Raw genomic sequence first — 57671 nt, 5'->3', positions numbered from 1 at the left:
CTGGAAGCTGGAGTTCGACCTGCCCTCCGGCGCCAGGCTCAGCTCGCTGTGGAACGCCGAGTCCAGCGTGAGCGGACAGCACGTCACCGTGACACCGCCCAAGTGGGACACCGACGGCCTCGCGCCCGGCAAGTCCGTCACCGTCGGCTTCGTCGTCAACGGAACGGCCGACCCGAAGAGCTGTCTCATCGACGGCGCCAACTGCTCCGCGGACGACGGCGCGACCCCCGAACCGAGCGGCCGCCCCACCCAGTCCGCGACCCCGACCGCGACACCCACCTCCGAGCCGACCCCGACCCCCACCAAGTCGGCCACTCCCACGCCCACACCCACCCCGTCCCAGAGCTCCGGCACCGGCACCACGGCGAGCGCCGGCTTCGCGCCCTACGTCGACACCTCCCTCTACCCGGCCTTCGACCTGCTCGCGAGCGCCGAGGCGACCGGGGTGAAGAACTACAACCTCGCCTTCGTCACCGACGGCGGCGGCTGCACGCCGAAGTGGGGCGGGGTCAGCGACCTCGGCAGCGACGGGGTGGCCTCACAGATCGGCGCGCTGCGCGCCAAGGGCGGCGACGTCCGGGTCTCCTTCGGTGGTGCGTCCGGTTCCGAGCTGGCGACGACGTGCTCCTCGGCGGACGCGCTGGCGGCGGCGTACGGCAAGGTCGTGGACGCGTACAAGCTGACCAAGGTCGACTTCGACGTGGAGGGCGGCGCGCTGCCGAACACCACGGCGAACACCAACCGCGCGAAGGCGATAGCCAAGCTCCAGGCCGCCCACCCCGACCTGGATGTCTCCTTCACCCTCCCCGTCATGCCCGAGGGCCTCACCCAGGACGGCGTGAACCTGCTCTCCAACGCCAGGTCCAACGGTGTGAGGACCAGCGCCGTCAACATCATGGCCATGGACTACGGCGCCTCGTACAGCGGCGACATGGGCACCTACGCCGAGCAGGCCGCCACCGCCACGCAGGCCCAGGTCAAGAGCGTGCTCGGGCTGTCCGACAGCGCGGCCTGGAAGGCGGTCGCCGTCACCCCGATGATCGGCGTCAACGACGTCTCGTCGGAGGTCTTCAAGGCCGACGACGCCGCGCAGCTGGTGACCTTCGCCAAGTCCAAGGGCCTCGGCTGGCTGTCGATGTGGTCGGCGACCCGCGACAAGCAGTGCGACGGCGGCGCCAAGCCCACCGCCGACGCCACCTGCAGCTCGATCGTCCAGGACAGGTTCGCCTTCTCGAAGGCGTTCGGCGCCTTCAACTGACCACGGCGCACACCTGACGGACGCCTGACCACGGACGCCTGACCATCGCGGAACGGGGGCAACTGCGCCCCGGCCGGACCACCCCCCACCCGGCCGGGGCGCGACGCCCCCGGGTCGCCGCGCCCCGCCCCCCGGCCAGTAGGCCCCTCCCCAGGGGCCCTGCTAGTCGCCCGCCACCGCGGGCAGCGTCCCCGTCCGGGCCGCCCGCCCGTACCAGCGGGCGCTCGACTTCGGCGTACGGGCAAGGGTCGCGTAGTCGACGTAGATCGCGCCGAAGCGCTTCTCATAGCCGTACGCCCACTCGAAGTTGTCCATCAGGGACCACAGGTAGTAGCCGCGGACGTCCGCGCCGTCGGTGATCGCACGGCGCACAGCCGAGAGGTGGCCCTGCAGATAGACGATGCGCTCGGGGTCGTGGACGCGGCCGTCGGAGTCGGGCTTGTCGTCGTAGGCCGCGCCGTTCTCCGTGATGTAGAGGGGCAGGCCCGGTGCCTCCCGCGCGTACCGCATGATCAGCTCGTGCAGGCCCGTCGGGTCGATCGACCAGCCCATCTCGGTGCGCTCGCCCGGCGCCTGGTGGAAGGCGACGTCGTCCGCGGCCGGCCAGGGGGAGTGGGCACTGGCGCCGTGGCCGTCGGCGCGCGGGCCGGTGAGCCCGGCGTCCGCCGCCGAAACCAGCGACGGGGTGTAGTAGTTGAGGCCGAGCGCGTCCAGCGGCTGGTTGATCGCGCGCAGGTCCCCGTCCAGGACGTACGACCAGTCGGTGATCGGCTCGGTCGCCGCGACCAGCGACTCCGGGTACTCCCCGTGCAGGATCGGGCCGTGGAAGACACCGTTGGCCAGGTCGTCGATCTTCCGCACCGCCGCCAGATCCGCCGGGGCACCCGGTGAGAGCGGCCTGACCACCGACGAGTTGAGGCTGATGGCGACCGAGTTGCGGGCCGGCATCACCGCCCGCAGGGCCGAAGTCCCCAGTCCGTGCGCCAGGTTGAGATGGTGCGCGGCCCTGAGCGTGGCCTCCGGCTCCGTGCGGCCCGGCGCGTGCACCCCTGAGCCGTAGCCGAGAAACGCGCTGCACCACGGCTCGTTGAGCGTGATCCACTGCTCCACGCGGTCGCCCAGCGCCTCCCCGACGATCTGCGCGTACTCGGCGAACCGCAGCGCCGTGTCCCGCTCGGGCCAGCCGCCCGCGTCCTCCAGCTCCTGCGGCAGATCCCAGTGGTAGAGCGTGACGGCGGGCTTGATGCCGTGGGCGAGCAGCTCGTCCACGAGCCGCCGGTAGAAGTCCAGGCCCACCTGCACGGCCGGACCCCGCCCCGTCGGCTGCACCCGCGACCAGGAGATCGAGAAGCGGTACGCGGACAGGCCCAACTCGGCCATGAGCGCCACGTCTTCGCGGTACCGGTGGTAGTGGTCGACAGCGATGTCACCGTGGTCACCGCCGGCCGTCCTGCCCGGCGTATGGCTGAAGGTGTCCCAGATCGAGGGCGTACGGCCGCCCTCCCGCACCGCCCCTTCGATCTGGTACGCGGAGGTCGCGGCCCCCCAGAGGAAGGCGGGGGGGAAGGTCACCGGAGTCGCCGGCTGTGCGGTTTCAAGCATGTAAGCGCTCCCATAAGTGGTCGTGCAGACCGAAGAGTCGGAGGGGGGAGAAGGGGGCCGAAGCGGCGGTGACCCGGCCCCGAACGTCGTACGAAGTAAGGAGAGAAGGGAGAGGGAGAAGGGGGAGAGGGAGAGAAGGAGGCGCGGTCAGCCCTTGATCGCGCCCTGCATGATGCCGCCCACGATCTGCTTGCCGAACAGGATGAACGCGATCAGCAGCGGCAGTGTGCCCAGCAGTGCGCCCGCCATGATCACGGCCTGGTCGGGGACATAGCCGGTGCCGAGCGAGTTCAGGGCGACCTGCACGGTCGGGTTCTGCTGGGTGAGGGCGATGATCGGCCACAGGAAGTCGTTCCAGGCGAAGACGAAGGTCAGCAGGCCCAGCACGGCCATCGCCGGCCGCGCCGCCGGGAACACGACGTGCCACACCACCCGCAGACTGCTCGCACCGTCCACCCGGGCCGCCTCGATCAGCTCGGTCGGCAGCGCCTGCACCAGGTACTGCCGCATGAAGAACGTCCCGAAGGCGGTCACCAGCGTCGGCAGGATGACCGTCTGCAGCTGGTTCGACCAGCCCAGGTCACTCATCCACAGATACAGCGGTACGACGGCCAGCTGCGGCGGGATCATCATCGTGCCGATCGTCAGCAGCAGCAGAACGCCGGAGAACCTGAACCGCAGCTTGGCGAAGGCGAATCCGGCGAGCGTGGAGAAGAGCACCGTACTGATGGTGATGGTGCCCGCGACGACCGTGCTGTTCAGCATCGCGGTGCCGAGCCCGGCCTGGTCCCAGGCGCTCTCCAGGTTCTTGAACAGGTTCCCGCCGAACCACAGGGGCGGCGGGGTCTCGGCCAGCCGCCGGTCGGTGCGCGAGGCCGCGATCGCCGTCCACACCAGGGGTGCCAGCGAGAGCAGCGCGAAGACCGTCAGGACGATGTACGTCACCGGGCCCGCGTGCAGTTGCTTGCCCGCGCCCATCACCCGGCGGCGTTCCGTCGGCCCGCGGCCCTTCTTCTTCCGTGCCTGAGGCAACGTCAGTTCGCTGGTGGTCATTGGGACTTCCTCAGGCGTCGGGTGAACAGCAGATTGATCACGGCGACGATCAGCAGGATCAGGAACATCGACCAGGCGATCGCGGACGCCTTGCCGAGGTTGCCGATGATCCAGCCCTGGTCGTACATGTACAGGCCGAGCGTCTGGTACTGGTGCTCGGAGCCGCCCTTGGAGCCGCTGACCCCGCCGAACAGCAGGGGTTCACCGAAGAGCTGGGTCGCGCCGATCGCGGAGACGACCACCGTGAACAGGATCGTGGGCCGCAGCTGCGGGACCGTCACGTGCAGGAACTGCTGCCAGCGGTTGGCGCCGTCGATCGACGCCGACTCGTACAGGTCGACCGGGATCGCCTGCATCGCCGCCAGGTAGATCAGCGCGTTGTAGCCGGTCCACCGCCAGATCACGATCGACGACACGGCGAACTGCGAACCCCAGTCGGACTCACGCCAGTTGACCGGACCGATCCCCACGAAGTGCAGGAACCAGTTGATCATGCCGCCGTCCCAGGAGTACAGCAGCGTGAAGACCAGCGTCGCCGCCGCCACCGAGGTGGCGTACGGGGTGAGCATCACGACCCGCCACACGGTCGAGCCGCGCAGCCGGTAGTTGAGCAGGTGCGCCAGGCCGATCGCCGCCATCAGCTGCGGGACGGTCGAGATCACACCGATGGTGAAGGTGTTCTTGAGGGCGTTCCAGAAGAAGTCCGAGGTGAGCAGGTTCTGGTAGTTGTCCAGGCCCGCCCAGGTCTGCTGGTCCAGCGAGGACAGCTGCACGTCGTGCAGCGAGTACCAGGCCGTGTACAGCAGCGGGACCAGCGAGAACGCCCCGAAGATGATGAAGAAGGGGGCGATGAACGCGTACGGGGACGCCTTCATGTCCCAGCGGTACAGCCGGCTGCGCCACGAATCGGGGCCCGGCGGTGTACCGCGACCGTGAGCGCCCCGGGCCGCGCCCGGCGGGGTGCCGGGCGCGGCCTCGGCGCTCGACGCGGGATGCGCGAGAGCCTGCTTGGAGCTGGTCACTGGCCGAGCACGTCCTTGACCTCGTTCTTCGCCGCGTCCCAGCCCTGCGTCGGGCTCTTGCCCTTCTGCTCGACCTGGAGGATGCCGACGTCGGTGATCGCCGTGTTGATCGGCTGGTCCTTGATGCCGAAGTACTGGACCGGGATGGTCTTCGCCGAGTCCGCGAAGATCTGTGTGATCGGCGCGTTCGAGAAGTAGGCCGTGGTGTCCGCGGCCGGCTTCAGGCCCGCGTACGCCGACGGGGTCGACGGGAAGCTGGCCTGCTTGGCGAAGACCTTCGCCTGCTGCTCGGGTGCGGTCAGCCACTTCGTCAGGGCGATGGCCTCCTTCTGGTGCTTGCCCGCCGTCGGCACGCCGAGGAAGGAGCCGCCCCAGTTGGCCGCGGTCGGGGCCGCCGCCACGTCCCAGTTGCCCTTGCCGGAGTCACCGGACTTCTGCTCGATGTAGCCGATCATCCACGCCGGGCAGGCCACGGTGGCGAAGGTGCCGTTGGCGAAGCCCTGGTCCCACGGCTTGTCGAACTGCTTCAGCTTCGCCGACATGTCGCTGGTCGCCACGGTCATCGCGTCGTCCCAGGCGCTCTTCACGCCGTCGGACTTGTCCCAGATGACGTTGCCGCCCTTGTCGTAGTAGCGCTCGCTCGCGCCACCGAGGGCCGCGTTGTAGACGGACGAGGCCGAGTCCACGAACTTGGTGCCCTTGGGCGCCTTCTTCATGTACTCCTTGCCCACGTCGACGTACTTCGACCAGTCGCCCTTCCACTGCGCGGCGAGCTTGGTGCGGTCCGTGTCCAGGCCGGCCTTCTGGAAGAGGTCCTTGCGGTAGCAGATCGCCATCGGGCCGACGTCGGTGCCGAGCCCGATCAGCTTGCCGTCCTTGGTGGTGGCCTGGGAGTTCTTCCAGCCCAGCCACTGGGACGTGTCGACGTCCTTGCCGAGGTCGACGAACTTGCTGCCCTGTGTCTGCACGGCCTCCGTGATGTTGCCGACCTCGATCGCCTGGACGTCGTCGGTGCCGGAGCCGGCCTGCAGCCGGGTGAGCACCTTCGGCCAGTACACGTCGGTACGGGTGGTGACGTTCTCCTTGATGCTGATGTCCGGGTGCAGCTTCATGTACTCGTCGTAGAGACCGGCCTGCTTGTAGCCGAACACACCGAAGGTGCCGATGGTCAACGTGGTCTTGCCCTTGGCGTTGCCGCCGCTGTCGTTCGACGAACCGTCGTCCGAGTCCTTGGAGCAGCCGGCCAGCAGTCCCGTCGCCAGCGCGGCGACGGCCGCTAGGGCCATCAGCCTGCGGGACCGTCGGGTACTCGTGCCCATTTGCGTCCTCCTGTTGCCTGACGTGCCGACCCCCCGGCCAACTGCACTGGTTGGGCCCGTTGTTACTCGCTGCGGCTCGGGCGGGGAACGTGCGGGATGTGTATGTGTCAGGTACTGTGGGAGCGCTCCCACAGGTGATGTGTTGAAGGGTCGTCGGTTCGGGCGGGGGTGTCAAGGGAGTGCGCGGGGCGAGATGCGTTCAGTTATCGGGCCGTTAAGTGGACTTGATGGTTCCGGTACCGGGTGCTGTCTTCCGGCCCGTCGGCGTGCGAGGGCGAAGCCGTTCGGCGTGTCAGGGCAAGGCTGTTCGGGCCGAGACACCCGTCCCGCCCAGGGCAGCCCCCAGGGGCGCTCACCGGTCCCATGGGACTGTTAGATTCCAGGCCAACACGGGGTCAACGGCGAAAGGGCGGAGCCAATGTCGCGGAGCCGAAGCGGAGGGCGGCCCACGCTCGAAGAGGTGGCCGCCCGCGCCGGCGTGGGCCGTGGCACGGTCTCCCGGGTGATCAACGGCTCGCCCAGGGTCAGCGACGCGACCCGCGCCGCGGTCGAGGCGGCGGTGGCCGAGCTCGGCTACGTCCCCAACACGGCCGCTCGCGCCCTCGCGGCCAACCGCACGGACGCGATCGCCCTGGTCGTCCCCGAGCCGGAGACGCGCTTCTTCTCGGAGCCGTACTTCTCCGACATGCTGAAGGGTGTCGGCGCGGAACTGTCGGACACGGAGATGCAGCTCCTGCTGATCTTCGCGGGCGGCGACAAGGAGCGCCGTCGGCTGGCCCAGTACCTGGCCGCCCACCGCGTGGACGGCGTCCTGCTGGTCTCGGTGCACGCGGACGACCCGCTCCCGGACCTGCTGGCCCAGCTGGAGATCCCGGCGGTGATCAGCGGTCCCCGGTCGGCCGGGGAGACGCTGACGTCGGTGGACTCGGACAACTACGGCGGTGGCCGCTCGGCGGTGGAGCACCTGGCCGGCCGGGGCCGCCGCAGCATCGCGCACATCACCGGCCGCCTCGACGTCTACGGCGCCCAGCGCCGCGTCGACGGCTACCGGGACGCCCTGCGCGACGCGGGCCACGAGGTCGACGAACAGCTCATCGAGCCGGGCGACTTCACCGAGGAGGGCGGCCGCCGGGCGATGACGAAGCTGCTCGCCCGTCGCCCCGATCTGGACGCGGTCTTCGCGGGCTCGGACGTGATGGCGGCCGGCGCCCGCCAGGTGTTGCGCGAGAGGGGCCGCCGCATCCCCGACGACGTGGCACTCGTCGGCTACGACGACTCGGCCATCGCCCGCCACATGGACCCGCCGCTCACCAGCGTCCGCCAGCCCATCGAGGAGATGGGCCGCCGCATGATCGACCTCCTGCTCGGCGAGATCGCCGACCGCCGCCCGGCCGTCTCCCGCGATCTGGAACGCCGGCAGGTGGTGCTGGCGACGGAGCTGGTGACGCGGACGTCGTCCTGATCACGGCCCGGTCACCCGACCCCGGTTCCTGATCACGGCGCCGTCGCCCCTCGCCCCACCGGCTCCTGATGACGAACGCCGAGACCTCTGACTCCTCATCCCCTGCGGGCCGTTGCCGAGGCCGCCGCCGTCGAGCCCCCGTCTGCGCGCGGTGGGCGGGGGCGGTCAGGGGCGTGGCGCAAGGCGCCACCTTCGCTCGCCGTCCTGCTCCTCGTCCGTGGGCTCCAGTCCGGCGGCCCGGGCCACGGCTTCCGAGGCCCGGTGCTCGGGATGGATGTGTGCGACCACCGTGAGCACGGAGGGGTTCTGTCCCAGCAGTGCGACGAGTCCGCGGGCGGCTTCGGAGGCCAGGCCCCGCCCCTGCCACGGGGTGCCGACCACCCAGGCGATCTCCGCGACGGCCTGTCCGAGCGTGGCCTGGAGGGTCCCCACCAGCCGGGAGTCCTCGCGCAGCCTGAGCACCCAGTTGCACCAGGTGACGGACGGGTCGGAGGACCCCGCGACCAGGCGCCCGTAGCGGGCCCGCAGGTTTTCGGGGGAGGCGGGGGCGCCGCCGATGAACGTGTGCAGGGCCGGGTCCGACAGGACGGCTGCCATCTCGGCGGCGTGCTCGACGCACAGGGGGACGACGTCCAGACGGGCGGTGCGGAACGGCTCGGTCATCCGCGGCAGCCTACGCCGGGCGCCAAGTCGCCGGATCAGCGAGGGACTTGAGGGCCGGGCGCAGCAGTGCCGTTGGCTGAACGCGAATCAGCCGGTGACCCCGCTTCCGCGGGATCACCGGCTGATCCTTCAGGGTGAGTGACGGGACTCGAACCCGCGACATCCTGGACCACAACCAGGTGCTCTACCATCTGAGCTACACCCACCACGACCGGCGGTCAACTTCGTGGTTTTCCGACCGGCCGAGAAAAAGTGTACAGGGTCCGAAGGGGTGCTCGCGCACGGCTTTTCCGGCGCCCCCTTTGGGCCTCTACTGCGCGGGCAGGACGTGCTTCGCGGCGATCGTCCTCGCCGTGTCGGAGTCGGGGCCGGGCTGGGGTACGAAGATCGCCTCGCGGTAGTAGCGCAGTTCCGCGATCGACTCGCGGATGTCGGCGAGGGCGCGGTGGTTGCCGTTCTTCTCCGGGCTGTTGAAGTAGGCCCGCGGGTACCAGCGCCGGGCGAGCTCCTTGACGCTCGACACGTCGACGATCCGGTAGTGGAGGTAGTCCTCCAGCGTCGGCATGTCCCGGAGCAGGAAGCCGCGGTCGGTGCCGACCGAGTTGCCGCACAGCGGGGCCTTGCCGGGTTCCTTGACGTGTTCGCGGACGTAGGAGAGGACCTGCTCCTCGGCGTCCGTCAGCGTCGTGCCGCCGGCGAGTTCCTCCAGCAGCCCGGACGCGGTGTGCATCTGACGCACCACCTCCGGCATCGTCTCCAGTGCCCGGTCCGGCGGACGGACGACGATGTCGACTCCCTCTCCGAGGATGTTCAGCTCGGAGTCGGTGACGAGGGCGGCCACCTCGATGAGCGCGTCGTCGGACAGCGAGAGGCCGGTCATCTCGCAGTCGATCCACACCATGCGATCGTTCATGCGACCACCCTAAGGCTGGCGCCCGGTTATTGGGGTGCCCGGTGTGGCAGCGGGCCTCGCTGCGGGCTCTGGCCCCCAGATCCCAGTTCGGCCTGAAGGCGCCTGATCCTCAGGCGCCGGACGGGCTGAAAGACAGCTGGCCCGACCGGCGTCGGAGGATGTGCTCACATACCGCTGCGTTGCCCCGGCACGCTCGCCCGGCTCGTGATGTATGCCTCACGGCCGTTCTCCAGAGGGGCGGACGCGGACAGCGCCGCCGCTCCCAACGCGCTCGCCGCCGCCCGCCGGCTCTGCAGCGGCACCGGTCCCTCCGGATGCAGCAGGGGCGGAGGCCCCGGCGGGCCGGCCGCGCCCTCCACGTCGACCGTCCTGTCGCCCTGCGGACGGCGAGCCCGGTACGCGGCGCGGTAGGCGGCCGGAGACGAACCCAGCTGACGGCGGAAGTGTCCGCGCAGGGCCACCGGCGAGCGGAAGCCGCAGCGGCCCGCGACCTCGTCCACCGAGTAGTCCGACGTCTCCAGGAGGCGCTGCGCCTGCAGTACGCGCTGAGTGATCAGCCACTGCAGGGGAGCGCTTCCCGTGAGCGAGCGGAAACGGCGGTCGAAGGTGCGCCTGCTCATGTACGCACGCGCGGCGAGCGTCTCCACGTCGAACTGCTCGTGCAGATGCTCCAGCGCCCAGGCGACGACCTCGGCGAGCGGGTCGGCGCCGATCTCCTCAGGTAAAGATCGATCGAGGTAGCGCTCCTGACCGCCCGACCGGCGCGGCGGGACGACCAGACGCCGGGCCAGCGCGCCCGCCGCCTCGTTGCCGTGGTCCGTCCGCACGATGTGGAGACAGAGATCGATTCCGGCCGCCGTCCCGGCGGACGTCAGCACGTCGCCGTCGTCGACGAAGAGTTCTCTCGGATCGACGTGCACCGACGGATAGCGCTTGGCCAGCGTCGGCGCGTACATCCAGTGTGTGGTCGCGGGACGGCCGTCCAGCAGGCCCGCCGCCGCCAGGACGAAGGCGCCGGTGCACAGGCCGACTATGCGGGCACCCTCTTCGTGTGCCCGACGCAGTGCGTCGAGCGCATCCTCCGGTGGCGGAGAGGTGATCGAGCGCCAGGCCGGTACGACGACCGTGCCTGCGCGGGAGATCGCCTCCAGGCCGTGCGGCGTCGTGAGCTCCAGGCCCCCTGTGGTCCGCAGTGGGCCTTCCTCCCCCCCGCACACCAGCAGTCGGTAGCGCGGTACGCCGGCGTCCTGGCGGTCGATACCGAACACCGACAGTGGTATGGAACTCTCGAAGATGGGGCCGCCGCTGAACAGCAGCACCGCGACGATCTCCTTGCGGCGTCGCCCGGAAAGCTTCCGGGCCGCGGCTTCCGGCGCGGCAGTGGAGTCGTGGCTCATACTGCTAAGCCCCCCTCGGTGGTCGCGGCTCCTCGGTTGTGTCGCTCCTGCACGTTTCCCCTCGGTCCTGCACGAGTCCCCCGCCGTAAGACGTCAAGATCGAATCTACTGTGTCGCGTGGTGCCGGGGTGACCCGGTTCGGCAACCGGCACATTGTCGACATGGCAACTTGGCGTGAAGCATTCGATCACGAAGCGTTGCACTCGCGGGCCGTGCAGGGAAGTGCGCCTTGTCGCAGTGGCCAATCCACGTAGGGTACGCGGTCCCCTCGCACCCCTGTCCTTGCAGGTGGAACGGGGGTTGGGGGGTGGTTGGGGCAAGGGATGCGCGGTGTCCGGAAGTTGGCTGAAAAGCGTCGGACGCGTGCGCGGAAACCGGTCAGCCGACCGGTGTACTTCCCCCAGTGTGACGCCCACCTCTGTGAGCACCCGTGCCACTTCTGTGATGGCGGCCGCGGCGGGACGTGGGTTCCCCGGTCGGCGGGCGGGCCGCGCAGCGTTCGGACTGGCGCAGCAGAAGGCGGCAGGCGGCGGTGACGGCGGCGAGACCGAGTGCCGTGCCCGCCGCGCCGGCGAGAGAGGTGCCGTACCAGAGGAGGACCACGGGGACGAGGACACAGCTGAAGGCCGCCCAGCGGACGACGTCGGTCGCGGTGTCCTGGGGCGGGGCGGTCGCGCGGGGAGTCTCGGGGGTGGGGTGCGGTCCGGGCATGCGTGCTCCCTGGGGCTGGGTCACGGTGTTCAACGCCTGTTCGACCGGTCGGTCACTGTACGCCTCCGCCCTGCCGGCCGCCGGGTAAGTGAGTCCTGTGCGAACCGCCTGTACAGCGCAGCAACCATTGCGTTACGGGCACCCCCTCGTGCATGCTCCCTGGAACCCCCACGCACCGTGGGCGGGATCTGGGCGAAGGAGGCGTGCCGCCGTACCCTTGGGGGTATGGGGTTGGGAAGATGATTCCCGGACACAGCTCCGCCGCACACTGTCGTCCCTCCCAAAAGGATCAAATCCCCGAGACAGCCATGGCCGGTCACGAATTCTTCGAACACGCGGACCGCAAGCGGCCCGTCGCCGATCCCACGGCGGCCGAGCCCCAGGCGGCGGAAGACTCACGCCATTCCTGCGATCCAGCCTTCAAGCACGGTGTCGTCGTCGGTTTCGACGGCTCCACCTCCAGTGAGCGTGCCCTCGCCTACGCGATCGGCATGGCCCACCGCTCCGGATCGGGCCTCATCATCGTCCACGTCGCCAACCGGCTGCCCACCACGGTGTGGGCCGGCTGCGAGCCACCGGTCTTCGTCGACGTACCGGACCACCGCACCGAGGTGCTCGGTCTCGAACTCGCCTGCGCGGACTATCTGGCCGAGGTGCCCTGGATCCTGGTCGAGCGCGGCGGCGACATCTGCCACGAACTCGAAGAGGTGGGCCAGGAGTACGAGGCGGACGCGATCGTCGTCGGCTCCACGCACGGAATCGTCGGACGTATCTTCGGCTCCGTGGCCGGGCGGCTGGCCAAGCGGGCAAAGCGACCCGTCGTTGTGATTCCGTAGCGTCTCGTTCTCCCAGGTGAGATGCGATCCGGGAACAGGCGGCCTTCTTTGTGCGGTGCGCAAACCTACTCACGCGTAGAGGTGTTTGTGCCTTTGTGAAGGGCATACATCGGTCACCGCACAACTGCACATGCACGAAGGGAGCCCCGCCGTGGACAACGACGTCTCCGCGGGAAGCGGAACCACTACCGTGGTCGGCCGACTCGCCCTGGGTATCACCCTGTTGGCGTTCGGACTCGGAAACACCGACGTGATCAATGGAGTGTCGGCCGCTGACGCCGTATCACTGGCCCACTACGTAGGCGGCGTTGCGCTGTTCGTCGCCGGACTGTTCGCCTTCCGCGACCGTGACGTGCCGACAGGTACGGCCTACGCGGCCCTCGGCGCCCTGTGGTTCACCTGGGCACTCGCGGCCGGCAGCGCCATGTCGGCCAACGCGGCGGGACTCTTCCTGCTGCTGTTCGCCCTCGTGACGCTCACCCTGACCCTCGCGGGCGGGGACCAACTCACCCAGGGCACCTACGGGTTGTTCTTCGTCTCCCTCGTGCTCCTCGCCATCGCGCAGTTCGCGACCAGCGACTCAGTGGCGAAGGCCGGCGGCTGGTTCTCGGTCGCGGCGGGGGCGGTGGCCTGGTACGCGGCGACCGCGGCCCTCGCACACTGGCCGACCGTGCTTCCTCGACGTGCTGCCGGCCGGAGGGTGACGGCCACCGGCTAGCTGCGCAGGCCGGGGGTTTGGGCGGCCCCCGGCGAATGGAGCGGACCCCCCGTGTTCGGTGGCGACACGTGGGGGTCCGTTCTGCCGGGTGGCCTCAGCGGGTGCGTCCTACTCGACCGTCACCGACTTCGCGAGGTTCCTCGGCTTGTCGATGTCCCGCCCGAGGGCCAAGGCCGTGTGGTAGGCGAGGAGTTGGAGCGGGATGCCCATCAGGATCGGGTCCAGCTCGTCCTCGTTCTTCGGGACCACGATCGTCGCGTCGGCCTTCTCCTGCTCCTGGTGCGCCACCGCGAGGATGCGGCCGCTGCGGGCCTTGATCTCCTCCATGGCCGCGCGGTTCTTCTCCAGGAGGTCGTCGTCGGGGACGATCGCGACCGTGGGGAGGGCGGGCTCGATCAGGGCCAGGGGACCGTGCTTGAGCTCGGAGGCGGGGTAGGCCTCGGCGTGGATGTACGAGACCTCCTTCAGCTTCAGGGAGGCCTCGCGGGCCACCGGGTAGCCGCGGACCCGGCCGATGAAGAGCATCGAGCGGGCGTCGGCGTACTGCGCGGCCAGCTTCTTGATCTCCTCCTCCTGCTGCAGGACCTCGGTGATCTGCGCCGGCAGCTTCCGCAGGCCCTCGATGATCCGCTTGCCGTCGCGGACCGAGAGGTCGCGGGTGCGGCCCAGGTGGAGGGCGAGGAGGGCGAAGGCCACCGTGGTGTTCGTGAAGCACTTGGTGGAGACCACGCAGACCTCGGGGCCCGCGTGCACGTAGATGCCGGCGTCCGCCTCCCGTGCGATCGCCGAGCCCACCACGTTGACGACGCCGAACACCCTCGCGCCCTTGCGCTTCAGCTCCTGGACGGCCGCGAGGACGTCGTAGGTCTCGCCGGACTGCGAGACGGCGACGTAGAGGGTGTCGGGGTCCACGACCGCGTTGCGGTACCGGAACTCGGAGGCCGGCTCGGCATCCGCGGGGATACGGGCCAGCTCCTCGATCATCTGCGCGCCGATCATGCCCGCGTGGTACGAGGTGCCGCAGCCGAGGATCTTCACCCGGCGGATCTGGCGCGCCTCACGGGCGTCCAGGTTCAGGCCGCCGAGGTGCACGGTGGAGAAGCGGTCGTCGATGCGGCCGCGCAGCACGCGGTCCACGGCGTCGACCTGCTCGTGGATCTCCTTGTGCATGTAGGTGTCGTGGCCGCCCATGTCGTAGGAGGCCGCCTCCCACTCCACGGTGGTCGGCTCGGACGTCGTACGGGTGCCCTCGGTGGTGTACGTCCGGAAGTCGTCGGCCTTGAGGGTGGCCATCTCGCCGTCGTCCAGAGTCACTATCTGCCGCGTGTGGGCGACCAGGGCGGCGATGTCCGAGGCGACGAACATCTCTTTCTCGCCGACGCCGAGGACCACCGGGGAGCCGTTTCGGGCCACCACGATGCGGTCGGGGAAGTCGGCGTGCATGACGGCGATGCCGTACGTGCCCTCGATGACCCGCAGGGTCTCGCGGACCTTCTCCTCCAGGGTCTCGGCCTGGGCGCGGGCGATGAGGTGGACGAGCACCTCGGTGTCCGTCTCGGAGAGGAACTCGACGCCGTCCGCCTCCAGTTTGCGGCGCAGGTCGGAGGCGTTGTCGATGATGCCGTTGTGGACGACGGCGACCTTGCCCTCGGCGTCCAGGTGCGGGTGGGCGTTCACGTCGGAGGGGGCGCCGTGGGTGGCCCAGCGGGTGTGGGCGATGCCGGTCGTGCCCTTGAAGCGGGCCGGGACCTTGGCCTCCAGCTCGCGCACACGCCCCTTGGCCTTGACCATCTTCAGGCCCGCCGCCTTGGGGGACGTGACGACGATGCCCGCCGAGTCGTAGCCGCGGTACTCCAGCCGCTGCAGCCCCTCCAGCAGCAGCGGGGCCACGTCACGCTTCCCGATGTATCCGACGATTCCGCACATGCAGATGAATCCCTCAGCCGTAGACGATGCGGCGCAGTTGCCTGAGCGTAAGCTCCGGCGGCGCGACCGCGCGGTATTTCAGGTCCGCCTCGATCTGTTCGAAGATCGTCGCGTTCACCAGGCCCTGGGCCTGCAGCTCGCGGTGGCGGCGACGGACGTAGTCCTCGGTCGTCTCGTCGAAGTAGGCGAGCACGTCCTGGATCACCCGCAGTGCCTCGCCCCGGCTCAGGGGCGTGGAACGGGTCAGGTGATCAACAAGTTCGTCGTGCACCCGGTAGATCCTGGGGTACCGAAAGACGTTTCGCAAGAATCCTGCCCGATATCGGGCAAGGGTCTGTGGGGAACCTCCTTGGTCTTCTCATGAACCTCTGTTTGCGGACTGTCCATCCTGAGTCTTGTGCGACGTCGTTCATGTGCACGAGTTTCAGACGTCATGGACATTCCTCGTATGGGAGTACCGGAGCAGCTCGCCGAGCGCATGAGCATGGCCGAGCAGCACGAGTACCTGCGCGCAAGATTCTCGCGGCGCAACCTGATGAGAGGCGGCGCCGTCACGATCGGCGCCGTCGCCGGTGGCGCGTTCGTGCCGGGTGCGGTGGCGCAGGCGGCCGTACCCACGCAGCGCACCGCCCCCGCGACCGAGCACGTCGACGGCTCGCTCGTCGCCCCCTTCGGCCGCCACCTCGCCTACGGCAATGACGCCAGGACCGAGATGACCGTCTCCTGGCAGGTCCCGGTCGCGGTGAAGAAGCCCTTCATCCGCATCGGCGCCCACCCCTGGGACCTCTCCCGCAAGATCGAGGCCGAGGTCCGCACGCTCTACACGCCGGCCGGCGTCGGCGCGAGCGGCGACCACACGCAGTACTACCTGCACGCCAGGCTCAGCCACCTGCGCCCCGGCAAGACGTACTACTACGGCGTCGGCCACCAGGGCTTCGACCCGGCCGAGCCGCACCTGCTGGGCACCCTGGGCACCTTCAGGACCGCGCCCTCGCACAAGGAGCCGTTCACCTTCACGGCCTTCGGCGACCAGGGCGTCAGCTACCACGCGCTGGCCAACGACAGCCTGATCCTCGGCCAGAACCCGAGCTTCCACCTGCACGCCGGCGACATCGCCTACGGCGACCCGGCCGGCCAGGGCAAGACCTCCGACACGGGCTTCGACTCGCGCACCTGGGACCAGTTCCTCGCCCAGACCGAGTCGGTCGCCAAGTCCGTGCCGTGGATGGTCAGTTACGGCAACCACGACATGGAGGCCTGGTACTCGCCCAACGGCTACGGCGGCGAGGAGGCGCGCTTCACGCTCCCCGACAACGGGCCGGACAAGGCGCACCTGCCGGGCGTGTACTCCTTCGTCCACGGCAACACGGCGATCATCTCGCTGGACCCGAACGACGTCTCCTTCGAGATCCCGGCCAACCTCGGCATCTCCGGCGGCACCCAGACCAAGTGGTTCGAGGCCCAGCTGAAGAAGTACCGGGCCGCGAAGGACATCGACTTCATCGTCGTGTTCTTCCACCACTGCGCCTACTGCACCTCCACGGCGCACGCCTCGGAGGGGGGCGTGCGACAGGAGTGGGTGCCGCTGTTCGAGAGGTACACGGTGGACCTGGTCATCAACGGCCACAACCACCAGTACGAGCGCACCGACGTCATCAAGGGCGACAAGGTCGTCAAGAAGCTGCCGATCGGCGAGACGGCGTACTCCGAGACCGAGGGCGTCGTCTACGTGACGGCGGGCGCCGCCGGCCGCAGCCTGTACGCGTTCTCCGCGCCGGACTCCTACGAGGGGCACCTGAACGAGGTCGACTCCGTCGCCTCCTTCATCAACACCAAGGACGGCAAGGTCAACGAGACCGTCGCCTGGTCCCGGGTGCGCTACCTCAACTACTCCTTCCTGCGCGTGGACGTCGAGCCCGCGCCGCGGGGCCACTACGCCAAGCTGAAGGTGTCGGGCGTCGCCGAGACCGGTGACCGCATCGACCACTTCACGGTGGCGCGCAGGGCCAAGTAACAGCCGTGTGCCCGGAAGGCAGGGCGCACATCCGCGTCACACAGGCGGTCCTCGTATGCGTTACATGCGCTTGAGGACCGCCTGTTTCGCCAGTGCGAACTCCTCGTCGGTCAGGACGCCCGTGCGGTGCAGTTCGCCGAGTTCGCGCAGTCGCCGCAGCAGCGCGTCGTGGTCGTCCTCGCGCCCGCCGGCGGACTCGAGCCGCTCGGGGGACTTTGGGGGCGGCACGTCCGCCGTGGCGGCCGCCGAGGGATGCCGCAGCCGTGCCTGCACGGCCGCCGCGACCAGCGCCATCAGTGGATCCTTCTTGAAGCCCCACAGTTCCACGGAGTTGGGGTCGTACTTGGGCGGCGCCTTGGTGGGCGCGTGGCGCACGGTGAAGCGCAGATGCCCGTTCTCCAGACCGGCCGCCGGCTGCCACTCCACGGCGACGACGTCCGTCACGGCCACGGTGCGGGCGCCGGCAGCCGCCTTGGCGTCCTCCGTCTTCCAGTTCCACTCCAGGCGGATCTGCTCGCCGTCGAAGCTCGCGGCGCCGTCCCCGGCGGCGACGGAGAGCGGGACGGACGGGCCGGGCAGCAGGTACTCGGTCACCGGGTCCGACGGAACCTCGTCAAGGAGCAGGGCGTTGCGCACCTCGTCCACGAAGTACTCGGCGACGCCGTAGCGGTCCGACTCGACGAGCAGCTGGTACGGGTCGTTGGGCTCGGTGAGCCGTCCGCCGGAGGCGTGCAGCAGCGGGTCGGCGCCGTCGCGCAGCCGCAGCCTGAGCCGCCCCGACTTCCTGCCCTGCTCGAACGAGACCCCCGCCAACGCCCCCAGCGGGACGACGAGTTCACCCAGGGTCCGGCGGAGCAGGCTGACGTTTCTGTCCCGGCCGGGCGTCAGTCGCACGGCATCGCCGTCGAAGGCCCACGTGCCGTCCTTCTGGATGATTTCCGCCATGGGGTGATTGTTTCACCGGAACTGCGGGAGAGTGGTCTCTACCAATCCTGGTCAGTGGTGATCACTGATGATCACTGTCGAAGGGAGCGCATGTGAGACGGCACCACAGAACGACTCCCCGTATGGCCCGCGTCCTGGGGTCCTTGCTGCTCGTCGCGGCGGCGGGCGCCTTCACCGCCGGGGCGGCACCGGCAGCTCAGGCGAAGGCGTCCCCGCTCGACCGGGTGGTTCCGGCCCCCGCGGCGGTCGCCCCGGGCGGATCCGCGTACCGCATCACCCGTGACACGGCCATCCGCGTCCCCGACTCCGGCGCGGCGCGGCGGGTCGGCGAATACCTCGCGGACATTCTGCGGCCCTCCACCGGCTACCGCCTGCCCGTCACCACGCAGGGCGGGGGAGGCATCCAACTCCGGCTGGCCAAGGGCTCGTTCGGCGCCGAGGGCTACCGTCTCGACAGTGGCGGCAAGGGCGTCACCATCACCGCCGCCGAGCCCGCAGGCCTCTTCCACGGTGTCCAGACCCTGCGCCAGCTGCTCCCCGCGGCCGTCGAGAAGGACTCCGTGCAGCGCGGACCCTGGCTGGTCGCGGGCGGCACGATCAAGGACAGCCCGCGCTACGCCTACCGCGGCGCCATGCTCGACGTCTCCCGCCACTTCTTCACCGTGGACCAGGTCAAGCGCTACATCGACGAGTTGGCCCTCTACAAGGTCAACAAGCTGCATCTGCACCTGAGTGACGACCAGGGCTGGCGCATCGCGATCGACTCCTGGCCACGCCTCGCGACGTACGGCGGCTCGACCCAGGTCGGCGGCGGCAAGGGCGGCCACTACACCAAGGCCGACTACAAGGAGATCGTCCGGTACGCGGCCTCCCGCTACCTGGAGGTCGTCCCCGAGATCGACATGCCCGGCCACACCAACGCGGCCCTCGCCTCGTACGCCGCACTGAACTGCGACGGCGTGGCTCCCCCGCTCTACACCGGCACCGACGTCGGCTTCAGCTCGCTGTGCGTCGGCAAGGACATCACGTACGCCTTCGTGGACGACGTCATCCGCGAGCTGGCCGCGATCACGCCGGGCCGCTATCTCCATATCGGCGGTGACGAGGCGCACTCCACCAGCCACGAGGACTACGTGAAGTTCATGGACCGGGTGCAGCCCGTCGTCGCCAAGTACGGCAAGACGGTGATCGGCTGGCACCAGCTGACCGGCGCACACCCGGTCAAGGGCGCCGTCGCCCAGTACTGGGGGCTGGACGACACCGACGCGGCGGAGAAGGCACAGGTCGCGAAGGCCGCGCAGAACGGGACGGGGCTGATCCTCTCGCCCGCCGACCGGATCTACCTCGACATGAAGTACACCGAGGACACCCCGCTCGGCCAGGACTGGGCCGGACTGGTGGAGGTGCGGCGCGCCTACGACTGGGACCCGGGCAACTACCTGGCCGGGGCGCCGAGTTCGTCGGTCAGGGGCGTCGAGGCGCCGCTGTGGACCGAGACGATCGTGACGAACGCCGACATCGACTACATGGTGTTCCCGCGGCTGGCGGGGGCGGCCGAGCTCGGCTGGTCGCCCGCGTCCACGCACGACTGGGACACCTACAAGGTGCGGCTCGCGGCGCAGGGGCCGCGGTGGGACGCGCTGGGGATCGGCTACTACCGGTCTCCGCAGGTGCCCTGGCCTGCGAAGTAGGCTGAACATGCCGAACGGGCACCCCGGAGGACCGTACTCCGGGGTGCCCGTCCGCCTTGATCAGAACCCCGCGACGGGATTCTTGGGGGTTCCGACCAACCTGTGGCAGCCCTGGGTGCCGCGTCTCCTTGGTCGGGTCAGCCCACCAGCCCCAACTCCCGTGCGATCAGCATTCGTTGCACCTCGCTCGTGCCCTCGCCGATCTCCAGGATCTTGGAGTCGCGCCACATGCGGGCCACCGGGTACTCGTTCATGAAGCCGTAGCCGCCATGGATCTGGGTGGCGTCGCGCGCGTTGTCCACGGCGACGGTGGAGGAGTGGAGCTTGGCGAGGGCGGCCTCCTTCTTGAAGGGGGCGCCGGTCACCAGGCGGGCCGCCGCGTCGCGCCAGGCCAGGCGGGCCGTGTGGGCCTTCATCTCCATGTCGGCGATCTTGAACTGGATGGCCTGGTTGGCGCCGATGGGGCGGCCGAACGCGTGGCGTTCCTTCGCGTACTTCACCGACTCGTCCACACAGCCCTGGGCGAGTCCGGTCGCCAGAGCCGCGATGGCGACCCGGCCCTCGTCGAGGATCCGCAGGAACTGGGCGTATCCGCGGCCCAGTTCGCCCAGCAGGTTGGCGGCCGGGACGCGGACGTCGGAGAAGGACAGCTCGCGGGTGTCCGAGGCGTTCCAGCCGACCTTCGAGTAAGGAGCGGAGACCGTGAAGCCCGCCGTGCCGGACGGGACGATGATCGACGAGATCAGCGGCTTGCCGTCCGGCGTGCGGCCGGTGACCGCCGTGACCGTGACCAGGCCCGTGATGTCCGTGCCGGAGTTGGTGATGAAGCACTTGGTGCCGTTGATCACCCACTCGTTCGTCGACTCGTCGAGCCGGGCCGTCGTGCGCGTGGCGCCCGCGTCCGAGCCGCCGTCGGGCTCCGTCAGGCCGAAGGCGCCGAGCATCTCGCCCGAGCACAGGCGCGGCAGCCACTCCTGCTTCTGGGCGTGCGTGCCGAACAGGTGCAGGGGCATGGCGCCGAGGGAGACGCCGGCTTCGAGGGTGATGGCCACCGACGAGTCCACGCGGGCCAGTTCCTCCAGGGCCACACCCAGGGCCAGGTAGTCACCGCCCATGCCGCCGTACTCCTCGGGGAACGGCAGCCCGAACAGGCCCATGCGGCCCATCTCGCGGACGATCTCGTAGGGGAACTCGTGGTGCTCGTAGAACTCGCCGATCTTGGGTGCCACGACGTCGTGCGCGAACGCCTCGACGGTGCGGCGGAGTTCTTCGAGCTCGGGGGAGAGACGGAAGTCCATGACGGTCACTGCTCCTCAGTGGCCTCGGCGGCCTCGGTGTCCTTGTGGGACAGGGCTCGGACGGTGCGGGACGGGCTGGGTCGGCCCAGTTGGCCGGCCATCCACGCGCTGGTGGCGACGAGACGGCCGAGGTCGACCCCGGTGTCGATGCCGAGACCCTGAAGCATCCACACGAGGTCCTCGGTGGCGAGATTGCCGGTGGCGGACTTGGCGTACGGGCAGCCGCCGAGGCCGCCGGCGGAGGCGTCGACCGTGGTGACGCCGTGCTGGAGGGCGGCCAGGGTGTTGGCGAGGGCCTGGCCGTAGGTGTCGTGGAAGTGGACGCCGATGACGTTGGCCGGCACGCCCTCCTCGCCCAGCAGGGAGAGCAGTTCGAGCACGTGCCCCGGTGTGGCGACGCCGATGGTGTCGCCCAGGCTCAGCTCGTCGCAGCCCATGTCCATCAGCGCCTTGCAGACACCGGCGACCTGGTGCAGCGAGACCGCGCCCTCCCAGGGGTCGCCGAAGCACATGGACACATAGCCGCGGACGTGGGCGCCCTCGTCCTTGGCGTGCTTGACGACGGGGTCGAACACGGCCAGCGACTCGTCCATCGTGCGGTTGAGGTTGGCCTTCGCGAAGGACTCGGTGGCGCTGGCGAAGACGGCGACCCGGTCCGCGCCGAGCGCGAGGGCGCGGTCGAGGCCGCGCCGGTTGGGGACGAGGACGGGCAGGTGCACGCCCAAGAGATCCCGCACCAGCGGGAACAGCTGCTCGGCGTCGGCCAGTTGGGGCACCCACTTCGGGTGTACGAAGCTCGTCGCCTCGATCGTCGTCAGCCCCGCCTCGGCCAGGCGGTGGACGAACTCCGCCTTCACCTCGGTCGGCACCGTCGACTTCTCGTTCTGCAGGCCGTCACGGGCGCCGACCTCGTGGATCCTGACCCGCTGGGGCAGATCCGGAGCCGGGACCACCATGGGGAGACCTTCGACGGTCATTTCTCCTCCTGGGCCGGGGTGATGACGGCCAGCACCTGATCCATGGCGACCGTGGTGCCCGGCGAGACGTCCAGTTCGGCGACCGTGCCGGCGTGCGGGGCGGAGATGACGTGCTCCATCTTCATCGCCTCGACGACCAGCAGGCTCTGACCGGCGCTCACCTCGTCCCCGACGGCGACCTTCACGACCGTGACCGTCCCGGGCATGGGCGCGGTGAGCGAGTCGGCGCCCGCATGCCCCGCGCCCGTGAGGGACGCTGCGACCGGGTCGTGGTCGCGCACCTGCCAGGCGTCGCCGTCGCGGCCGATCCAGTCGGCGGCGCGGTGGAAGGTGTGGCGGACCCCGGCGAGGGTGACCGCCACGGTGTCGTCGGTGACCGTGTGGGTGCCGTGCGCTTCATGAGTGACCGGTTCGAGGCCCGGCACCCGGAGAGGGAAGGCGACGGGCCGGGGCGTGCCGCCGAGGCGCCAGCCGCTCGGTGCCGAGAAGGGATCGCTCCAGCCGTCCTCGCGAGGCTTCAGCGCATCCAGCCGTACGGCTGCGGCCGCCTCGTACACCTCGTCCGGTACGTCGGCGGACACGAGCGAGTCCACCTCCCGCTCCACAAGGCCGGTGTCCAACTCGCCCGCCACCACGGCCGGATGGGCCAGCAGCCGACGCAGGAACCCGGCATTGGTCTGCACTCCCAGCGTGACCGTCTCGGCGAGGGCCTTGCGCAGCCTCCTGAGCGCGGTCTCCCGGTCGGGTCCGTAGGCGATCACCTTGGACAGCATCGGGTCGTACAGCGAGCCGACCTCGGTGCCCTCGCTGAGCCCGGAGTCGGTGCGGATGCCGTCGCCCTGGGGCTCGTGCAGCCGCAGCACCGTGCCGCCGGACGGCAGGAACCCGCGGGCCCCCTCCTTGACGGAGACGGTCTCGGCACACACCCGGGCCTCGATCGCGTGCCCGGTGAACCGGATGTCGCCCTGCCCGTACGGCAGTCGCTCGCCCGCCGCCACCCGCAGCTGCCACTCCACCAGGTCCAGACCCGTGATCAGCTCGGTCACCGGATGCTCCACCTGGAGCCGGGTGTTCATCTCCATGAAGTAGTACGACGACGGGTCGCCGCCGGGGACGATGAACTCCACCGTGCCCGCACCCCGGTAGGCGCAGGAGCGGGCGGCCTGGACGGCGGCCTCGCCCATGGCCGCGCGTGTGGCCTCGTCCAGCAGGACGGACGGCGCCTCCTCGATCAGCTTCTGGTGGCGCCGCTGCAAAGAGCACTCGCGCTCACCCAGATGCACCACGTTCCCGTGGCCGTCGGCCAGCACCTGGATCTCGATGTGCCGCGGCCGGTCCACCCACCGCTCGACCAGAAGCGTGTCGTCGCCGAAGGAGGCGCGGGCCTCGCGGCGGGCGGCGGCGATCTCGTCGCCCAGCACGGCGGTGTCCCGCACCAGCCGCATGCCCTTGCCACCCCCGCCGGCCGACGGCTTCAGCAGCACCGGCATGCCGATCTCGCGGGCGGCGTCGGCGAGTCGGGTGTCGGACAGGCCGCTGCCGCTCGACCCGGGAACGACCGGAACCCCGGCCGCCTTCACCGTCTCCTTGGCCCGGATCTTGTCGCCCATCAACGCGATGGACTCCGCCGTCGGGCCGATGAACACCAGCCCGGCCTCGGTGCACGCGCGCGCGAAGGCCGCGTTCTCCGCGAGGAAGCCGTATCCGGGGTGTACGGCCTGTGCGCCGGTGCGGGCGGCGGCCTCCAGCAGCCGCTGCACCGACAGATAGCTCTCGGCGGCCGGCGCCGGACCGATCCGTACCGCCGTGTCGGCCTCCCGGACATGCCGTGCGTCCGCGTCGGCATCGGAGAAGACGGCCACCGAGCGCACGCCCAGCGAGCGGAGCGTACGGATCACGCGGACGGCGATCTCGCCCCGGTTGGCCACGAGCACTGTGTCGAACATGGGTCCCCTCCTCACATCCGGAAGACGCCGAACTGGGGCGCTGTGTAGTCCCTTTGGGAAAGGGGCGCGTTGGCGCAGGCGGTCAGGGCGAGGCCCAGCACCTGCCGGGTCTCCAGCGGGTCGATCACACCGTCGTCCCAGAGGCGGGCGGTGGCGTAGTAGGCGCTGCCCTGGTGCTCGTACTGCTGCCGGATCGGCGCCTTGAAGGCCTCTTCGTCGTCCGCCGGCCAGGACTCCCCGCGCGCCTCCAGCTGGTCGCGCTTGACGGTCGCGAGGACGGAGGCGGCCTGCTCGCCGCCCATGACGGAGATCTTGGCGCCCGGCCACATCCACAGGAAGCGGGGGGAGTAGGCCCGGCCGCACATCGAGTAGTTGCCCGCGCCGTACGAACCGCCGACCACGACCGTCAGCTTCGGCACGCGCGTGCAGGCCACCGCCGTGACCATCTTGGCGCCGTGCTTGGCGATGCCGCCCGCCTCGTAGTCCTTGCCGACCATGAACCCGGAGATGTTCTGCAGGAACACCAGCGGGATGCCGCGCTGGTCGCACAGCTCGATGAAGTGGGCGCCCTTCTGGGCGGACTCGGAGAACAGGATGCCGTTGTTGGCGACGATGCCGACCGGGTGGCCGTGGATCCGGGCGAACCCGGTGACCAGCGTCTGCCCGAACTCGGCCTTGAACTCGGCGAAACGGGAGCCGTCGACCACGCGCGCGATGACCTCGCGTACGTCGTAGGGGGTGCGGGGGTCGACGGGGACGGCGCCGTACAGACCGTACGGATCCACCTTCGGCTCGACGCCGGGCCGCACCTCCCAGGGCAGCGCCCCGCGCGCGGGGAGTGTCGCGGCGATGTTCCGGACGATCCGCAGTGCGTGCGCGTCGTTCTCGGCGAGGTGGTCCGTCACACCGGAGACCCGGGAGTGGACCTCGCCGCCGCCGAGCTCCTCGGCGGTCACCACCTCGCCGGTGGCGGCCTTCACCAGGGGAGGACCGCCCAGGAAGATGGTGCCCTGGCCGCGGACGATGACGGCCTCGTCGCTCATGGCCGGGACGTACGCGCCGCCGGCCGTGCACGAGCCGAGGACGGCGGCGATCTGCGGAATGCCGGCCCCGGACATCCGCGCCTGGTTGTAGAAGATCCGCCCGAAGTGCTCCCGGTCCGGGAAGACCTCGTCCTGCATGGGCAGGAAGGCGCCCCCGGAGTCGACCAGGTAGACGCACGGGAGGCGGTTCTCCAGGGCCACCTCCTGGGCGCGCAGGTGCTTCTTCACCGTCATCGGGTAGTACGTGCCGCCCTTGACCGTGGCGTCGTTGGCGACGATCACGCACTCGCGCCCGCTCACCCGCCCGATCCCGGCGATCACACCGGCCGCCGGGGCCGCCCCGTCGTACATCCCGTCGGCGGCGAGGGGTGCCAGCTCCAGGAAGGGCGAGCCCGGGTCGAGCAGCGCGTCCACCCGGTCGCGCGGCAGCAGCTTGCCGCGCGCGGTGTGCCTGGCCCGCGCCTTCTCGCCGCCGCCGAGCCGGGCCGCGGCCAGCTTGCCGCGCAGCTCCTCGACGAGCGCCCGGTGCGCCGCCTCATTGGCTTGCCAGGCCTCCGACGCGGGATCTGCCGCGCTCGTCAGCTCCGGTGCCTCTTGCATCCTGCGGTCCCCTCACCCAGTGGTCGACTGTTAATGAGCGTTAACCATTTCCTCCAGGTTAACGACCGCTAACCTCCCTGTCTAGAATTGCTTCCATGGCCACCAGAACCGACGCCCCCACCCGCCGTGAGCAGATCCTCAAGGAGGCCGCGCGGCTGTTCGCCGAGCGTGGTTTCCACGGGGTCGGAGTCGATGAGATAGGTGCCGCGGTCGGCATCAGCGGGCCGGGCCTGTACCGCCACTTCGCGGGCAAGGACGCGATGCTCGCCGAACTGCTCGTGGGGATCAGCGGCCAGCTCCTGTCCGGCGCGAAGCGGCGCCTCAAGGAGGCCGACGGGACGGCGCCCGAGGCGATCCTCGACTCGCTCATCGAGGGGCACATCGACTTCGCGCTCGACGACCGCCCCCTGATCACCCTGCACGACCGCGAGCTGGACCGCCTCCGGGACAGCGACCGCAAGCTGGTGCGGCAGTTGCAGCGGCAGTACGTCGAGCTGTGGGTGGAGATCCTGCGCGAGGTCTACCCCGGTCTGGCCGAGCCCGCGGCCCGCTCGGCCGTCCACTCCGTCTTCGGACTCCTGAACTCGACCCCGCACCTGGGCCGCCCCGGTTCGCTGCCGGGCCGCGGGACGACGGCGGAGCTGCTGCACCGGATGGCGAGGGGGGCCTTCGCCGCCGCGGTAGCGTGACGAGCGTTACGGGAGCCCCTCTGGACGCCTCTCCCTACCCGCCGGTACCTTAGGTTCTGAGCAAGCGCTTAGACATGGACCCCTTGAGTCAGGTGGAGGTGGCGGCGGTGCGCCGTACGGTGTTCAACGAGGACCACGAGGCGTTCCGGGAGACCCTGCGGGCCTTCATCGAGGCCGAGGTCGTCCCGGTCTACGACGAGTGGTTCGCAGCCGGCCAGGCGCCGCGCGACTTCTACTACAAGCTCGCCGAGCTCGGCGTCTTCGGCATCCGCGTCGACGAGGAGTTCGGCGGCGCCGGCATCGACTCGTACAAGTTCGAGGCCGTGATGTACGAGGAGACGTCCCGCGCGGGCGTCCAGTTCGGCGGCTCCGGCGTGCACGTGCTGCTCGGCCTGCCGTACATCAAGATGCTCGCCACCGACGAGCAGAAGAAGCGCTTCCTGCCGAAGTTCGTCTCCGCCGAGGAGATGTGGGCCCTGGCGATGACCGAGCCGGGCACCGGCTCCGACCTCGCGGGCATGAAGACCACTGCCAAGCTGAGCGAGGACGGCACGCACTACGTCCTCAACGGCTCCAAGACCTTCATCACCGGTGGCGTGCACGCCGACCGCGTGATCGTCTGCGCCCGCACCGCCGCGCCGACCGCCGAGGACCGCCGCCACGGCATCTCCCTCTTCGCCGTCGACACCAAGTCCGAGGGCTACTCCATCGGCCGCAAGCTCGACAAGCTCGGCCTGAGGACCTCCGACACCGCCGAGCTCGCCTTCGTCGACGTCAAGGTGCCCGTCGAGGACCTCCTCGGCGAGGAGAACAAGGGCTTCTACTACCTCGGCCACAACCTCGCCTCCGAGCGCTGGGGCATCGCCTTCGGCGCCTACGCGCAGGCCAAGGCGGCCGTCCGGTTCGCCAAGGAGTACGTGCAGGAGCGCACCGTCTTCGGCAAGCCCGTCGCCTCCTTCCAGAACACCAAGTTCGAGCTGGCCGCCTGCCAGGCCGAGGTGGACGCCGCCGAGGCGGTCGCCGACCGCTCCCTGGAGGCCCTCGACGCGGGCGAGCTGACCCCGGCCGAGGCCGCCAGCGCCAAGCTGTTCTGCACCGAGGTCGCGCACCGCGTCATCGACCGCTGCCTCCAGCTGCACGGCGGCTACGGCTTCATGAACGAGTACCCGATCGCCCGCCTGTACGCGGACAACCGCGTCAACCGCATCTACGGTGGCACCAGCGAGATCATGAAGTCGATCATCGCCAAGGACATGGGCCTGTAAGGGCCACGAAACCTCAAGAAATTACCGGCGGGTACAACTGTCTGCCATGAGCCAGGCACTACAGGATCTCCTCGATCTGCTCGACCTGGAGCAGATCGAGGAGAACATCTTCCGCGGCCAGTCCCGGTCCGCCGTCGTCCCCCGCGTCTTCGGCGGACAGGTCGCGGCCCAGGCGCTCGTCGCCGCCGGGCGTACGGTCCCCGCTGACCGGCACGCCCACTCCCTGCACGCGTACTTCCTGCGCCCCGGCGACCCCGGCGCGCCCATCGTGTACAGCGTCGACCGCATCCGCGACGGCCGCTCCTTCACCACCCGCCGGGTGGTCGCCGTCCAGCACGGCAAGCCGATCTTCCACCTCTCGGCGTCCTTCCAGGTCGACGAGGACGGTCTCGACCACCAGACCCCGATGCCGGCCGCGCCCGATCCGGTCACGCTGCCCACCTCCCAGGAGCGGCTGCGCGGCTACGGCCATCTCGACCCGGTGGTCGTCGAAAGGTTCCTGGAGGCGCGCGAGGCCGTCGACCTGCGGTACGCCGAGGAGCCGCCGTACGGAAAGTTCGGCGAGCCGCGCGAGCCGCACTCCCAGGTGTGGTTCCGCACCAACGGCAAGCTCGGCGGCGCCGTCGACGAACCCCTGCTGCACGTCGTCCTCGCCACCTACGTCTCCGACATGACCCTCCTCGACTCGGTCCTGCTCGCGCACGGCCGCGGCGGCTGGGCCGTCGGGGACGTGGTCGGGGCCTCGCTCGACCACGCCATGTGGTTCCACCGGCCCTTCCGCGCCGACGAATGGCTGCTGTACGACCAGGAGTCGCCGTCCGCCCATGGCGGCCGCGGTCTCGGGCAGGCCCGTATCTACACACAGGACGGGCAGCTGGCCATCTCGGTGATCCAGGAAGGGCTGGTGCGCGTCCCCCGGGAAAACTGACGGGACTTCCGCATGTGCCCCGTGAAGACTGAGGGGCATGGACGAGTCGTGGAATGTGCGGGGCGGGCGGATCCGGGATGTGTACCTGGAGGCCGCGGGCATCGTCGCCGACCTGCTGGCCGAGCCCGCCGTCGCCGCGGCCTGGGACGGACCGAGCGTGCTGGAGCACTTCGGTGTGAAGGGTCTCGCCGGGCACGTGTTCTGGCAGGAGCTGGCCCTTCCGGGCCTGCTCGCCGACCCGGTCCCGGCCCAGCCGGTCGTCTCCCTGCGCGCGTACTACCTGGAGAAGGTCGTCTGGCTTGACGCGGATGCCGACGCGCCCGTCAGCGGGCGGATCCGGCAGGGCGGTGAGGCGACCGCGGCGGACGGACACGCGGCGCTGCACGCGCGCGTGCGGGAAGCGCTCGGCCGGCTGCGGGCCGAAGTGCCGAAAGCGCCCGCCACCCGCCCCGTCCGTGTCCCCTCCTGGGGCGACTGGTCCCTCGAACTCGACGACTTCCTGCTCACCCGGCTCATGGAACTCGTCGTCCACGCCGACGACCTGGCATGCAGCACGGGCCTTGCGACCCCCCGGTTCCCGGAGCGCGTGAGCGCACCGGTCGTCGAACTGCTCGCCCGGCTCGCGGTCCGCCGCCACGGCACGGTGGACGTGATCCGGGGACTCGCCCGCGCCGAGCGCGCCCCCGTGTCGATCGCCGGTATCTAGGTCCGCCGGTATCCAGGTCCGTTGGTGTCCAGGTCCTTTGGTGTCCGGGGCCGTGCGGGTGTCCAGGCCCGTCGGCGGTGTCCAGGTCCGCCGGTATCCGGGCCCGCCGGTCCAGGTCCGCGGGTGTCCAGGCCCGTTGGTGTCTGGGACCGTGGGTATCCAGGTCCGCGGGTGTCTGGGTCCGTCGGTGTCCAGGTCCGCGGGTGTCCAGGTCCGCCGGTATCCAGGCCCGTTGGTGTCGGGGACCGCGGGTATCCAGGTCCGCGGGTGTCTGGGTCCGTCGGTGTCCAGGTCCGTTGGTGTCTGGGACCGCCGGCATCCAGGTCCGCCGGGTGTCCAGGTCCGCCGGGTGTCCGGGGCCTAGGACAGGCCGGCTTCCGTCAGCAGATACGCGGTCATCGGGTCGTAGTAGCGCGGGTTGACGACATGGTCGTCCAGCGGGACCACGACCTGCACGGTGCCCTCCGCCTCCGCCAGGAAGAGCGCCGGGTCGTTGCAGTCCGCGTAGCCGACGGAGTCGACGCCGTGGCGGCCCGCGTAGCCCGCCCAGCCGTGGTCGGCCACCACCAGGTCGGGCAGCGGACGCTCCGTGTGCTCAAGTGCCGTGAGGATGGCCCGCATCGGCTCACCGGAGTGGGTGTGCCACAGGGTGGCGCCGTGCTCCAGGACCGCGACGTCCGCGAGCTGCCAGACGTACCCCTCCTCGGTCTGCAGCCCGTCCGGGATCACCACGATCTCGCAGCCTGCCGCACGCAGCGCGGCGGCCGTGGCGCGGTGCACGTCGAGCAGACCGCCCGGGTGGCCGGTCGCGAACAGCACCCGCTGCTGCCCGTCGGCCGCCTTGCGCAGCCGGGCCGCCATCCGCTCCAGACCGTCGACGGTCAGCTCGGGGTCGATGGTGTCCTGGCCGTACCGGTACTCGGGATCGTCGTTCACACCCACCCGCTCCGCCATCACCGCGAGCACGTCCTGCTCGTCGTTCCAGCGGTCGCCGAGCTCCAGGCCGAGCCAGTAGTGGCGGTCGCCGTTCGCCAGCTTGCGGTAGTGGCTGAGGTTGTTCTCGCGGGGCGTCGCGACGTCGCCCGCGATACGGGTCCGTACAAGGTGGTCGACGAGCTCGGCGCGGCTGGGTGTCCCGGGTATCGGCATGGATCCCATTGTGAGGCAGGCGACTGTACGAGTCCCTGGCGTCCCGAGCGCTGGGACGTGGGTCACGTACTCATTCGCATGAGCCGCGGTACCTATTGCCGCGCACGGCGGCCCTAGTGCTGCCGCAGCGCGAACCACAGCTCCATGCGTACGTCCGGGTCGTCCAGGTCCGTGCCGAGGAGCGCGGCGCAGCGGGCGATGCGCTGGCGGACCGTGTTGCGGTGGACGGACAGGGCGACCGCCGTACGGTCCCAACTGCCGTGCAGGGACAGCCAGGTGCGCAGCGTCTCGGCCAGCGCGGGCGGGTCCGCGACCGGGGCGAGGAGCATCCGGGCGTGGGCCTCGGCCTCCTGGGCCGGTACCAGGTCGGCGAGGCCTGCGCGCTCGCCGTGACGGACCAGGGCGGTACGGGTGGCGCGGGCCCGTGCCAGCGCACGGGCGGCGTGCGTGTCGGCGGACGGCCACGCCGAGGGGGCCGCGGCGGCGCTGACGCCCAGCGTCCAGCCGGGCTGCGCGGCCGGTTCGCGGTCGGCCGGCACGAGGACGCGTACGACGTCCTGCGCGAGGTCGACCAGCGGCGACCCGAGGGCCGCGCCCAGCGCGGAGGCGGCGACCGGGTCGGGAGCCTGCGCGTCCCGCCGGGCATGCACCACGAGCCACCTGCCGGACCCCAGGAGCGGGGCCACGTCGGCCGGCGGCGACCCCAGCAGCAGCCGTACCAGCGCCGACGACCGTGCCGCACCCGTGCCGCTCTGGTGCTCGCCGGTGAGCAGGGACAGCAGGACGGCGGCGACGGAGGCGACGGTGTGGTCACCGGGATCCCGCTGCGGCGCGGCCACCCCGAGCACAAAGCCCCGACCGGCCCCGAGGGCGTAGGCGGCGAGATGGGTGCCGGCCTTGTTGTCGGTGGCGGAGGCGGGTGTCCCCGCACCCGAGGGGCGGACGACCTGCGCGAGTTCGGCGAGCGCCTCCCCGGCCCCGGTGCCCGCCGTGCGCCCCGCGGCCGCGATCTCCGCTCCTTCCGGCCCGTACAGCACTGCCCGGCCCCCTACCCGCTGGGCCAGTTGCCGCAGCACCGACGGCACCGGGTCCGGGCGGGACGCCGCCGCGGCGAGGCTCTGCTGGGCCTCGGTGACCCGGCGGAGTTCCGCGAGGCGGGCCTGGGCCATCAGCTGCCAGACCGCGCGGGCCACCCCCGAGAACGTGGTCTGCGGCGGTACCTCCAGCAGGGGCAGCCCGTGCGCGTCGCACGCCGCCACCAGGGCGCGCGGCACCGTGTCGTGCACGGGAGCCAGGCCGAAGCCGAGAGCGGCCCCGCCCGCCGCGACGATCCTCGACACGTAGGTGTCGAAGTAGTCGGAGCGGGGGCCCGAGCCCGCCGCCTCCGGGATGTGGACTCCCGCCGTCAGCAGCAGCTCCCCGCCCAGCAGATACGGGTACGGGTCGGCCATCTCCGAGGTGTGCGCCCAGTGGATCACGATGTCCGGATCGAAAGGGCCCGCGATCCGGCGCAGCGCCAGGTCCTCACGGGCCAGGAGCGACGTGAGGGGCACCGGGGGAGTAGGGGGAACAGCGGGATCCGGCATGGTGTGCGTTCCCTCCATCCAAGACGGATCGAATGGATGAAACGTACACTTCGCAGTCGCTTTCCGGCCACCTAATGTCGGTGCTCATCACCCGCCGGCGAGACCGAGCGAAAGAGGCTCCTGTGGCCGTCGACTACACCGTCATCGTCATCTACCTGGCCGGCATGCTGGCCATGGGCTGGTGGGGCATGCGCCGGGCCAGGTCGAAGAGCGAGTTCCTGGTCGCGGGGCGCCGTCTCGGGCCCGCCATGTACTCCGGCACCATGGCCGCGATCGTCCTCGGCGGCGCGTCCACCATCGGCGGGGTCGGCCTCGGCTACCGGTACGGCCTCTCCGGCGCCTGGATGGTCTTCACCATCGGCCTCGGCCTGCTCGCCCTGTCCGTCTTCTTCTCCGCCCGCATCGCCCGCCTGAAGGTCTACACCGTCTCCGAGATGCTCGACCTCCGCTACGGCGGCCGCGCGGGCGTCATCTCCGGCGTGGTCATGTGGGCGTACACCCTGATGCTCGCGGTCACCTCGACCATCGCCTACGCCACGATCTTCGACGTCCTCTTCGACATGAACCGGACCGTCGCGATCATCCTCGGCGGCTCGATCGTCGTCGCCTACTCGACGCTCGGCGGCATGTGGTCGATCACCCTCACCGACATGGTGCAGTTCGTGGTGAAGACGATCGGCGTGCTGCTGCTCCTGCTGCCCATCGCCGTCGTCAAGGCCGGCGGCTTCAGCGAGATGAGGGCCAAGCTGCCCACCGGGTACTTCGACCCGCTGGGCATCGGCGGCGAGACGATCTTCACCTATCTGCTGATCTACACCTTCGGCATGCTCATCGGGCAGGACCAGCCATGCCTCCCCAACGCGCGTCTTCACGGCCGGGAGCGACAGGACCGCCAAGTGGGGCGGCACGGTCGCGGGCACCTACTGCCTCGTGTACGCCCTTGCCGGCGCCGTCATCGGTACGGCGGCCAAGGCGCTGTACCCCGAACTCGGCAGCCCCGACGACGCCTTCGCGACCATCGTCAAGGACGAACTCCCGGTCGGGGTGAGGGGACTGGTGCTGGCCGCCGCGCTCGCCGCCGTGATGTCCACGTCCTCCGGCGCGCTGATCGCCTGCGCGACCGTCGCCAACAACGACATCTGGTCACGGCTGCGGGGGCGGATCGTCAACGGTGACCATGACGAAGTGCGAGGCAACCGCGCCTTCATCCTCATCATGGGTGTCGGGGTGATCTGCACGGCGATCGCCCTCAACAACGTGATCGAGGCCCTCACCGTCGCCTACGACCTTCTCGTCGGCGGTCTCCTCGTCCCCATCCTCGGCGGGCTTCTGTGGCGGCGCGGCACGGCCCAGGGCGCGCTGGCCTCCGTGGTCGTCGGCGGTCTTGCCGTCATCGGCCTCATGGCGGGTTACGGCATCCTCGCCGATGAGCCCGTGTACTACGGCCTGCTGTCCTCCTTGGCCGCCTACGTCGCCGTATCCCTGGCGACGCCGGCGACCGACAACGCCGTACTGGAGGTGTGGCGGGAGCGACTCGCCGGGCGCGAGGTTCCCGAGCCGGTTCCGGCATCCCGCTAGACAGAACGCCGAAGACAGAAAGAAGGCATACGACCATGAGCAGCAACGAGACGCCCCGCGGCCCCGTCGACTCCTCCCGCATCCCGAGGTACGCCGGACCCGCGACCTTCGCCCGGCTGCCCCGCCTCGACGAGGTCGGCCGCGCCGACGTCGCCGTCGTGGGCGTGCCGTTCGACTCCGGCGTCTCGTACCGGCCGGGCGCCCGCTTCGGCGGCAACGCGATCCGCGAGGCGTCCCGGCTGCTGCGCCCGTACAACCCGGCGCAGGACGCCTCCCCCTTCGCCCTCGCCCAGGTGGCGGACGCGGGCGACATCGCCGCGAACCCCTTCAACATCAACGAGGCCGTCGACACCATCGAGGCGGCGGCGGACGAACTGCTCGGCACGGGCGCCCGCCTGATGACGCTGGGCGGCGACCACACGATCGCCCTCCCGCTGCTCCGCTCCGTGGCGAGGAAGCACGGCCCGGTCGCCCTGCTCCACTTCGACGCCCACCTCGACACCTGGGACACCTACTTCGGCGCCGAGTACACCCACGGCACGCCGTTCCGCCGCGCGGTGGAGGAGGGCATCCTCGACACGGAGGCGCTGTCCCACGTGGGCACCCGCGGCCCGCTCTACGGCAAGCAGGACCTCACCGACGACGAGAAGATGGGCTTCGGCATCGTCACCTCGGCGGACATCTACCGCCGGGGCGCCGACGAGGTCGCCGACCAACTGCGGCAGCGCATCGGCGACCGCCCCCTCTACATCTCCATCGACATCGACTGCCTCGACCCGGCGCACGCGCCCGGCACGGGCACGCCGGAGGCCGGCGGCATGACCTCGCGCGAACTCCTGGAGATCCTGCGCGGCCTGGCCTCCTGCAACCTGGTCTCGGCGGACGTCGTCGAGGTGGCGCCCGCGTACGATCACGCGGAGATCACGTCGGTGGCCGCGTCCCACACGGCGTACGAACTGACCACGATCATGTCCCGCCAGATTGCCGAGGCCCGCGCGAAGTGACCCACGACCACGACCTGGAACTCCGTCCGACGCCGGCCCAGACGGAGGCCGCGCTGAACCCGCCCCCCGGCCGCAACGGCGGAGACCTGGTCGTGGAGACGCTGGCCGGCCTCGGCGCGACCACCGTGTTCGGGCTGCCCGGCCAGCACGCGCTCGGCATGTTCGACGCGCTGCGCCGCTCCGACCTGCGCTACGTCGGCCTGCGGGTCGAGAACAACGCCGGGTTCGCGGCGGACGCCTACGGCCGGGTCACCGGCGAGGCGGCGCCCCTGCTGCTGTCGACCGGACCGGGAGCGCTGACCTCCCTCGCGGCGCTGCAGGAGGCGCGCGCCGCCTCCGCCCCCGTGCTGGCGATCAGCAGCCAGATCCCGACGGCGGGCCTGGGCGGTGGCAGGCACGGCTATCTGCACGAACTCCCGGACCAGGCGGCCTCGTTCAGGGGCGTGGTGAAGTCCGTCCACACCGTCCGCGCCCAGTCCCAGATCCCGTCCGCGATCGCGGAGGCCTGGAAGTCCGCGCTGACCGCTCCGCACGGCCCCGTCTGGGTGGAGCTCCCGCAGGACGTGCTGCTGGCCGAGACCCGGCTGCCGGTGGTGACGGCGGTGGACGCGACCCCGGACGAGCTGGCTCCGCGCCCCGAACTGACCGCCGTGGCGGCCGACTTGCTGGGGCGCGCCGAGCGTCCGGCGATCATCGCGGGCGGGGGAGTCGTACGGGCGGATGCCTCGGGCAAGCTGAGGCAGCTCGCCGAGCGCCTCCGGGCACCGGTCGTCACGACCTTCGGCGGCAAGGGCGCCTTTCCGTGGACGCACCCGCTCTCCCTCCAGTCCTGGCTGGAGGACCGCCACACGACCGACTTCCTTGAGGACGCGGACGTACTCCTCGTCGTCGGCTCGGGACTCGGTGAACTCTCCTCCAACTACCACACGTTCAAGCCCCGGGGCCGAGTGATCCAGATCGAGGCCGACCTCGGCAAACTGGAGGCCAACCACCCGGCACTGGGCATCCACGCGGACGCCCGGCTGGGGTTGCAGGCGCTGCTGGAGACGGTGCCCGAGCGGGAGGACGTGACCGCGCCGGAGCGGGTCCGCGCCCTCCTCGCGAAGGTCGCGGAACGCATCGCCGCCCAGGAACTCACCCTGGAGCAGGACGTGTTGGCGTCGGTGCGCCGGGCCCTGCCCGCCGACTCCCCGTCCTTCTGGGACATGACGATCCTGGCGTACTGGGCCTGGTCCGCCTTCGACGCCAAGGGCCCCAACCACATGCACTCGGCCCAGGGCGCCGGCGGCCTCGGCTACGGCTTCCCGGCGGCGCTGGGAGCGGCGGCGGCGGACCCGACCCGCCCGGTCCTCGCGGTGTCCGGCGACGGCGGCGCCCTGTACTCGATCGCCGAGCTGGCGACGGCCCGCCAGTACGGCCTGAACGTCACCTGGCTGATCGTGGACGACGGCGGCTACGGCATCCTGCGCGAGTACATGACCGACACGTTCGGCCAGGCCACCGCGACGGAACTGACCCGCCCGGACTACGTGGCGCTCGCCGAGTCCTTCGGTGTCCCGGGGGTGCGTACGACTCCGGGGACGCTGGAGACGGACCTGGCGAAGGCGCTGTCGCAGCCGGGTCCCTCGGTGGTCGTACTCCCGGCGGTGCTGCGGATGTTCGCGCCGACGCACCTGGAGTGAGCCCGCCGGTCACGCGCATCCGCTGTGCCGTCAGGCGAGCGCATACGGGACCTGACCACCGCGTAGCCGCGCAGCGGCGAACCGGGCCCGTCCTTGCAGCGGCACGGTGCACTGCTCGGCAGCGGAGTGCCAAGGGATACGCGAAGCCCTCCCGGCGTGGGGGTCCGGGAGGGCTCAGCGGTGTGCTCACGTGCGCCGGCTGGGCGCGGTCTACCAGATCGCGTCCACCCACTCCGGGTGGTCGACGAACGGGTTGCGGTTGTGCTGGTAGGTGTCGTAGATGACCTGGTTGCGCTTCTCCTCGAAGGCGCTCGGCGGGTCCTCGTCGTTCCACTCCTTGAGGACCGAGAGCTTCCCGATGTACGGGTTGCTGCCGTTGTTGACCTTCTCGTTGGGCTCCAGGTCGGCGAAGCCGTCGCCGCCGTCGTAGCGCACCGCCATGTAGAGGATCATGCGGGCCACGTCGCCCTTGTCCGCGTCGCGCGGCTCGAACGAGTCGGAGTCGACCTTGCTGCCGCCACCGCCAGTGACAGCGCTGCCGCCGTCGTCGAAGTCCAGGTTGCCGCGGATGCTGTTGACCTTGACGTCCGCGGGGCGCAGGTGGTGCAGGTCGGTGCCGGGCCCGGTCACCTCGCCGAAGTCGCCGTGGGACTTGGCCCACACGTGCTCGCGGTTCCAGTCGCCCGTGTCACCGCCGTTGAGGGACTTGGCGCGGGAGTCGCCGCTGTAGAGCAGGATCACGTTGTTGCTGTTGTTCGGATCCTGGTCGGTGACCTTCAGCGCGTTCCAGACGGCGGAGTACGAGATCTTCGAGACGTTGGCGCTGATGATCGTGTGCAGGGACGACTTCAGACTCGTACCTGTCTTGCCGACCGCGTTCTTGTAGTACGTCGAGTCGTAGTCGGTCGTCGTGGCCGCGGCCGAAGTCGCGGTCAGGGCCGGGGCGGTGAGGCCGACCAGGACGGCGGAGGTGGCCAGGGCCACCGATTTCCAGCGGCGTATACGTGTCGCCGGCATGTGGGGTCCCATCTACGCGGGTTGAATGAAGGCGGCAGACGGGAGCGTGGCATGGACATGCGGTCCTGTAAATGAATGGAACGTGTCCATCAGGTGACCGGACCCGACAATCTGCCCCGTGTCTACGCGAGTTGGCGAGATCGACATGCGAAGACGGCCCCGGCCGGGCGGGTGGTCGGGGGCCGTCGCGCCTGTGCCGGTCAGCTGACGTCCGACGGGTCCAGGCGGTGGAGCGAGGACTGGTTCGACCGGGATGAGGAGTTTGTGCCGGTGGTCGTACCGGCGGTCGGGTCGGCGGTCGGGTCGGACGTCGAACTCCTGCTGTACGCGCTCTCCTTGACCGCCGTGCCGTGCTTCTTCACTCAGGTGAAGAGGCACGGCACGGCACTGAGGCTGTTGCCGCCTCCGGGTCGCCGCCCATGCCGCCGCCGCTTCCGCTGATCCGGATGTAGTGCAGCTCGCCCTTTCCCAGGGCTGAACTCCCGCATGGGGAACGTACGTACAACTTTCGGATCTCCATGTGAGTCAAGAGGGGTGAGTGCACCTAGAGTGCGCTCGTCACCATTTCGGAATGACGGGGGATCTCCATGACTCAGCACGTGTCCAGACGTGCCCGTGTACTCGGTGCGGGCCTCGCGGCCGGCATCCTCATACCCTGCGTGGCCGCAGCCGCGCCCGCGGCGGCCGCCACGACCCCGACCGTGAGCTGCACGTCCGCCAAGGCGGGGCTCGCCACCAAGCTCAGGACGGACATCACCGCCGCCCTCGCCAACCGCAAGGGCACCATCGCGGTGGGCCTCTACGACCGTTCCACCAACACCACTTGCTCGCTGCGCGCCACCAGTTCCTACGACTCCGCGAGCGTCGTCAAGGTCACCGTCCTCGCCACGCTGCTGTGGGACGCGAAGAAGCACAACCGGTATCTCACCGACACCGAGAACTCGCTCGCCAAGGCCATGATCACCAAGTCGGACAACAACGCGACCAGCAAGCTCTGGAAGCAGCTCGGCATGACGAAGATCAAGGGCTTCCTGAGCGCCGCCGGCATGACGAAGACGGTCCCGGGCGCGAACAACTACTGGGGCCTGACCCAGATCAACGTCACCGACGAGCAGAAGCTGCTCAAGCTGGTCACCGCGCGGAACTCGGTGCTGAGCGACAACTCCCGCGCCTACATCCTGAAGTTGATGGGCCAGGTCATCTCCTCGCAGCGCTGGGGCACGCCGTACGGCGCCCCGTCCGGGGTCTCCTGGCATGTCAAGAACGGCTGGCTGCAGCGCTCCACGCACGGCTGGCGGGTGCACAGCGTCGGCACCTTCAACGGTGGCGGCCACGACTACATGATCACGGTCCTCACCTGGGGCAACAGCACCATGAACTACGGCATTTCGACCATCCAGGGCGTCTCGAAGGCAATTCACAAGGATCTGGCCGCAAGCTGACGCTTCACGCCTCGGTCTCCCGTGCGTCACCGTCCCGCCCTACGGTGACGCGCATGCGCCTGAGAACCGTACTCGCGACCGTCACCGCAGCCCTGGCGGCGGCCACCACTGTGACCGCCGCCGGGCCCGCCACGGCCGGTTCGCCCGAGGCCCACTCGCCCGAGGCCCACTCGCCCGCCGCCCACGCGTCCGCGGGCGACTCCCGTGCTGCCCACGCCTGTTCGTCCTCCGTCTCCGTCGACCGCTTCTCCGACGCGCTCGACAAGACGACGTACCAGGGCACCTTCGTCGGCAACTTCTCCGCGCTCGCGGTCGACCGTGACGGTTCGATCGCGGCCCTGGAGGACCGCTCCTCCCTCTTCGGTCTCGACGCGAAGACGCTCCGGCCGAAGCGCGCCGTCCCGCTCGCCGACGAGAACGGCGCCGCGCTCGACAGCGAGGGCCTCGTCATCGACCGGGACGGCACCCGGCTGATCACCTCGGAGACCGAGCCGTCGGTCCGCCGCCACTCCCGCGACGGCAGGATCCTCGACCGCCTCCCGGTCCCTTCCTCGCTCCTCGTCGCCCCCGCCGGACGCGCCACGTCCAACCAGACCTTCGAGGGCCTGACCCTCCTCCCGGGCGGCCACACCCTGCTGGCGTCGATGGAGAACGCGATCTCCGGCGACTCGGCGAACATCGTCCGCTTCCAGACCTGGGAGCGGACGAAGGGCGGGCGCTTCCGGCTCGGCGCCCAGTACGCCTACCCGATCGACTCCGGCCTCGGTGTCCCCGAGGTGCAGGCCACCCCCGACGGCCGCCTGCTCGTCCTGGAGCGCGGCTTCACCTCCGGCGTCGGCAACACGGTCCGCCTCTACCTGGCCGACCCGCGCGGGGCGACGGACACCGGCGGCGTCGAGAACCTCCCGGGCGGGCCGGACGTACGGCTGATCAAGAAGACGCTGCTGGCCGACGTCGCTTCCTGCCCGTCCCTGGGAGCGACCGCCAAGCAGCCCCAGCCGAATCCGTTGCTGGACAACATCGAGGGCATGACGATCACGGGCCACGACAAGGGCCGCCTCAAGGTCCTCCTGGTCAGCGACGACAACCAGAACGCGGCACAGACCACACGGTTCTACTACCTGCGGGTACGAGTGACGAACTGAACGGGTGCGGGCTGCGTCAGTCCGCACCGTAATTGTTGCGGCGGGATGAAATCCGGGCCCGGACGCGTTGGTGCCTTCCGGAAGATCAGGGCTGAAGGAGGGCACCCGCGTGGCAGCGCAACAGGGCGAGACACGAGGCTGGGCGCGCAGGCTGGCCGCGTACGCATGGCGCTACCCGAAGGACGTCCTGCTCGCGCTCGGCTCCTCGCTCGGCGGCATGGCGGTCATGGCGCTGGTCCCGCTCGTCACCAAGGTGATCATCGACGACGTCATCGGCGATCACAGCCGTGACATGGCTCCCTGGGCCGGTGCCCTGGTCGCCGCCGCCGTGGTGGTCTACGTCCTGACCTACATCCGCCGCTACTACGGCGGCCGGCTCGCCCTCGACGTCCAGCACGACCTGCGGACCGAGATGTTCGAGACGATCACCCGCCTCGACGGCCGCCGCCAGGACGAGCTGTCCACCGGCCAGGTCGTCGGCCGCGCGACCAGCGACCTCCAGCTGATCCAGGGCCTGCTCTTCATGCTCCCGATGACCATCGGGAACGTCCTCCTCTTCCTGATCTCCCTAGTGATCATGGCCTGGCTGTCGCTTCCGCTGACCCTGGTCGCCCTCGCCGTGGCCCCCGCCCTGTGGTGGATCGCCAGGCGCAGCCGCTCCAGGCTGCACCCCGCCACCTGGTACGCGCAGGCCCAGGCCGCCGCCGTCGCGGGCGTGGTCGACGGCGCCGTCACCGGTGTACGCGTGGTGAAGGGCTTCGGGCAGGAGGAGCAGGAGACCGGCAAGCTGCGGGAGGTCGGGCGGCGGCTGTTCGCCGGGCGGCTGCGCACCATCCGGCTGAACAGCACGTACACCCCTGCCCTGCAGGCCGTCCCCGCCCTCGGCCAGGTGGCCATGCTGGCGCTCGGCGGCTGGCTGGCGGTCCGCGGGCACATCACCCTGGGCACCTTCGTCGCCTTCTCCACCTACCTCGCCCAGCTGGTCGGCCCGGTCCGCATGCTCGCCATGGTGCTCACGGTCGGGCAGCAGGCGCGCGCGGGCACCGAGCGCGTCCTGGAGCTGATCGACACCGAGCCGTCGATGACGGACGGCACCAGGGAACTGCCCGCCGACGCGCCCGCCACCGTCGAGTTCGACGACGTGACCTTCGGCTACGACGAGGAGCGCCCCGTCCTCGACGGGCTCAGCTTCGAGATCCGTCCCGGCGAGACCCTCGCCGTCGTCGGCTCCTCCGGCTCCGGCAAGTCCACCGTCTCCCTGCTCCTGCCGCGCTTCTACGACGTCACCCGCGGCGCCGTCCTCGTCGGTGGCCACGACGTCCGCGAGCTCACCCTCGAATCGCTGCGGGCCGCGATCGGGCTGGTCCCCGAGGACTCGTTCCTCTTCTCGGACACGGTCCGCAGCAACATCGCGTACGGCCGCCCCGACGCGACCGAGGAGGAGATCCTCGTCGCCGCCCGCGCCGCCCAGGCGGACCGCTTCATCAGCGAGCTCCCGGACGGCTACGACACCAAGGTCGGCGAGCACGGCCTGACCCTCTCCGGCGGCCAGCGCCAGCGCGTCGCCCTCGCCCGCGCGATCCTCACCGACCCGCGGCTCCTCGTCCTCGACGACGCCACCTCCGCCGTGGACGCCCGCGTCGAGCACGAGATCCACGAGGCGCTGAAGCAGGTCATGCAGGGCCGCACCACCCTGCTGATAGCGCACCGCCGCTCCACCCTGAACCTCGCCGACCGCATCGCCGTCCTCGACGCCGGCCGGCTCGCCGACATCGGCACCCACGAGGAACTGCAGGAGCGGTCCGCGCTCTACCGCCGACTGCTCACCGACCCGGACGAGCTGGGCGGCGTCTCACCGGGGCACACCCCGGCCGCCTGCCCGCAGGAGGACACCTCCGTGCGGGACGAGCTGGACGCCGAGTTCGACGCCGAGCGCGGTATCACGCCCCGGCTGTGGGCGGGCGAGCGCGTCCCGAGGGACCTCGCGACGGAGGGCATGCCCGCCACGCCCGAACTCCTCGCCCAGGTCGACGCGTTGCCGCCGGCGACCGACGTCCCGGACATCGACGAGGCGCGTGCGGTCACGCCCGAGGAGTCCTACGGCCTGCGCCGACTGCTGCGGGGTTTCGGCCTTCCCCTGCTGGTCAGCCTGTCTCTGGTGGCCGTGGACGCCGGGATGGGACTGCTCCTTCCGGTCCTGATCCGGCACGGCATCGACCAGGGCGTCACCGCGGCGGCGCTCGGCGCGGTCTGGGCGGCCGCGCTGCTGGGTCTGCTCGCCGTCCTCGCCCAGTGGGCGGCGCAGATCGGCGAGACCCGGATGACCGGGCGCACCGGTGAGCGGGTCCTGTACTCGCTGCGCCTGAAGATCTTCTCCCAGCTGCAGCGGCTCGGACTCGACTACTACGAGCGGGAGTTGACCGGTCGGATCATGACGAGGATGACGACCGACGTCGACGCCCTCTCCACGTTCCTGCAGACCGGCCTGGTCACCGCCTTCGTCTCCGTCGTCACCTTCTTCGGCATCATGGGTGTCCTGCTGGTGATCGACGTACAGCTCGCGCTCGTCGTGTTCGCCACGCTGCCTCCGCTGATCGTCGCCACGTTCTTCTTCCGCCGGGCGAGCGTGAAGGCGTACGAACTGGCCCGTGAGCGTGTGTCGTTGGTCAACGCCGACCTGCAGGAGTCGGTGTCCGGGCTGCGGATCGTGCAGGCCTTCGGGCGCGAGGCCGACGGCGGGCGGCGGTTCGCGGAGCGCAGCGACAGCTACCGCCAGGCGCGCGTCCGGGGCCAGTTCCTGATCTCCGTCTACTTCCCCTTCGTGCAGCTCCTGTCGTCCGTCGCCGCCGCGGCCGTGCTGATCGCGGGCGCGGGCCGGGTGGACGCCGCCACCCTGACGACCGGTGCGCTGGTCGCCTACCTCCTCTACATCGACCTGTTCTTCGCGCCGGTCCAGCAGCTCTCCCAGGTCTTCGACGGCTACCAGCAGGCCACCGTCTCCCTGGGCCGCATCCAGGAACTGCTCCGGGAGCCGACCTCCACCAAGGCCGCGGACGAACCGCTGGAGGTCCTCTCCCTGCGCGGCGACATCGCGTTCGAGGGCCTGCACTTCGCCTACGGTGCCGCCGACGAGGCAGCAGGGGAAGAGGCGCTCGACGGCATCGACTTGACGATCCCGGCCGGGCAGACGGTCGCCTTCGTCGGCGAGACCGGCGCGGGCAAGTCGACCCTCGTCAAGCTCGTGGCGCGCTTCTACGACCCCACGAGCGGCCGGGTCACGGTCGACGGGCAGGACCTGCGTGCCCTCGACATCACCTCCTACCGGCACCGGCTCGGCGTCGTCCCGCAGGAGGCGTACCTCTTCCAGGGCACGGTCCGCGACGCCATCGCCTACGGCCGCCCGGACGCCACCGACGCCGAGGTCGAGGCGGCGGCCCGCGCGGTCGGCGCGCACGAGATGATCGCCACGCTCGACGGCGGCTATCTGCACGAGGTCGCCGAACGCGGCCGCAACCTCTCGGCGGGCCAGCGCCAGCTGATCGCCCTGGCCCGCGCGGAACTGGTCGACCCCGACGTCCTCCTCCTCGACGAGGCCACGGCCGCCCTGGACCTGGCCACGGAAGCCCAGGTCAACCAGGCGACGGACCGGCTCGCGGGCCGCCGTACGACACTCGTGGTCGCCCACCGGCTGACCACGGCAGCCCGCGCCGACCGGGTGGTCGTCATGGACCACGGGCGGGTCGTGGAGGACGGCACCCACGACGAACTGCTCGCGCTGGACGGGCAGTACGCCGAGCTGTGGCGGACGTTCGTGGGAGCGCCGGACACGGAGGAGCCGGTGGGCGCGGTGCGTTGAGCGGTCAGGTGTCCTGCTTCTCCCACTTGGCGCCGCGCTGCTTCCAGCGTGCGAGGACCGGCGGCGAGATGATCGCGCCGCCGTACTCCTCCTCCTGGATCTTCTGCGCCGCCCGGAGCTTGTCGGCGACTGCCTGCCAGTCGACGGGCGTCGCACGCGTCAGCTGCAGTGCGTCGTTCAACTCGCTCGACCGAGGCGTCATCGCACCCGAGTCGTAGTTGAAGTCCGTTCCGCTGCCGGGGTCCCCCGTCCTCGTGTCACTGGCCGGCCCCATCTCCAGGTTGGCGGGCATGTTGTGCAGAGCCTTCTTGCTTCCGGCCGTGGATTCGAGCACATTCCGGATCTCGTCCAGGAACACGAAGACCGGCGAGGCCCGCGGGCCGTCCGCATCCGCCGACGCGAGGATGTCGTCCAGTTGGCTGCGGGCGATCTTGTGGTGGAGGGAGGTCTTGCCGCCCCAGAACGGATGCCTGATCCGCATGTCCGCGTGCGCGTTGGTCACCGCTTTCGCCGCCCAGTCGCTGCTGCCGCCACCGCCGACGGAGGCTGTCTGGAACCCGGGTTCGTGCTCCGCGGTCCCCAGCTCCTCGCGGAACAGGGTCGACAGCTCGGCGTCCCCTTCCACCTCGGCGAGGGTGGTGTACGCGGCCCCGATGCCGATGTTCTCCAGGATGATTTCCTTCGCGTTCTTCTCCTTCGCCTTGAACCCCTCGTCGAGCGCGTCGAAGTACTCGATGATCTTCTCGGCCTCGCTCTTGGCCGGAGCGGCCGACTGCGCGGGAGTCTCGGCCGGCGCGGTCTTCGGGGTCTTCTTCTTCGGCATGCGCTGCACCGCGGCCGACGCCCGGGCCGTCGACCCCTTCTCGACGGCGCGCTGAACGTCCGCCCCGCCCCGCATCACCTGCCGCGCCGTGCGCTCCGCCGCCTTCTCGAAGCGGTCGGACGGATCGCTGATCCGTACACCGCTGCCGTTGTCGGTGCCGGCCACCGCGCCGGCGCGCTGCTGGCGGACGTGCTCCAGCTCATGGGCGAGGGTCAACTTGTCGACCGCGCTGCGGAACACGATGTGGTTGGTGTGCGTGGTGTACGCCTCGGCCCCGACCGCCTCGCTGGAACTGCGTGCCGCGGTGCCGGTGTGGAGGGAGACATCGGAGAAGTCCTCGCCGCCGAACCGGGTCTCCATCTCCCGCTGCAACCCGGGGGCCATTCGGCTGCCCCCGGACCGCACCACGGAGCTCACCTCGCCCGCGGCCGACCGCTGCACGGCGTCCTCATGGCCGCATCCCGCACCGTGCTCGTGCTCCTCGCGGTCGGACCGCGCCCGCTGGACCTCGACCATGCGTGTCACCGCGGCGTTGCCGGCGGTGCGCTGCAGCGCGGCGAGCGACCGCGGGGACCGTGTCCCGACAGCGGGCTGCGCCTCCCTCGCCGCCTGGGACGACGGGGACGGGGCTCGACGCTGGCCGGTGTTCTTCTCCGGCAGTTCCTTGGCGTGCACTACAGACCTCCTTGGGACTCCTCTCACATCTCCACAGAGACGACGGGCGGCCGCAAGAGCTGGGAGGGCAGACCCGTTGCACGCTCGCCTGACCGAAGGGCGCCCGCTCGTCGACGCCCGTGCAACCATCCGACACATGTCGTGCGTCCGTACACCAGTACGCTCATCGCCGGGTACGGGAAGGGACGACAGTGGACAGTGGTGCGATACGGCGGCGGCTGGCGACGCTCCTGACGGTGCTGACCGCTTCCGGGCTCCTCGCCGTGGCGGCGCCGGGGCAGGCGCAGGCCGCCCCGCAGTCCTGTTCGGGACACAGGATCAGGACGTTCTCCTTCTCCACCGGCTCCGTGAAGCTGTACAGGGGTGGCAGCTACCTGTGCGCCCTCACCGTCCCCAAGGGCGGCGCCGCCAAGCGGCCGATGATGGTCAGCATGCAGGTGCGCGGTTTTGAACCCATCGTCGACAAGGGGCAGTTCACCAGCCACGCCGGACCGGTGCGGGCCTACGTCGGGCACCGCAAGGTGTGGATCAAGGGCTCGGTGGGCCGTGGGTCGTACGACTCCGGTGGCTGGAAGCGCTACTGAACCCGCAGAACCCTCCCAAAACCGAGGGACTTCCCTATCTCCCCTGGTGCGTAACGGAGTTGCTCCGATAGCTTCCGCACGCACATCTGATTCACAGGGGAGGGTGCATGCGCAAGGCGCTCAGATGGCTGTTGGCACTCACGGTGCTCATCGGCACGGTGAGCACGGCGGGGGCGGCCACCGCCGCCGAGCCGGGGGCCACGGCCACCAAGGCCACCACCGACATCAAGGACCAGCTCCTCGCCATACCGGGGATGAGCCTGATCGAGGAGAAGCCGTACACCGGCTACCGCTTCTTCGTCCTCGACTACAGCCAGCCGATCGACCACCACCACCCGTCCAAGGGCACGTTCCAGCAGCGGATCACCGTGCTGCACAAGGACGTCAGCCGCCCGACGGTCTTCTACACCGGCGGCTACAACGTCTCCACGACACCCAGCCGCCGCGAGCCGACCCAGATCGTGGACGGCAACCAGGTCTCCATGGAGTACCGCTTCTTCACCCCGTCCCGTCCCGACCCGGCCGACTGGAGCAAGCTGGACATCTGGCAGGCGGCCAGTGACCAGCACCGTATCTTCAAGGCGCTGAAGAAGATCTACACCAGGAACTGGGTCTCCACGGGCGGCTCGAAGGGCGGCATGACCGCCACCTACTACAAGCGCTTCTACCCGCGCGACATGGACGGCGTCGTCGCGTACGTCGCCCCGAACGACGTCGTGAACAACGAGGACTCCGCCTACGACCGCTTCTTCACCAAGGTCGGCACCAAGGAGTGCCGCGACCGGCTGAACGCGGTGCAGCGCGAGGCGCTGGTGCGCCGCGAGCCGCTGGAGAAGAAGTACGCGGCCTACGCGGCGGACAACGGCTACACCTTCAAGACCATCGGCAGCCTGGACCGAGCGTACGAGGCCGTCGTCCTCGACTACGTGTGGGGCTTTTGGCAGTACAGCCTGCTGCGCGACTGCGCCACCATCCCGGCGGACGCGAAGACCGCGACCGACCAGGCGATCTGGGACTCCGTGGACAGCATCTCCGGCTTCTCCTTCTACGCGGATCAGGGCCTGGAGCCGTACACGCCGTACTACTACCAGGCGGGTACGCAGCTGGGCGCGCCGGACATCCACTTCCCGTACATCGAGAAGAAGTACATCCGGTACGGCTACGAGTCGCCGCGGAACCTGGTCCCCCGCGACATCCCGATGAAGTTCCAGCCGTACGCGATGCGCGACGTCGACTCCTGGGTGCGGCACAACGCGCACCACATGCTCTTCGTCTACGGCCAGAACGACCCGTGGGGCGCGGAGCGCTTCCGCGTCGGCAAGGGCGCGAAGGACTCGTACGTGTTCACGGCCCCGGGGCTGAACCACGGCGCCAACGTGGCCGGCCTGGTCGCGGACCAGAAGGCGCTGGCCACCGCCCGCATCCTGCAGTGGGCCGGTGTCCCCGCCTCCTCCACGGCTCAGGCGAAGCCGCTGGCCGCGTTCGACGGGAAGCTGGACGTACGGGACGTGGAGCGCGACCCGGCTCTGCGACCGTAGGACCGGTCAAGTCCCCTGCTGTGCCCGGCCGTTGCCCATCTCACACCGGCCGGGCGCAGCCCACCGGCTGCCTGCCCTCCAGCTGCACGTACAGTGCCGTCCCCGCGGGGCACCGGATGCGCCTGGTGACCGCCTCCACCACCTTGTACTGCGGTTTCTTCCTGCCGCTGCCGTCGCACGCCGTCTCGCGGACCTGGCCGTTCCCGGAGCCGTAGACGCAGTCGCCGACGATGGTGCGTGGCCCGCCCCCGCCGCCCGGGTCGCCGGGGTGCGGTGGCTCCAGATCGCGCATACAGGCGTAGCCCTGCGGCACCGAGCCGTCGCCGTCCTCGTCGGAGGACGAACTCTGCTCGCTGATGTGCAGGACGAAGTCCGTGGTCGCCGGGCACAGCGGGCCGTCGCCCACCGTGCCGTCATGGCGCGCCACCACCCGGGCGAAAGCCCGCTCACTGGTGCACGGCACCTCGGTGAAGCTCGCCGTACCGAACGAACTGCACTCGTCGACGGCGAGGAACACCGACCCGTAGCCGGAGGGCTGCGTCGAGGTCGTCCTCGGTGCCGCACCGGGCTCGTCACCCTTGTCGGACGCGGACGACAGCACCTGGCAGCCCGTCGACAGGGCGGCGACCAGTACCAGCAGTGTGCAGACCACCCCCACAAGACTTCTCTCACGCATCGCGATCCCCCCGGGCACCTCCCCAGATGACCCGCCCCCAGCGTGACCCGCCGCAGCGGGCACACGCCAGACGCGCGGGACGCTTTGGGCCCATTGGTGGTCGTACGCCGGGTGTGTGACGTACGGGCCCTACGTCCCGTCTAGTACGACAGCCCGTAGCCGATGGGGTACAGCACCTGCGTCGGATCGTCGGCCCTCTGCACGGGCACCGGCAGCCGCCCGCGCGGCGCGACCTTCCCGGCGATCACCCGCGCGGCCGCCCGCAGTTCGACGTCGGTCCAGGAGTACGACGCCAAGTGGGCGGGGACGGAGGGGAGTTGGGCCACGTCGTACGGGTTGCGGACGGCGAGCGCCACGACCGGCCTCCCGGTCGCCACCAGCTGCCCGGCAAGGGTCTGCTGCGCGTTGCCCGCCGTGACGTTGTAGGTCGCCACGACCACCGCGTCCGCGTCCTGCGCCGCGGCGACCGCCTTGGCGATGGTGGCGGCGGAGGGAGCCGTACCGGTGGACAGGGCCGTCGCGGTGAACCCCAGGTCGGTCAGGGCCTTCGCGAGAACGCCCGTCGGCGGGCCCGTCGTCCCGGACGGAGAGGCCGGATCGGCGCCCACGACCAGGAGTCTCCTGTGCGTACGGCGGGACAGCGGCAGCAGCCCGCCCTCGTTGACCAGCAGCGTCGTCGTCCGCTCGGCGATGCGGTCGGCCGCCGCGAGATGCGCCCCGGTGCCGACCACGCGGTCCACGCCGCGCCCGTCGGCGTACGGCTGCTCGAACAGCCTGAGCCGCGCCTTCAGCCGCAGGATCCGCAGCAGCGACTCGTCGAGCCGCGCCTCGGTCAGCTCGCCGTCCTGTACGGCCTTCAGGACGGCGTTCCAGGCGACGGCCAGGTCGGGCGGGTTGAGGAGCTGGTCGACGCCGGCCTTGAGCGCCAGCACGGGAACACGGTCGTCGCCGTATTTCGTCCGTACGCCCTCCATGCCCAGGGAGTCCGTCACCACGACCCCGTCGTAGCCGAGTTCCCCGCGCAGGATGCCGGTGAGGATCGGGTGGGAGAGGGTGGCCGGGTCGCCGGAGTCGTCGAGGGCCGGGAACTGGATGTGCGCGGTCATGATCGAGCCGATGCCCGCCCGGACGGCCGCACGGAAGGGTACGGCGTCCAGCTTCTCCCACAGTTCGCGGCTGTGGGTGATGACCGGGAAGCCGTAGTGGCTGTCGACGGCGGTGTCGCCGTGCCCGGGGAAGTGCTTGGCGGTCGCGGCGACCGACGAACCCTGGTACCCGGCGACCTCGGCGGCGACCAGTCCGGCCACCGCGTCCGGGTCGGCGCCGAAGGACCGGACGCCGATGACCGGGTTGGCCGGGTTGATGTTCACGTCGGCGTCGGGGGAGTAGTCCTGGTTGATGCCGATCGCGCGCAACTCGGCGCCGGAGATGCGGCCGAGGGTGTGCGCGTCCCGGCGTGAACCGCCGGCGCCCATCGCCATCGCGCCCGGGAAGAGGGTCGCGGGTGCGCCGACGCGGCAGACGATGCCGTGCTCCTGGTCGGTGGCGACGAGGACGGGCAGACCGCGGGGCTGCGTGAGGGAGGCGCGCTGGATGCCGTTGGAGAGGCCGGCGATCTGGTGGGGGTCCCGGGTGTTGTGCGCCCAGGTGAAGTAGATGATGCCGCCCACGCGGTACCTGGCGAGCAGCTCGGCGGCCGTGCGGACGCCGATCTCCTTGAGGTTGGCGTCGATGTCGGCCTGGTCGGGCGCGGTGGCGGAGTGACCGTACACGCGCATGACGAAGAGCTGGCCGACCTTCTCGGGAAGGGTCATGCGGGAGATGAGCGAGCGGAGCTTCTTGTCGTCGGGTGTGCCGGCGTAGGCGTCGGTGCCGATCGCCAGGGCCGCGGTGGCACCTGCGGTGGCGGCGAGAACGGTACGTCTGGAGGGCACGTGCGCTCCTTCCGGAGTGATCCGTTGGAGATCAACTGAAGGAAACTTCCAAGGGGTCAGCAATAGTGGGAAAGTTTCTGCCAGTCAAGGGAGCGCGCAGTAAGCGGAGAGGGGCCGCCATCGGCGCTGTTGGAGGGGGCGCGCCGATGGCGGCGTGCTGCCGGCCGCAGTACGGCGGAGAGGGTAGGTCAGCGATCGCAGCCAGCAGCGAGGGCCGACACCGCACGGCGGAGACTCATCCGGTCAGCTTGCGGGTTGGACGAACCGTAAGGGGGGCGGGTTCCCGCGTTCTCGGCGATTTCCGGAACTTGGTGACCGAGGGGGCACAGAGCCGGATGAGGCGTGATGGTCGGCCACTGCTCCTGCAGGGAGCGTACGGTCTCTGCGATCTCCGGACGGCGAGCGCCTCCTTTGTGCCACAGGGCGTACGACCGCCTTGCCGGAGGGAGGCTGTACGGCCGTCCCCGCGCCCCGTCAGGGGCGCGGGGCCGTGTCGATATGCGGCTCCGCCACGCGGGCGCGACCAGCCCCCACCGCCCGCGGGTTCATCACCGCACGCCCGGCGGAGCGCTTACGCGCACTCGTTGAGCAGTCGCCCCAGGTGCTCCCGTCCCGCTGCCAGCAGCTCCTGCAGTGGCGCGGCCTCCTCGTACCACCGCTTCTCGTACTCCCAGCACAGCCAGCCGTCCCAGCCGTGCCGGGAGAGGACCTCCACGCACTCGGTGAGCGGCAGGACGCCGGCGCCGAGTGCGAGCGGGGTCGTGTCCTCGGCGGAGGCGATGTCCTTGACCTGGACATAGCCGAGGAACGGCGACAGGGCGGCGTACGACTCCGACGGCTGCTCGCCGCCCAGCCAGGTGTGCATGACGTCCCACAGGGCGCCGACATGACGGTGGCCGACCGGGCCCAGGATCCGGATCGCGTCGGCTGCCCTGCGGTGCGAGTCGTGGGTCTCGAGGAGGATGCGTACGCCGAGGTCGGCGGCGTACTCCGCGGCCGTGCCCAGCCGCCGGGCGGCCAGAGCGTCGGCGCGCTCGGTGGTCTGTTCGTGGTCCGCGCCGGGGAAGACCCGGACGTAGGGGGCGCCGAGGTCGCGGGCGAGGTCGAGGAGGTGGCGGATCTCCTCGATCACGGGGCCGTCGTCGCCGGGCGCGGCCACGCGTGTGTAACCGGCGAGGCCCAGGATCTCGATGCCTCCCGCCTTGAACTCGGAGGCCACGTCGGCGCGTTCGGAGGGGTCCATGCCGGGGTGGACCGGCTCCTCCGGGTGGGCGCGCAGCTCGACGCCGTGGTAGCCGTGGGTGGCCGCGAGCCGGACCACGTCCGGGATGGGCAGGCCGGGGACGCCGAGGGTGGAGAACGCCAGTCTCATGGTCCCTACTGTCACCCGGGGGTGCCGTGCAGGTCCAGCCGCCAGTCCTGGCCGGTCAGGTCCTTTCCGAACGAACGGTGCGGTTTCTCGGCGACCAGGACGAAGCCGTGGCGCTGGTAGATGCGGCGGGCGGCGCCGAGGACGTCGTTGGTCCACAGCACGATGTCGCGGTAGCCGACCTCGCGGGCGAAGCCGACGACGGCCCCCACGAGCCGGTCGCCGATGCCGAGCCCGCGCGCCTCGGGCTCGACCAGCAGCAGCCGCAGCCGGGCGGTGGCCGGGACGTCGTCCCGTACGCACATGATGCATCCCACCGGCCGGCCGTCGACCTCGGCGATCCACACCCGCTCCAGATGTGGGTCGTGGTCCTCGGCGAAGTCGGCGACGATACGGGCCACCAGCCCCTCGTAGTCGGCGTTGAAGCCGTACTCGGCGGCGTACAGCGCGGCGTTGCGCTGCACGATCCATCCCAGGTCGCCGGGGCCGGGCTCGCGCAGGACGACGTCCTCGCGGCGGGGCGGACGGCCGTCGGAGAGGATCTCGCGGACCGTGCGCATCGCCTCGGACAGGCGCGGCCGGTCGGCGGAGGGCACGGTGGCCAGGAGCGCGCCCACGGACTCGTTGGCCCGCTCGGCGAGCAGGCCCGCGGTCTCGCGCCCACGCGGGGTGAGGGTGACCTCGCGGCGCCGGGGATCACGCGCGGACGGTGCGCGCTCGATCAGCCCGTCGTCCTCGAACTTGTTCAGGATCCGGCTCAAGTACCCGGCGTCCAGGGAGAGTTCGGTCCGCAGATCCACCGCGTCGGTACGCGGGGAGTGCGCGAGTTCGTAGAGCACTCGGGACTCGGTCAGCGTGTACGGGGCGTACAGCTGGCGGCTGTAGTCGAGAGCGCCGATGACGTTCGTGTAGAAGCGGTTGAAGGTGCGGATGTCCTGGACGGTCATGAGCGTCGACCCCCGAATGGTTGACCCCGAACAGTTGACTCAGTCAGAGATACCGTCGGGTCGAGACTATGGCACCCCCACCCCTGGGGCTACCCCTCATCGGCCACCGGCCGACAGACACCGGCTGTCGGCCACCGGCCGGTAGGCACCACCGGTCACCGGCTGTCGGCTCACCGGTCGGCAGACACCCGCCGGACACCGGTCGGGAGTCACGCACCGGGAGCTGGCTGTCGGCCACCGGCCGGCGGTCGCGCCCTGGCCACGGGCTGTCGGCCCACAGGCCGGCATACACGCACCGCACACCGGTCCTGCTCCTCCGGAGGAGACAAGCTCGAGCCCCCCGCCCCGTCCGTCCACCGCGCCCCGAGCACCCGCGCCCCGAGCGCCCGAGCGCCTGAGCGCCTATGCACCTGTGCGCCCGAGCGCCAAAGCGCCTGTGCGGCCGCCCCTCGGTGTCGCCCCCTCAGTCGCGCGGTCCTCCGGAGGACCCCCGGACCATCAGCTCTCCCCGAACCGTCGCGATGTCCCCCGGCGGCGGCTCCTCCCGCCCCATCGCGATCCGCCCGGCCCGCGCCCCCGCCTCCGCCAACGGCAACCGCACCGTCGTCAGAGCGGGCACCGCGTCGATGCTGAACGGCAGATCGTCGAAGCCGGCGACCGACACGTCCTGAGGAATCCGCAGTCCGGACTCCCGCAGCGCCGCACACGCCCCCAGCGCGACCGAGTCGTTCGCCGCGACCACCGCCGTGAGGGACGGATCGCGGCGCAGCAGCTCAAGCGTCGCCTCGTACCCCGAGGTCCGGTCGTACCTGCCCCACACCGTCCACCGGGGATCCTCCTCGATCCCCGCCGCGGCCAGCGCCGCCCGGTGCCCCTCAAGGCGGTGCCGCGTCGTCGTCCGCTCCTCCGGCCCCGCGATGTACCCGAGCCGCCGGTGCCCGAGACCGATCAGGTGCTCGGTCAGCCGCTGTCCGCCCCCGCGGTTGTCGAAGGCGAGCGCGATCGCTCCGGTGTCCGGCGCCGGCGGCCGCCCGCACAGCACCACCCGCGTCCCCGCATCGGTCAGCTTCCGCAGCTTCGCCGATACGGCCGCCGCGTGCGGTGCGTCCTGGATGGCGCCGCCGGTCAGCACGACCGCCGCCGCCCGCTGCCGCTGCAGCAGGGTCAGATAGGTCAGTTCACGCTCCGGCGAACCCCCCGTGTTGCAGACGACCGCCAGCCGCTCGCCCCCGGCACGGCCCCCCGGCCCCCCGATCTCCGCCTGGATCGCGCTCGCCATGATCCCGAAGAACGGGTCGGCGATGTCGTTGACGAGGATCCCCACCAGGTCGGAAGTGGCCGCGGCCAGTGAACTCGCGGGCCCGTTCAGCACGTAGTCCAGCTCGTCGACCGCCTTCAGCACCCGCTCACGGGTGGATGCGGCGACGGGATAGTTCCCGTTCAGCACGCGCGACACCGTCGCGGGCGAGACCTGCGCGCGGGCCGCCACGTCCGCCAGGGTCACCGTCATCTCGTCGTCCTCCGGTCACGCATCTCGTCGTACCTGTCGTACGCCCTCATCAGTTCGTGGTACGCCCTCGTGGACAGGTCGACCCCAGGCCCCCCGGTTCCGAGCACGTCGAGCAGACCTTACGGCCACAACCCCCCGCTGTTCGTCCCCTCGAACAACTCGAAGCGGTCACGGTCTTGTCTGAACCACCGCTCAGAGGCTAGCTTCTCCCTGTATAGAAAGCGCTTGCTGTGACGCTCGTCAGTGAGGCCGACGCGGCGCGCGCATCCGCGTACGACGCTGAGTACGACGCCTGAGCCGAGTACGACGCCTGCGAAGGGAATGACGTGACACGCAAGACGGTGCGTATCGCCATGAACGGTGTGACCGGGCGCATGGGCTACCGCCAGCACCTGGTCCGTTCCATCCTGGCCATCCGCGAACAGGGCGGCCTCGACCTCGGTGACGGCACCGTGCTGTGGCCGGAGCTGATCCTGGTCGGCCGCCGCGAGCACGCGCTCAAGGCGCTCGCCGAACAGCACGGCCTGGACCCGGCGAACATCTCCACCGACGTGGACGCGGTACTCGCCGACCCGACCGTCGACATCTACTTCGACGCCCAGGTGACCTCGGCCCGCGAGGAGGCGATCAAGAAGGCGATCGCGGCGGGCAAGCACATCTACACCGAGAAGCCCACCGCCACCGGCCTCGACGGCGCCCTGGAGCTCGCCCGCCTCGCCGACGACGCCGGCATCAAGCACGGCGTCGTCCAGGACAAGCTCTTCCTCCCGGGCCTGCTGAAGCTCAAGCGCCTCATCGACGGCGGCTTCTTCGGCCGGATCCTGTCCATCCGCGGCGAGTTCGGCTACTGGGTCTTCGAGGGCGACTGGCAGGCCGCCCAGCGCCCGTCCTGGAACTACCGCGCGGAGGACGGCGGCGGCATCGTCGTCGACATGTTCCCGCACTGGGAGTACGTGCTGCACGAGCTGTTCGGCCGGGTGAAGTCCGTCCAGGCCATCGCCACCACCCACATCCCGCAGCGCTGGGACGAGAACGGCAAGCCCTACGACGCCACCGCCGACGACGCCGCCTACGGCATCTTCGAGCTCGACGGCGGCGCGATCGCCCAGATCAACTCCAGCTGGGCCGTGCGCGTGGGCCGCGACGAACTCGTCGAGTTCCAGGTCGACGGCACCGAGGGCTCCGCGGTCGCCGGCCTGCGCAACTGCCGCGTCCAGCACCGCACCATGACCCCCAAGCCGGTCTGGAACCCCGACATCCCGGCCACCTACTCCTTCCGCGACCAGTGGCAGGAGATCCCGGACAACGACGAGTTCGACAACGGCTTCAAGGCCCAGTGGGAGCTGTTCCTCAAGCACGTCTACGCCGACGCCCCCTACCACTGGGACCTCCTCGCCGGCGCCCGCGGCGTCCAGCTCGCCGAACTGGGCCTGAGGTCCTCGGCCGAGGGCCTCCGTCTCGACGTACCGGAGATCGCGCTGTGACCATTCAACTCCCGGACTTCAAAGGCGGGTTGAGGGCATACGATCCCCGCCCGGAACCCCTCGCCCTCACCGCCGGCTCCCCCTTCACCTCGCGTACGGTCTTCTCGGCGGCCCACGTCGTCGCCGACCCGTACGCGGACGTGTCGCCCGACTCGCCCGCCGCCGTCGACTGGGACGCCACCCTCGCCTTCCGCCGCCACCTGTGGTCCCACGGCCTCGGTGTCGCGGAGGCCATGGACACCGCCCAGCGCGGCATGGGCCTGGACTGGGCGGGCGCGGCCGAGCTGATCCGGCGCAGCGCCGCCGAGGCCAGGGCGGTCGGAGGCCGGATCGCCTGCGGCGTCGGCACCGACCAGATCGCCGCCGGATCCCTCGTGGAGGTCCGGGCGGCCTACGAGGAGCAGCTCGCCCTCGTCGAGGAGTCCGGCGCGCAGGCCATCCTGATGGCGTCCCGGGCGCTGGCCGCCGCGGCGTCGGGCCCCGAGGACTACCTGGAGGTCTACGGCCACCTGCTCCGCCAGGCCGCCGAGCCGGTGGTCCTGCACTGGCTGGGCCCGATGTTCGACCCGGCGCTGGAGGGCTACTGGGGGTCGGGCGACCTCGACACGGCGACGGACACCTTCCTTCAGGTCATCGCCGCCCACCCCGACAAGGTGGAAGGCATCAAGGTCTCGCTCCTGGACGCCCAGCGGGAGATCGGCATCCGCCGCCGCCTCCCGCAGGGCGTGCGCTGCTACACGGGCGACGACTTCAACTACCCGGAGCTGATCGCGGGCGACGAGCAGGGCTTCAGCCACGCCCTGCTCGGCATCTTCGACCCGCTGGGCCCGCTGGCGGCGGAGGCGGTCCGGGTCCTCGACACGGGGGACACGGCGGGCTTCCGAGCCCTGCTCGACCCGACGGTCGACCTCTCCCGCCACCTCTTCCAGACCCCCACCCGCTTCTACAAGACGGGCGTGGTCTTCCTCGCCTGGCTGGCAGGCCACCAGTCGCACTTCACGATGGTCGGCGGCCTCCAGTCGGCCCGCTCCCTCCCGCATTTCGCCCGCGCCTACGAACTGGCCGACGGCCTGGGCCTGTTCCCCGACCCGAAACTGGCCGAGGAACGGATGAAGTACCTGCTCGCCCTGTACGGAGTGGCCCAGTGACCGCGCTCGAACGCTTCAGCATCAACCAGATGACCGTCAAGCAGCTGGCGATGCCCGAACTGGTCGACGCCTGCCTGGAGTTGGGCGTGCCAGGGGTGGGCCTGTGGCGCGAACCGGTCCAGTCGTACGGCCTGGAGGCGACGGCCAAGCTGATCCGCGACGCGGGCCTGACCGTCACCACCCTCTGCCGCGGTGGCTTCTTCACGGCGATCGACCCGGCCGAGCGGGCGGCGGCGCTCGCCGACAACCGTCGCGCGATCGACGAGGCGGCCACCCTGGGCACCGACACCCTGGTCCTGGTCTCCGGCGGGCTGCCGGCCGGCTCCAAGGACCTGCACGGCGCCCGGGAGCGCATCGCCGACGCGCTGGGGGAGCTGGGCCCGTACGCGGAGTCGCACGGTGTCCGCCTGGCCATCGAGCCGCTGCACCCGATGTACGCCGCCGACCGCTGCGTGGTCTCGACGCTCGCCCAGGCGCTCGACCTCGCGGAGCGCTTCCCGGCCCGGCAGGTCGGCGTCACCGTCGACACGTACCACATCTGGTGGGACGACAACGCGCCCGCGCAGATCGCCCGGGCGGGCGCGGGCGGCCGGATCCACTCCTTCCAGCTCGCCGACTGGACCACGCCGCTGCCCGAGGGCGTGCTCACCGGCCGCGGGCAGATCGGCGACGGCTCGATCGACATGCGGGAGTGGAAGGGGTACGTGGAGGCGGCCGGCTACACCGGACCCATCGAGGTCGAGCTGTTCAACGACGCCCTGTGGGCGCGGGACGGCCGCGAGGTGCTGACGGAGACGGCCCGGCGCTTCGCTGAGCACACCGGCTGACGATCCAAGCCAAGGGTGCTCGCTGACCTGGGCGGACGCCGCCGAGGACGCGTCCCGAAAAAAATCTGAAAACGCCGTGCAACCCTTCGCCCGCCTTGCGGGTCGTACTTGGCATCAGGACTTCTCGGAGGGGGATCTGGGGGGATCGCGGGGGTTCTGATGGTGGAGGGGAAAAGCCGAGGGGGCCCGGTCGACGGATCGGGCCCCCTCGAATTTGCACTCGGTACCGCCCGGTGCCACTCGGTACTAGAAGAAGACCCCGCAGCGCAGCAGCACGTTCGCGTACGGTCGTGCCTCGCCCGTGCGCACCACCAGCCGTGCCCCCGCCGACAGCTCCTTGAGCCGCTCGTGCGACACCAGGTCCAGGGTGGGGAAGTGGCCGTCCAGCAGAGCCGACGCCGCCGGGTTCGCGCCCCGGATCTCCGTCGCCGCCGTGGCCCCCTCCACCACCAGCTCGGCCAGCAGCCCGTCCAGTACCTCCTCGAAGGCCGGCACCCCGGCGCGGAACGCCAGGTCGACGACCTTCGGACCTTCCGGTATCGGCATGCCCGCGTCGCACACCAGCACTCCGTCGCCGTGGCCCAGCTCGGCCAGCGCCCCGCAGAGATGACGGTTCAGGATTCCCGCCTTCTTCACAGCGCCTCGACCTCATCGGCCGTCGGGAAGGACACCTGGGCGCCCTCCTTGGTGACGGCGGCCGCGCCGACGCGGGCCG

At 70.5% G+C, this 57671-nt stretch carries 47 protein-coding genes, 1 tRNA gene and 1 pseudogene (2 of these 49 running past the window's edge); 21 read left to right on the top strand and 28 right to left on the bottom strand.

All coding sequences use genetic code 11. The annotated features are described in order from the left end of the window. Window positions 1-1258, top strand: the 3' portion of a protein-coding gene (locus ACYUED_RS15770; protein WP_491292921.1) for a glycoside hydrolase family 18 protein. It extends 209 nt beyond the left edge of the window; 1258 of the gene's 1467 nt are visible here — the last part of the coding sequence; its start codon lies beyond the left edge, outside the window; the stop codon is at window positions 1256-1258. Window positions 1259-1420: 162 nt separating this feature from the next. On the opposite strand, the gene ACYUED_RS15765 is transcribed toward ACYUED_RS15770, so the two are convergent. The 4 genes from ACYUED_RS15765 to ACYUED_RS15750 all read right to left on the bottom strand — a co-directional run bounded on the left by ACYUED_RS15765 (window position 1421) and on the right by ACYUED_RS15750 (window position 6254). Then, on the bottom strand, window positions 1421-2860 hold the full coding sequence (locus ACYUED_RS15765) for a GH1 family beta-glucosidase (protein WP_491292920.1): 1440 nt from the start codon (window positions 2858-2860) through the stop codon (window positions 1421-1423). A gap of 147 nt (window positions 2861-3007) precedes the next feature. Next, a complete protein-coding gene (locus ACYUED_RS15760) occupies window positions 3008-3913 on the bottom strand; it encodes a carbohydrate ABC transporter permease (protein ID WP_491292919.1) in 906 nt (301 codons plus the stop codon). Continuing rightward, window positions 3910-4935: a carbohydrate ABC transporter permease gene (locus ACYUED_RS15755; protein WP_491292918.1), complete on the bottom strand. Its 1026-nt coding sequence runs from the start codon at window positions 4933-4935 to the stop codon at window positions 3910-3912. Before ACYUED_RS15755 ends, ACYUED_RS15760 begins: the two co-directional genes overlap by 4 nt. After that, on the bottom strand, window positions 4932-6254 hold the full coding sequence (locus ACYUED_RS15750) for an ABC transporter substrate-binding protein (RefSeq protein WP_491292917.1): 1323 nt from the start codon (window positions 6252-6254) through the stop codon (window positions 4932-4934). Before ACYUED_RS15750 ends, ACYUED_RS15755 begins: the two co-directional genes overlap by 4 nt. Before the next feature lie 418 nt (window positions 6255-6672). Between ACYUED_RS15750 and ACYUED_RS15745 the strand changes: the two genes are divergently transcribed. Beyond that, window positions 6673-7716 (top strand): LacI family DNA-binding transcriptional regulator, encoded by a 1044-nt coding sequence (locus ACYUED_RS15745; RefSeq protein WP_491292916.1) that lies wholly within the window; start codon window positions 6673-6675, stop codon window positions 7714-7716. 165 nt (window positions 7717-7881) lie between these two features. On the opposite strand, the gene ACYUED_RS15740 is transcribed toward ACYUED_RS15745, so the two are convergent. From ACYUED_RS15740 to ACYUED_RS15720, 5 genes are all read right to left on the bottom strand, one after another. Then, window positions 7882-8379: a GNAT family N-acetyltransferase gene (locus ACYUED_RS15740; RefSeq protein ID WP_491292915.1), complete on the bottom strand. Its 498-nt coding sequence runs from the start codon at window positions 8377-8379 to the stop codon at window positions 7882-7884. A 133-nt stretch (window positions 8380-8512) separates the two neighbouring features. Next, window positions 8513-8585: transfer RNA gene (locus ACYUED_RS15735), tRNA-His, on the bottom strand. 104 nt (window positions 8586-8689) lie between these two features. Beyond that, window positions 8690-9292 (bottom strand): oligoribonuclease, encoded by a 603-nt coding sequence (orn, locus tag ACYUED_RS15730; RefSeq protein ID WP_266797008.1) that lies wholly within the window; start codon window positions 9290-9292, stop codon window positions 8690-8692. A gap of 164 nt (window positions 9293-9456) precedes the next feature. Beyond that, window positions 9457-10689 (bottom strand): helix-turn-helix domain-containing protein, encoded by a 1233-nt coding sequence (locus ACYUED_RS15725; RefSeq protein WP_491292914.1) that lies wholly within the window; start codon window positions 10687-10689, stop codon window positions 9457-9459. A gap of 378 nt (window positions 10690-11067) precedes the next feature. Beyond that, complete coding sequence (locus ACYUED_RS15720; protein ID WP_491292913.1) at window positions 11068-11400, bottom strand: hypothetical protein; 333 nt, start codon at window positions 11398-11400, stop codon at window positions 11068-11070. A 308-nt stretch (window positions 11401-11708) separates the two neighbouring features. Between ACYUED_RS15720 and ACYUED_RS15715 the strand changes: the two genes are divergently transcribed. Both ACYUED_RS15715 and ACYUED_RS15710 read left to right on the top strand, forming a co-directional pair. Beyond that, the gene (locus ACYUED_RS15715) at window positions 11709-12236 is read left to right on the top strand and encodes a universal stress protein (protein WP_491292912.1); all 528 of its coding nucleotides are present in this window, start codon (window positions 11709-11711) and stop codon (window positions 12234-12236) included. A 151-nt stretch (window positions 12237-12387) separates the two neighbouring features. Continuing rightward, window positions 12388-12954: a GPR1/FUN34/YaaH family transporter gene (locus ACYUED_RS15710; protein WP_491292911.1), complete on the top strand. Its 567-nt coding sequence runs from the start codon at window positions 12388-12390 to the stop codon at window positions 12952-12954. Window positions 12955-13062: 108 nt separating this feature from the next. Here the strand turns inward: ACYUED_RS15710 and glmS are convergent, their stop codons facing one another. Next, a complete protein-coding gene (gene glmS, locus ACYUED_RS15705) occupies window positions 13063-14880 on the bottom strand; it encodes a glutamine--fructose-6-phosphate transaminase (isomerizing) (protein WP_491292910.1) in 1818 nt (605 codons plus the stop codon). A 13-nt stretch (window positions 14881-14893) separates the two neighbouring features. Beyond that, on the bottom strand, window positions 14894-15151 hold the full coding sequence (locus tag ACYUED_RS15700; RefSeq protein WP_491292909.1) for a hypothetical protein: 258 nt from the start codon (window positions 15149-15151) through the stop codon (window positions 14894-14896). 177 nt (window positions 15152-15328) lie between these two features. On the opposite strand from ACYUED_RS15700, the gene ACYUED_RS15695 reads away from it, so the two are divergent. Further along, entirely contained in the window at window positions 15329-16894 is a 1566-nt protein-coding gene (locus tag ACYUED_RS15695) for a purple acid phosphatase family protein (RefSeq protein ID WP_491292908.1), read from the top strand. Between the two features lie 60 nt (window positions 16895-16954). Here the strand turns inward: ACYUED_RS15695 and ACYUED_RS15690 are convergent, their stop codons facing one another. Then, the gene (locus ACYUED_RS15690) at window positions 16955-17839 is read right to left on the bottom strand and encodes a DUF4429 domain-containing protein (protein ID WP_491292907.1); all 885 of its coding nucleotides are present in this window, start codon (window positions 17837-17839) and stop codon (window positions 16955-16957) included. Window positions 17840-17931: 92 nt separating this feature from the next. Between ACYUED_RS15690 and ACYUED_RS15685 the strand changes: the two genes are divergently transcribed. Next, entirely contained in the window at window positions 17932-19530 is a 1599-nt protein-coding gene (locus tag ACYUED_RS15685) for a beta-N-acetylhexosaminidase (protein ID WP_491292906.1), read from the top strand. 137 nt (window positions 19531-19667) lie between these two features. Here the strand turns inward: ACYUED_RS15685 and ACYUED_RS15680 are convergent, their stop codons facing one another. Genes ACYUED_RS15680 through ACYUED_RS15665 form a run of 4 tightly spaced genes read right to left on the bottom strand, consistent with a single transcriptional unit; the run spans window position 19668 to window position 25394 of the window. Further along, a complete protein-coding gene (locus ACYUED_RS15680; RefSeq protein WP_491292905.1) occupies window positions 19668-20828 on the bottom strand; it encodes an acyl-CoA dehydrogenase family protein in 1161 nt (386 codons plus the stop codon). 5 nt (window positions 20829-20833) lie between these two features. Next, on the bottom strand, window positions 20834-21805 hold the full coding sequence (locus tag ACYUED_RS15675; protein WP_491292904.1) for a hydroxymethylglutaryl-CoA lyase: 972 nt from the start codon (window positions 21803-21805) through the stop codon (window positions 20834-20836). Then, window positions 21802-23751, bottom strand: a complete 1950-nt coding sequence (locus ACYUED_RS15670) for an acetyl/propionyl/methylcrotonyl-CoA carboxylase subunit alpha (protein WP_491292903.1) — start codon at window positions 23749-23751, stop codon at window positions 21802-21804. The genes ACYUED_RS15675 and ACYUED_RS15670 overlap by 4 nt, the downstream gene beginning before the upstream one ends. Before the next feature lie 11 nt (window positions 23752-23762). Further along, the gene (locus ACYUED_RS15665) at window positions 23763-25394 is read right to left on the bottom strand and encodes a carboxyl transferase domain-containing protein (protein ID WP_491292902.1); all 1632 of its coding nucleotides are present in this window, start codon (window positions 25392-25394) and stop codon (window positions 23763-23765) included. A 95-nt stretch (window positions 25395-25489) separates the two neighbouring features. On the opposite strand from ACYUED_RS15665, the gene ACYUED_RS15660 reads away from it, so the two are divergent. From ACYUED_RS15660 to ACYUED_RS15645, 4 genes are all read left to right on the top strand, one after another. After that, window positions 25490-26083 (top strand): SACE_7040 family transcriptional regulator, encoded by a 594-nt coding sequence (locus ACYUED_RS15660; RefSeq protein ID WP_491292901.1) that lies wholly within the window; start codon window positions 25490-25492, stop codon window positions 26081-26083. A 107-nt stretch (window positions 26084-26190) separates the two neighbouring features. Next, window positions 26191-27348, top strand: coding sequence for an acyl-CoA dehydrogenase family protein (locus ACYUED_RS15655; RefSeq protein WP_491294271.1), 1158 nt, complete (start codon window positions 26191-26193; stop codon window positions 27346-27348). A 46-nt stretch (window positions 27349-27394) separates the two neighbouring features. Then, window positions 27395-28276, top strand: coding sequence for an acyl-CoA thioesterase (locus tag ACYUED_RS15650; RefSeq protein ID WP_491292900.1), 882 nt, complete (start codon window positions 27395-27397; stop codon window positions 28274-28276). A 37-nt stretch (window positions 28277-28313) separates the two neighbouring features. Next, window positions 28314-28982 carry a maleylpyruvate isomerase N-terminal domain-containing protein gene (locus ACYUED_RS15645; RefSeq protein WP_491292899.1) on the top strand — a complete coding sequence of 223 codons (669 nt, stop codon included), beginning with the start codon at window positions 28314-28316 and terminating at the stop codon, window positions 28980-28982. A gap of 360 nt (window positions 28983-29342) precedes the next feature. On the opposite strand, the gene ACYUED_RS15640 is transcribed toward ACYUED_RS15645, so the two are convergent. Both ACYUED_RS15640 and ACYUED_RS15635 read right to left on the bottom strand, forming a co-directional pair. Next, window positions 29343-30131: a phosphatase gene (locus ACYUED_RS15640; protein ID WP_491292898.1), complete on the bottom strand. Its 789-nt coding sequence runs from the start codon at window positions 30129-30131 to the stop codon at window positions 29343-29345. A gap of 113 nt (window positions 30132-30244) precedes the next feature. After that, window positions 30245-31717 carry a PucR family transcriptional regulator gene (locus tag ACYUED_RS15635; RefSeq protein WP_491292897.1) on the bottom strand — a complete coding sequence of 491 codons (1473 nt, stop codon included), beginning with the start codon at window positions 31715-31717 and terminating at the stop codon, window positions 30245-30247. Window positions 31718-31839: 122 nt separating this feature from the next. Between ACYUED_RS15635 and ACYUED_RS15630 the strand changes: the two are divergent. From ACYUED_RS15630 to ACYUED_RS15620, 3 genes and pseudogenes are all read left to right on the top strand, one after another. Further along, a pseudogene (locus ACYUED_RS15630) lies at window positions 31840-33295 on the top strand (sodium:solute symporter family protein). A 35-nt stretch (window positions 33296-33330) separates the two neighbouring features. Further along, window positions 33331-34299 (top strand): agmatinase, encoded by a 969-nt coding sequence (speB, locus tag ACYUED_RS15625; protein WP_491292896.1) that lies wholly within the window; start codon window positions 33331-33333, stop codon window positions 34297-34299. After that, complete coding sequence (locus ACYUED_RS15620; RefSeq protein ID WP_491292895.1) at window positions 34296-35981, top strand: thiamine pyrophosphate-binding protein; 1686 nt, start codon at window positions 34296-34298, stop codon at window positions 35979-35981. The genes speB and ACYUED_RS15620 overlap by 4 nt, the downstream gene beginning before the upstream one ends. Before the next feature lie 210 nt (window positions 35982-36191). On the opposite strand, the gene ACYUED_RS15615 is transcribed toward ACYUED_RS15620, so the two are convergent. Beyond that, the gene (locus ACYUED_RS15615) at window positions 36192-36998 is read right to left on the bottom strand and encodes an endonuclease I family protein (RefSeq protein WP_491292894.1); all 807 of its coding nucleotides are present in this window, start codon (window positions 36996-36998) and stop codon (window positions 36192-36194) included. A gap of 200 nt (window positions 36999-37198) precedes the next feature. Continuing rightward, on the bottom strand, window positions 37199-37360 hold the full coding sequence (locus ACYUED_RS15610) for a hypothetical protein (RefSeq protein WP_491292893.1): 162 nt from the start codon (window positions 37358-37360) through the stop codon (window positions 37199-37201). Between the two features lie 225 nt (window positions 37361-37585). Between ACYUED_RS15610 and ACYUED_RS15605 the strand changes: the two genes are divergently transcribed. The 3 genes from ACYUED_RS15605 (at window position 37586) to ACYUED_RS15595 (ending at window position 43441) form a co-directional block, all read left to right on the top strand. Continuing rightward, window positions 37586-38440 (top strand): serine hydrolase, encoded by an 855-nt coding sequence (locus ACYUED_RS15605; RefSeq protein ID WP_491292892.1) that lies wholly within the window; start codon window positions 37586-37588, stop codon window positions 38438-38440. A gap of 53 nt (window positions 38441-38493) precedes the next feature. Next, window positions 38494-39585 (top strand): esterase-like activity of phytase family protein, encoded by a 1092-nt coding sequence (locus tag ACYUED_RS15600; RefSeq protein ID WP_491292891.1) that lies wholly within the window; start codon window positions 38494-38496, stop codon window positions 39583-39585. Window positions 39586-39694: 109 nt separating this feature from the next. Continuing rightward, window positions 39695-43441, top strand: coding sequence for an ABC transporter ATP-binding protein (locus tag ACYUED_RS15595; RefSeq protein ID WP_491292890.1), 3747 nt, complete (start codon window positions 39695-39697; stop codon window positions 43439-43441). 4 nt (window positions 43442-43445) lie between these two features. On the opposite strand, the gene ACYUED_RS15590 is transcribed toward ACYUED_RS15595, so the two are convergent. Further along, the gene (locus ACYUED_RS15590; RefSeq protein ID WP_491292889.1) at window positions 43446-44939 is read right to left on the bottom strand and encodes an eCIS core domain-containing protein; all 1494 of its coding nucleotides are present in this window, start codon (window positions 44937-44939) and stop codon (window positions 43446-43448) included. A gap of 191 nt (window positions 44940-45130) precedes the next feature. Between ACYUED_RS15590 and ACYUED_RS15585 the strand changes: the two genes are divergently transcribed. Both ACYUED_RS15585 and ACYUED_RS15580 read left to right on the top strand, forming a co-directional pair. Beyond that, entirely contained in the window at window positions 45131-45523 is a 393-nt protein-coding gene (locus ACYUED_RS15585; protein WP_491292888.1) for a hypothetical protein, read from the top strand. Window positions 45524-45630: 107 nt separating this feature from the next. After that, window positions 45631-47061 carry a S28 family serine protease gene (locus ACYUED_RS15580; protein ID WP_491292887.1) on the top strand — a complete coding sequence of 477 codons (1431 nt, stop codon included), beginning with the start codon at window positions 45631-45633 and terminating at the stop codon, window positions 47059-47061. 40 nt (window positions 47062-47101) lie between these two features. Here ACYUED_RS15580 and ACYUED_RS15575 read toward each other — a convergent pair whose 3' ends face one another. The 5 genes from ACYUED_RS15575 to ACYUED_RS15555 form a co-directional block, all read right to left on the bottom strand. Further along, window positions 47102-47737 (bottom strand): hypothetical protein, encoded by a 636-nt coding sequence (locus ACYUED_RS15575; protein WP_491292886.1) that lies wholly within the window; start codon window positions 47735-47737, stop codon window positions 47102-47104. Window positions 47738-47877: 140 nt separating this feature from the next. After that, a complete protein-coding gene (locus ACYUED_RS15570; protein ID WP_491292885.1) occupies window positions 47878-49671 on the bottom strand; it encodes a glycoside hydrolase family 3 protein in 1794 nt (597 codons plus the stop codon). Window positions 49672-50242: 571 nt separating this feature from the next. Continuing rightward, entirely contained in the window at window positions 50243-51043 is an 801-nt protein-coding gene (locus ACYUED_RS15565) for a sugar phosphate isomerase/epimerase family protein (RefSeq protein ID WP_491292884.1), read from the bottom strand. Window positions 51044-51054: 11 nt separating this feature from the next. Next, window positions 51055-51987: a bifunctional helix-turn-helix transcriptional regulator/GNAT family N-acetyltransferase gene (locus ACYUED_RS15560; protein WP_491292883.1), complete on the bottom strand. Its 933-nt coding sequence runs from the start codon at window positions 51985-51987 to the stop codon at window positions 51055-51057. Window positions 51988-52450: 463 nt separating this feature from the next. After that, entirely contained in the window at window positions 52451-53497 is a 1047-nt protein-coding gene (locus ACYUED_RS15555) for a LacI family DNA-binding transcriptional regulator (protein WP_491292882.1), read from the bottom strand. 326 nt (window positions 53498-53823) lie between these two features. Here ACYUED_RS15555 and ACYUED_RS15550 point away from each other — a divergent pair, with 326 nt between their 5' ends. From ACYUED_RS15550 to ACYUED_RS15540, 3 genes are read left to right on the top strand one after another with little or no spacing between them, the layout of a single operon-like run. Continuing rightward, a complete protein-coding gene (locus ACYUED_RS15550; protein ID WP_491292881.1) occupies window positions 53824-54981 on the top strand; it encodes a Gfo/Idh/MocA family protein in 1158 nt (385 codons plus the stop codon). Further along, entirely contained in the window at window positions 54978-56129 is a 1152-nt protein-coding gene (locus ACYUED_RS15545; protein WP_491292880.1) for a dihydrodipicolinate synthase family protein, read from the top strand. Before ACYUED_RS15550 ends, ACYUED_RS15545 begins: the two co-directional genes overlap by 4 nt. 29 nt (window positions 56130-56158) lie before the next feature. Then, window positions 56159-56956, top strand: a complete 798-nt coding sequence (locus ACYUED_RS15540) for a sugar phosphate isomerase/epimerase family protein (protein WP_491294269.1) — start codon at window positions 56159-56161, stop codon at window positions 56954-56956. Window positions 56957-57202: 246 nt separating this feature from the next. On the opposite strand, the gene rbsD is transcribed toward ACYUED_RS15540, so the two are convergent. Continuing rightward, a complete protein-coding gene (gene rbsD / locus ACYUED_RS15535) occupies window positions 57203-57592 on the bottom strand; it encodes a D-ribose pyranase (RefSeq protein ID WP_491292879.1) in 390 nt (129 codons plus the stop codon). Continuing rightward, on the bottom strand, window positions 57589-57671 hold the 3' portion of the coding sequence (locus ACYUED_RS15530; protein WP_491292878.1) for a ribokinase. 820 nt of this gene lie beyond the right edge of the window; the window shows 83 of its 903 coding nt (coding positions 821-903); its start codon lies beyond the right edge, outside the window; its stop codon occupies window positions 57589-57591. The genes rbsD and ACYUED_RS15530 overlap by 4 nt, the downstream gene beginning before the upstream one ends.

This window comes from Streptomyces sp. DF42 (assembly GCF_058267695.1).
The sequence above is the reverse complement of the archived record's forward strand: the minus strand, read 5'-3'. Positions and strand labels throughout refer to the sequence as shown.

Excerpts from the sequence above, each read along its gene's own strand:
- ACYUED_RS15560 (WP_491292883.1), bottom strand. The coding sequence starts at position 51,987 with ATGACCGTCCAGGACATCCGCACCTTCAACCGCTTCTACACGAACGTC.
- ACYUED_RS15645 (WP_491292899.1), top strand. The coding sequence starts at position 28,314 with ATGGACGAGTCGTGGAATGTGCGGGGCGGGCGGATCCGGGATGTGTAC.
- ACYUED_RS15600 (WP_491292891.1), top strand. The coding sequence starts at position 38,494 with ATGCGCCTGAGAACCGTACTCGCGACCGTCACCGCAGCCCTGGCGGCG.
- ACYUED_RS15670 (WP_491292903.1), bottom strand. The coding sequence starts at position 23,751 with ATGTTCGACACAGTGCTCGTGGCCAACCGGGGCGAGATCGCCGTCCGC.
- ACYUED_RS15605 (WP_491292892.1), top strand. The coding sequence starts at position 37,586 with ATGACTCAGCACGTGTCCAGACGTGCCCGTGTACTCGGTGCGGGCCTC.
- ACYUED_RS15760 (WP_491292919.1), bottom strand. The coding sequence starts at position 3,913 with ATGACCACCAGCGAACTGACGTTGCCTCAGGCACGGAAGAAGAAGGGC.
- ACYUED_RS15695 (WP_491292908.1), top strand. The coding sequence starts at position 15,329 with ATGGGAGTACCGGAGCAGCTCGCCGAGCGCATGAGCATGGCCGAGCAG.
- ACYUED_RS15540 (WP_491294269.1), top strand. The coding sequence starts at position 56,159 with ATGACCGTCAAGCAGCTGGCGATGCCCGAACTGGTCGACGCCTGCCTG.
- ACYUED_RS15660 (WP_491292901.1), top strand. The coding sequence starts at position 25,490 with ATGGCCACCAGAACCGACGCCCCCACCCGCCGTGAGCAGATCCTCAAG.
- ACYUED_RS15575 (WP_491292886.1), bottom strand. The coding sequence starts at position 47,737 with ATGCGTGAGAGAAGTCTTGTGGGGGTGGTCTGCACACTGCTGGTACTG.
- glmS (WP_491292910.1), bottom strand. The coding sequence starts at position 14,880 with ATGTGCGGAATCGTCGGATACATCGGGAAGCGTGACGTGGCCCCGCTG.
- ACYUED_RS15725 (WP_491292914.1), bottom strand. The coding sequence starts at position 10,689 with ATGAGCCACGACTCCACTGCCGCGCCGGAAGCCGCGGCCCGGAAGCTT.
- ACYUED_RS15555 (WP_491292882.1), bottom strand. The coding sequence starts at position 53,497 with ATGACGGTGACCCTGGCGGACGTGGCGGCCCGCGCGCAGGTCTCGCCC.
- ACYUED_RS15580 (WP_491292887.1), top strand. The coding sequence starts at position 45,631 with ATGCGCAAGGCGCTCAGATGGCTGTTGGCACTCACGGTGCTCATCGGC.
- ACYUED_RS15640 (WP_491292898.1), bottom strand. The coding sequence starts at position 30,131 with ATGCCGATACCCGGGACACCCAGCCGCGCCGAGCTCGTCGACCACCTT.
- ACYUED_RS15665 (WP_491292902.1), bottom strand. The coding sequence starts at position 25,394 with ATGCAAGAGGCACCGGAGCTGACGAGCGCGGCAGATCCCGCGTCGGAG.
- ACYUED_RS15675 (WP_491292904.1), bottom strand. The coding sequence starts at position 21,805 with ATGACCGTCGAAGGTCTCCCCATGGTGGTCCCGGCTCCGGATCTGCCC.
- ACYUED_RS15720 (WP_491292913.1), bottom strand. The coding sequence starts at position 11,400 with ATGCCCGGACCGCACCCCACCCCCGAGACTCCCCGCGCGACCGCCCCG.
- ACYUED_RS15690 (WP_491292907.1), bottom strand. The coding sequence starts at position 17,839 with ATGGCGGAAATCATCCAGAAGGACGGCACGTGGGCCTTCGACGGCGAT.
- ACYUED_RS15715 (WP_491292912.1), top strand. The coding sequence starts at position 11,709 with ATGGCCGGTCACGAATTCTTCGAACACGCGGACCGCAAGCGGCCCGTC.
- ACYUED_RS15680 (WP_491292905.1), bottom strand. The coding sequence starts at position 20,828 with ATGGACTTCCGTCTCTCCCCCGAGCTCGAAGAACTCCGCCGCACCGTC.
- ACYUED_RS15615 (WP_491292894.1), bottom strand. The coding sequence starts at position 36,998 with ATGCCGGCGACACGTATACGCCGCTGGAAATCGGTGGCCCTGGCCACC.
- ACYUED_RS15765 (WP_491292920.1), bottom strand. The coding sequence starts at position 2,860 with ATGCTTGAAACCGCACAGCCGGCGACTCCGGTGACCTTCCCCCCCGCC.
- ACYUED_RS15740 (WP_491292915.1), bottom strand. The coding sequence starts at position 8,379 with ATGACCGAGCCGTTCCGCACCGCCCGTCTGGACGTCGTCCCCCTGTGC.
- orn (WP_266797008.1), bottom strand. The coding sequence starts at position 9,292 with ATGAACGATCGCATGGTGTGGATCGACTGCGAGATGACCGGCCTCTCG.
- ACYUED_RS15635 (WP_491292897.1), bottom strand. The coding sequence starts at position 31,717 with ATGCCGGATCCCGCTGTTCCCCCTACTCCCCCGGTGCCCCTCACGTCG.
- ACYUED_RS15565 (WP_491292884.1), bottom strand. The coding sequence starts at position 51,043 with ATGAGACTGGCGTTCTCCACCCTCGGCGTCCCCGGCCTGCCCATCCCG.
- ACYUED_RS15750 (WP_491292917.1), bottom strand. The coding sequence starts at position 6,254 with ATGGGCACGAGTACCCGACGGTCCCGCAGGCTGATGGCCCTAGCGGCC.
- ACYUED_RS15745 (WP_491292916.1), top strand. The coding sequence starts at position 6,673 with ATGTCGCGGAGCCGAAGCGGAGGGCGGCCCACGCTCGAAGAGGTGGCC.
- speB (WP_491292896.1), top strand. The coding sequence starts at position 33,331 with ATGAGCAGCAACGAGACGCCCCGCGGCCCCGTCGACTCCTCCCGCATC.
- ACYUED_RS15650 (WP_491292900.1), top strand. The coding sequence starts at position 27,395 with ATGAGCCAGGCACTACAGGATCTCCTCGATCTGCTCGACCTGGAGCAG.